This window comes from Roseateles sp. GW821-FHT09G03 (assembly GCF_059416045.1).
The window spans coordinates 692,734-749,598 of record NZ_JBWKOK010000001.1 but is presented as its reverse complement, the minus strand read 5'-3'; the positions used below and the strand labels follow the sequence as shown (position 1 = coordinate 749,598).

At 69.0% G+C, this 56,865-nt stretch carries 47 protein-coding genes and 1 pseudogene (2 of these 48 cut by a window edge); 24 read left to right on the top strand and 24 right to left on the bottom strand.

Annotated features, from left to right (window positions below; all coding sequences use genetic code 11):
• Positions 1-259, top strand: the 3' portion of a protein-coding gene (gene coxB / locus AC07OZ_RS03345) for a cytochrome c oxidase subunit II (RefSeq protein ID WP_495465733.1). It extends 737 nt beyond the left edge of the window; only the last 259 of its 996 coding nucleotides appear in the window; its start codon lies beyond the left edge, outside the window; its stop codon occupies positions 257-259.
• The gene (locus AC07OZ_RS03340) at positions 256-2,754 is read left to right on the top strand and encodes a cbb3-type cytochrome c oxidase subunit I (RefSeq protein ID WP_495465732.1); all 2,499 of its coding nucleotides are present in this window, start codon (positions 256-258) and stop codon (positions 2,752-2,754) included. The genes coxB and AC07OZ_RS03340 overlap by 4 nt, the downstream gene beginning before the upstream one ends.
• Before the next feature lie 4 nt (positions 2,755-2,758).
• Here AC07OZ_RS03340 and AC07OZ_RS03335 read toward each other — a convergent pair whose 3' ends face one another.
• The 3 genes from AC07OZ_RS03335 to AC07OZ_RS03325 form a co-directional block, all read right to left on the bottom strand.
• A complete protein-coding gene (locus tag AC07OZ_RS03335; protein WP_495465731.1) occupies positions 2,759-3,907 on the bottom strand; it encodes a hypothetical protein in 1,149 nt (382 codons plus the stop codon).
• Positions 3,904-6,231, bottom strand: a complete 2,328-nt coding sequence (locus AC07OZ_RS03330) for a hypothetical protein (protein ID WP_495465730.1) — start codon at positions 6,229-6,231, stop codon at positions 3,904-3,906. Before AC07OZ_RS03330 ends, AC07OZ_RS03335 begins: the two co-directional genes overlap by 4 nt.
• A 130-nt stretch (positions 6,232-6,361) precedes the next feature.
• Positions 6,362-7,810, bottom strand: coding sequence for an NAD-dependent succinate-semialdehyde dehydrogenase (locus tag AC07OZ_RS03325; RefSeq protein ID WP_495465729.1), 1,449 nt, complete (start codon positions 7,808-7,810; stop codon positions 6,362-6,364).
• Between the two features lie 233 nt (positions 7,811-8,043).
• On the opposite strand from AC07OZ_RS03325, the gene AC07OZ_RS03320 reads away from it, so the two are divergent.
• Both AC07OZ_RS03320 and AC07OZ_RS03315 read left to right on the top strand, forming a co-directional pair.
• Positions 8,044-10,542, top strand: a complete 2,499-nt coding sequence (locus tag AC07OZ_RS03320) for a mechanosensitive ion channel family protein (protein WP_495465728.1) — start codon at positions 8,044-8,046, stop codon at positions 10,540-10,542.
• A 100-nt stretch (positions 10,543-10,642) separates the two neighbouring features.
• The gene (locus AC07OZ_RS03315; RefSeq protein ID WP_495466480.1) at positions 10,643-11,272 is read left to right on the top strand and encodes a flavin reductase family protein; all 630 of its coding nucleotides are present in this window, start codon (positions 10,643-10,645) and stop codon (positions 11,270-11,272) included.
• Positions 11,273-11,311: 39 nt separating this feature from the next.
• Here the strand turns inward: AC07OZ_RS03315 and AC07OZ_RS03310 are convergent, their stop codons facing one another.
• The 8 genes from AC07OZ_RS03310 to AC07OZ_RS03275 form a co-directional block, all read right to left on the bottom strand.
• Positions 11,312-12,415: a porin gene (locus AC07OZ_RS03310; RefSeq protein WP_495465727.1), complete on the bottom strand. Its 1,104-nt coding sequence runs from the start codon at positions 12,413-12,415 to the stop codon at positions 11,312-11,314.
• Between the two features lie 115 nt (positions 12,416-12,530).
• On the bottom strand, positions 12,531-13,457 hold the full coding sequence (locus tag AC07OZ_RS03305) for a tripartite tricarboxylate transporter substrate binding protein (protein WP_495465726.1): 927 nt from the start codon (positions 13,455-13,457) through the stop codon (positions 12,531-12,533).
• Between the two features lie 244 nt (positions 13,458-13,701).
• Positions 13,702-15,243 carry a sensor histidine kinase gene (locus AC07OZ_RS03300; RefSeq protein WP_495465725.1) on the bottom strand — a complete coding sequence of 514 codons (1,542 nt, stop codon included), beginning with the start codon at positions 15,241-15,243 and terminating at the stop codon, positions 13,702-13,704.
• Positions 15,240-15,905 carry a response regulator gene (locus tag AC07OZ_RS03295; protein WP_495465724.1) on the bottom strand — a complete coding sequence of 222 codons (666 nt, stop codon included), beginning with the start codon at positions 15,903-15,905 and terminating at the stop codon, positions 15,240-15,242. The genes AC07OZ_RS03300 and AC07OZ_RS03295 overlap by 4 nt, the downstream gene beginning before the upstream one ends.
• A 69-nt stretch (positions 15,906-15,974) precedes the next feature.
• Positions 15,975-16,145, bottom strand: coding sequence for a hypothetical protein (locus AC07OZ_RS03290; protein ID WP_495465723.1), 171 nt, complete (start codon positions 16,143-16,145; stop codon positions 15,975-15,977).
• Positions 16,135-16,551: a hypothetical protein gene (locus tag AC07OZ_RS03285; protein ID WP_495465722.1), complete on the bottom strand. Its 417-nt coding sequence runs from the start codon at positions 16,549-16,551 to the stop codon at positions 16,135-16,137. Before AC07OZ_RS03285 ends, AC07OZ_RS03290 begins: the two co-directional genes overlap by 11 nt.
• Before the next feature lie 192 nt (positions 16,552-16,743).
• A complete protein-coding gene (locus AC07OZ_RS03280; RefSeq protein ID WP_495465721.1) occupies positions 16,744-18,117 on the bottom strand; it encodes a DUF2325 domain-containing protein in 1,374 nt (457 codons plus the stop codon).
• A gap of 88 nt (positions 18,118-18,205) precedes the next feature.
• Positions 18,206-18,538 (bottom strand): hypothetical protein, encoded by a 333-nt coding sequence (locus AC07OZ_RS03275; protein ID WP_495465720.1) that lies wholly within the window; start codon positions 18,536-18,538, stop codon positions 18,206-18,208.
• A 405-nt stretch (positions 18,539-18,943) separates the two neighbouring features.
• On the opposite strand from AC07OZ_RS03275, the gene AC07OZ_RS03270 reads away from it, so the two are divergent.
• The 3 genes from AC07OZ_RS03270 (at position 18,944) to AC07OZ_RS03260 (ending at position 20,523) form a co-directional block, all read left to right on the top strand.
• Positions 18,944-19,369, top strand: a complete 426-nt coding sequence (locus AC07OZ_RS03270) for an organic hydroperoxide resistance protein (protein WP_495465719.1) — start codon at positions 18,944-18,946, stop codon at positions 19,367-19,369.
• A gap of 28 nt (positions 19,370-19,397) precedes the next feature.
• A complete protein-coding gene (locus AC07OZ_RS03265; protein WP_495465718.1) occupies positions 19,398-19,526 on the top strand; it encodes a hypothetical protein in 129 nt (42 codons plus the stop codon).
• Between the two features lie 64 nt (positions 19,527-19,590).
• Positions 19,591-20,523, top strand: a complete 933-nt coding sequence (locus tag AC07OZ_RS03260; RefSeq protein WP_495465717.1) for an MBL fold metallo-hydrolase — start codon at positions 19,591-19,593, stop codon at positions 20,521-20,523.
• Here the strand turns inward: AC07OZ_RS03260 and AC07OZ_RS03255 are convergent.
• Entirely contained in the window at positions 20,484-21,416 is a 933-nt protein-coding gene (locus AC07OZ_RS03255; protein ID WP_495465716.1) for a hypothetical protein, read from the bottom strand. The genes AC07OZ_RS03260 and AC07OZ_RS03255 overlap by 40 nt on opposite strands.
• A gap of 105 nt (positions 21,417-21,521) precedes the next feature.
• Positions 21,522-22,916: an MFS transporter gene (locus AC07OZ_RS03250; protein WP_495465715.1), complete on the bottom strand. Its 1,395-nt coding sequence runs from the start codon at positions 22,914-22,916 to the stop codon at positions 21,522-21,524.
• Positions 22,917-23,208: 292 nt separating this feature from the next.
• On the opposite strand from AC07OZ_RS03250, the gene AC07OZ_RS03245 reads away from it, so the two are divergent.
• From AC07OZ_RS03245 to tagF, 6 genes are all read left to right on the top strand, one after another.
• Positions 23,209-24,771, top strand: a complete 1,563-nt coding sequence (locus AC07OZ_RS03245) for a methyl-accepting chemotaxis protein (protein WP_495465714.1) — start codon at positions 23,209-23,211, stop codon at positions 24,769-24,771.
• Positions 24,772-25,096: 325 nt separating this feature from the next.
• Complete coding sequence (gene tssJ, locus AC07OZ_RS03240; RefSeq protein WP_495465713.1) at positions 25,097-25,573, top strand: type VI secretion system lipoprotein TssJ; 477 nt, start codon at positions 25,097-25,099, stop codon at positions 25,571-25,573.
• Positions 25,570-26,904: a type VI secretion system baseplate subunit TssK gene (gene tssK, locus AC07OZ_RS03235; protein WP_495465712.1), complete on the top strand. Its 1,335-nt coding sequence runs from the start codon at positions 25,570-25,572 to the stop codon at positions 26,902-26,904. The genes tssJ and tssK overlap by 4 nt, the downstream gene beginning before the upstream one ends.
• Positions 26,905-26,978: 74 nt before the next feature.
• The gene (locus AC07OZ_RS03230) at positions 26,979-28,301 is read left to right on the top strand and encodes a DotU family type VI secretion system protein (RefSeq protein ID WP_495465711.1); all 1,323 of its coding nucleotides are present in this window, start codon (positions 26,979-26,981) and stop codon (positions 28,299-28,301) included.
• Positions 28,298-31,873 (top strand): type VI secretion system membrane subunit TssM, encoded by a 3,576-nt coding sequence (tssM, locus tag AC07OZ_RS03225; RefSeq protein ID WP_495465710.1) that lies wholly within the window; start codon positions 28,298-28,300, stop codon positions 31,871-31,873. Before AC07OZ_RS03230 ends, tssM begins: the two co-directional genes overlap by 4 nt.
• 22 nt (positions 31,874-31,895) lie before the next feature.
• On the top strand, positions 31,896-32,603 hold the full coding sequence (gene tagF / locus AC07OZ_RS03220; protein WP_495465709.1) for a type VI secretion system-associated protein TagF: 708 nt from the start codon (positions 31,896-31,898) through the stop codon (positions 32,601-32,603).
• Here the strand turns inward: tagF and AC07OZ_RS03215 are convergent.
• Complete coding sequence (locus tag AC07OZ_RS03215) at positions 32,600-33,022, bottom strand: hypothetical protein (protein ID WP_495465708.1); 423 nt, start codon at positions 33,020-33,022, stop codon at positions 32,600-32,602. The two genes, tagF and AC07OZ_RS03215, sit on opposite strands and share 4 nt — an antisense overlap.
• A 218-nt stretch (positions 33,023-33,240) precedes the next feature.
• On the opposite strand from AC07OZ_RS03215, the gene AC07OZ_RS03210 reads away from it, so the two are divergent.
• From AC07OZ_RS03210 to AC07OZ_RS03195, 4 genes are all read left to right on the top strand, one after another.
• On the top strand, positions 33,241-34,764 hold the full coding sequence (locus AC07OZ_RS03210) for a HAMP domain-containing methyl-accepting chemotaxis protein (protein ID WP_495465707.1): 1,524 nt from the start codon (positions 33,241-33,243) through the stop codon (positions 34,762-34,764).
• Between the two features lie 241 nt (positions 34,765-35,005).
• A complete protein-coding gene (locus AC07OZ_RS03205) occupies positions 35,006-35,368 on the top strand; it encodes a hypothetical protein (RefSeq protein WP_495465706.1) in 363 nt (120 codons plus the stop codon).
• 31 nt (positions 35,369-35,399) lie between these two features.
• Complete coding sequence (locus tag AC07OZ_RS03200; protein WP_495465705.1) at positions 35,400-35,780, top strand: hypothetical protein; 381 nt, start codon at positions 35,400-35,402, stop codon at positions 35,778-35,780.
• A gap of 7 nt (positions 35,781-35,787) precedes the next feature.
• Positions 35,788-36,138 carry a hypothetical protein gene (locus AC07OZ_RS03195; protein WP_495465704.1) on the top strand — a complete coding sequence of 117 codons (351 nt, stop codon included), beginning with the start codon at positions 35,788-35,790 and terminating at the stop codon, positions 36,136-36,138.
• A gap of 28 nt (positions 36,139-36,166) precedes the next feature.
• On the opposite strand, the gene AC07OZ_RS03190 is transcribed toward AC07OZ_RS03195, so the two are convergent.
• Positions 36,167-37,036, bottom strand: coding sequence for a PP2C family protein-serine/threonine phosphatase (locus tag AC07OZ_RS03190; protein WP_495465703.1), 870 nt, complete (start codon positions 37,034-37,036; stop codon positions 36,167-36,169).
• 33 nt (positions 37,037-37,069) lie between these two features.
• On the bottom strand, positions 37,070-39,007 hold the full coding sequence (gene tagH, locus AC07OZ_RS03185; RefSeq protein WP_495465702.1) for a type VI secretion system-associated FHA domain protein TagH: 1,938 nt from the start codon (positions 39,005-39,007) through the stop codon (positions 37,070-37,072).
• A gap of 138 nt (positions 39,008-39,145) precedes the next feature.
• On the opposite strand from tagH, the gene AC07OZ_RS03180 reads away from it, so the two are divergent.
• Positions 39,146-40,189, top strand: a complete 1,044-nt coding sequence (locus AC07OZ_RS03180; protein ID WP_495465701.1) for a LysM peptidoglycan-binding domain-containing protein — start codon at positions 39,146-39,148, stop codon at positions 40,187-40,189.
• A 165-nt stretch (positions 40,190-40,354) separates the two neighbouring features.
• The gene (locus AC07OZ_RS03175) at positions 40,355-41,491 is read left to right on the top strand and encodes an acyltransferase family protein (protein WP_495465700.1); all 1,137 of its coding nucleotides are present in this window, start codon (positions 40,355-40,357) and stop codon (positions 41,489-41,491) included.
• On the opposite strand, the gene AC07OZ_RS03170 is transcribed toward AC07OZ_RS03175, so the two are convergent.
• The gene (locus tag AC07OZ_RS03170) at positions 41,415-42,359 is read right to left on the bottom strand and encodes an AraC family transcriptional regulator (protein ID WP_495465699.1); all 945 of its coding nucleotides are present in this window, start codon (positions 42,357-42,359) and stop codon (positions 41,415-41,417) included. The genes AC07OZ_RS03175 and AC07OZ_RS03170 overlap by 77 nt on opposite strands.
• Before the next feature lie 151 nt (positions 42,360-42,510).
• Here AC07OZ_RS03170 and AC07OZ_RS03165 point away from each other — a divergent pair, with 151 nt between their 5' ends.
• The 3 genes from AC07OZ_RS03165 (at position 42,511) to AC07OZ_RS03155 (ending at position 45,982) form a co-directional block, all read left to right on the top strand.
• Complete coding sequence (locus AC07OZ_RS03165) at positions 42,511-43,569, top strand: NAD(P)-dependent alcohol dehydrogenase (RefSeq protein WP_495465698.1); 1,059 nt, start codon at positions 42,511-42,513, stop codon at positions 43,567-43,569.
• 101 nt (positions 43,570-43,670) lie between these two features.
• The gene (locus AC07OZ_RS03160; RefSeq protein WP_495465697.1) at positions 43,671-45,038 is read left to right on the top strand and encodes a putative DNA modification/repair radical SAM protein; all 1,368 of its coding nucleotides are present in this window, start codon (positions 43,671-43,673) and stop codon (positions 45,036-45,038) included.
• Positions 45,038-45,982, top strand: a complete 945-nt coding sequence (locus AC07OZ_RS03155; protein ID WP_495465696.1) for a TIGR03915 family putative DNA repair protein — start codon at positions 45,038-45,040, stop codon at positions 45,980-45,982. Before AC07OZ_RS03160 ends, AC07OZ_RS03155 begins: the two co-directional genes overlap by 1 nt.
• On the opposite strand, the pseudogene AC07OZ_RS03150 reads toward AC07OZ_RS03155, so the two are convergent.
• Positions 45,919-46,131: pseudogene (locus tag AC07OZ_RS03150) on the bottom strand (hypothetical protein); the annotation flags it as partial. The gene AC07OZ_RS03155 and the pseudogene AC07OZ_RS03150 sit on opposite strands and share 64 nt — an antisense overlap.
• Positions 46,132-46,988: 857 nt before the next feature.
• Between AC07OZ_RS03150 and AC07OZ_RS03145 the strand changes: the two are divergent.
• Together AC07OZ_RS03145 and AC07OZ_RS03140 are read left to right on the top strand one after the other, a co-directional pair.
• On the top strand, positions 46,989-47,417 hold the full coding sequence (locus tag AC07OZ_RS03145) for a VOC family protein (RefSeq protein WP_483106303.1): 429 nt from the start codon (positions 46,989-46,991) through the stop codon (positions 47,415-47,417).
• An 81-nt stretch (positions 47,418-47,498) separates the two neighbouring features.
• Entirely contained in the window at positions 47,499-48,845 is a 1,347-nt protein-coding gene (locus AC07OZ_RS03140; protein WP_495465695.1) for an F-box protein, read from the top strand.
• A gap of 26 nt (positions 48,846-48,871) precedes the next feature.
• Here the strand turns inward: AC07OZ_RS03140 and AC07OZ_RS03135 are convergent, their stop codons facing one another.
• From AC07OZ_RS03135 to AC07OZ_RS03110, 6 genes are all read right to left on the bottom strand, one after another.
• Positions 48,872-49,792, bottom strand: a complete 921-nt coding sequence (locus AC07OZ_RS03135; protein WP_495465694.1) for a hypothetical protein — start codon at positions 49,790-49,792, stop codon at positions 48,872-48,874.
• On the bottom strand, positions 49,789-50,841 hold the full coding sequence (locus AC07OZ_RS03130) for a polysaccharide deacetylase family protein (protein ID WP_495465693.1): 1,053 nt from the start codon (positions 50,839-50,841) through the stop codon (positions 49,789-49,791). The genes AC07OZ_RS03135 and AC07OZ_RS03130 overlap by 4 nt, the downstream gene beginning before the upstream one ends.
• A 104-nt stretch (positions 50,842-50,945) precedes the next feature.
• Positions 50,946-53,741, bottom strand: a complete 2,796-nt coding sequence (locus AC07OZ_RS03125; RefSeq protein WP_495465692.1) for a protein kinase domain-containing protein — start codon at positions 53,739-53,741, stop codon at positions 50,946-50,948.
• 99 nt (positions 53,742-53,840) lie between these two features.
• Positions 53,841-54,722, bottom strand: a complete 882-nt coding sequence (locus tag AC07OZ_RS03120; protein WP_495465691.1) for a type VI immunity family protein — start codon at positions 54,720-54,722, stop codon at positions 53,841-53,843.
• Between the two features lie 64 nt (positions 54,723-54,786).
• Positions 54,787-55,797 carry a DUF4150 domain-containing protein gene (locus AC07OZ_RS03115; RefSeq protein WP_495465690.1) on the bottom strand — a complete coding sequence of 337 codons (1,011 nt, stop codon included), beginning with the start codon at positions 55,795-55,797 and terminating at the stop codon, positions 54,787-54,789.
• Positions 55,798-55,800: 3 nt separating this feature from the next.
• Positions 55,801-56,865, bottom strand: the 3' portion of a protein-coding gene (locus AC07OZ_RS03110; protein ID WP_495465689.1) for a TIGR02270 family protein. It continues 237 nt past the right edge of the window; only the last 1,065 of its 1,302 coding nucleotides appear in the window; its start codon lies off the right edge, out of view; the stop codon is at positions 55,801-55,803.

The following is a 56,865-nucleotide window of genomic DNA, read 5'->3' as shown; positions in this document are numbered from 1 at the left end:
ACTGGGTCCGGATCTGACCCATGTCGCGAGCCGCCTGTGGCTGGGCGCCGGCGCACTGCGCAACCGGGATCCGCTCGGCGATCCGCGAACGGCGCTGCGGCAATGGATCACCGATGTCCAGCAGATCAAACCGGGCGCGCGCATGCCGTCCTACCGGCATCTGCGCGCCGATGAGATCGACGCGATGGTGGAGTTCCTCGCGGGTCCGCCGGTGACGGGCGGCGGGTCGGAGCGGCCGCTGGTCGCGTCCACGCCATGAAGCGGCCCGACAACCGCCTGCCACGGCCGGACGGCGAGCTCGAGCGCCTGCGCGCCGCGTGGGAGCCGCCCAAGGGCTGGCGCGTGATCAGCAGCGTCAACAACGTCTTCATCGGCAAGCTCTACATCGCGACGGCCTTCGTGTTCCTGCTGCTGGGCGGCGTGCTGGCGTTGCTGATGCGGGCGCAGTTGGCGGCGCCGGAGCAGACGCTGTTCAGCGCGCCGGTCTTCCAGCAGCTGTTCACCATGCACGGCACGGTGATGATGTTCCTCTTCGCCGTGCCGATGGTGGAGGCGATCGCCGTCTTCCTGCTGCCCAACATGCTGGGCGCGCGCGACCTGCCCTTCCCGCGGCTGTCGGCCTACTCGTATTGGATGTATGCCATCGGCGGGCTGGCCTTCTACGCCACCTTGTTCTGGCAGCTCGCGCCCGATTCGGGCTGGTTCATGTATCCGCCGCTGAGCGGCGCGAAGTACTCGCCGGGTCTGAATGCGGACTTCTGGCTGCTGGGCATCGGCTTCATCGAGATCTCCGCGATCGCGGGCGCGATCGAGCTGATCACCGGCATCCTGATGACGCGCGCGCCGGGCATGACGCTGGGCCGGATGCCGGTCTACGCGTGGTCCATGCTGGTGGTCGGGCTGATGATCGTGCTGGCCTTCCCGGCGGTGATCGCGGGCACGGCCTTGCTGGAGATCGAGCGCGCCTTCGACTGGCCGATCTTCGACGCCACGCGCGGCGGCGATCCGCTGCTGTGGCAACACCTGTTCTGGTTCTTCGGTCATCCGGAGGTCTACATCATCTTCCTGCCGGCGGCGGGGCTGGTCTCGACGATGGTGCCGGCGCTGGCGCGGACCACGCTGATCGGCCGCCACGCGGTCAGCGCGGCGCTGGTCGCGATCGGCGCGGCGAGCTTCCTGCTGTGGCTGCATCACATGTTCACCGCGGGCCTCGGCGGACTGGGACTGAGCCTGGTCTCGATCTTCAGCGTCGCGATCGCCATCCCCGGCGCGCTGCAGATCTTCGCGTGGATCGGCACCTTGTGGCGCGGCCGTCTGCAATGGACGACGGCGACCTGGTTCCTCATCGGCTTCCTCGTCACCTTCGTCGTGGGCGGACTGACGGGCGTGATGCTGGCGCTGCTGCCGATCGACTGGCAGGTGCACGACACCTACTTCGTCGTCGCGCATTTCCACTACGTGCTGATCGGCGGCATGGTGCTGCCGATGTTCGCGGCGCTCTACCACTGGCTGCCGCTGTGGAAGGGCCGCGCGATGTCCGAGCGTGCGGGTCGCTGGGTCTTCGGTCTGATCTTCGGCGGCTTCCACCTGACCTTCTTCCCCATGCACATCGCCGGCATGCTGGGCATGCCGCGCCGCGTGCACACCTATCCGGCGGGGCTGGGACTGGAGCTCCCCAACCTGCTCTCTTCCGTCGGCGCCTTCGTCATCGCCGCGGGCGTGCTGCTCTTTGTCGTCGACCTCGTACGCAGCCAGCGCGGTCCTGCGCAGGACCACAACGATCCGTGGCGCTCGTCGACCTTGGAATGGCTCCCGAGCGAGCCCTACGGCACGCGCAGCATCCCGCACGTCGAGCACCACGAGCCGTTGTGGCATCGCCCCGCGTTGCACGAGGAGGTCGAGGCTGGCGCGCACTGGCTCCCCGGCACGATCACCGGCGATCGCGAGACCTTGTTGACCAGCCCGGTGCAGGCGCATCCGCTGCGTGTCGTGACGCTGGCGAAGGACAGCTTGTGGCCGCTCCTCGCGTCGATCGGGACGGCGGCCTTCTTCCTGTTGATGACGGTGAAGCACGTGAGCGGCACGGTGGCTGGCGGCGTGCTGGCGATCGTCGCGATCTGGGCATGGCTGTGGGACACGGACCGCGCGCCGCCGTTCGAAGAAGCCGAGGCCGCGGACGGCGTGATCCTGCCGATGGGTGTGACGGGCCGGCAGGCGCCGTCGTTCTGGGGCGTGGTGATCCTGATCGTGGTGGAGGCGACGATCTTCGCGTCAATGGCGTTCGCGCACCTGCACGCAGCGATGAAGCTGGACGTGTGCCCGCCGCCGGGCGTGGGACTCGCGAGCAATGCAACGTTGCTGACGCAGACGCTGGGTTACGCGCTGAGTCTGGTCTTCGTCGTGTGGGCGGGACTTGGCGCGTGGCGGGCGCCCGTGGCGAGATGGCGTGCCGTGCTGCTCGCCCCGGCCTTCGGCCTGGCGGTGCTGGCGTTCTACAGCGGGCTGCAGACGGCATGGCCGGCGGAGCGGCCGCCGACGCTGGATGCCTGGACGGGCACGCTCGCCGCGCTGCACAGCCTGCAAGGACTGCAGATCGCAGTTGCGCTGATGCTGGCGTTGTACTACGGCGCGCGGCTCGCGAGCGGCCTGATCCGTCCTCGACAGCACGCCACGCGCGAGGCGGTGGTGTTGCTGTGGGGATGGATCTGCATGCAGGGTGTGATCACGGTGTGGTGGCCACGTCTGGTGGCGTGATCGATCAAGGCCTGACATGCACCAGCAATTCTGAGGCGAGCATGGTGCGGTAGGCCTGCAAAGGGTCAGGCTCGTCAAGACGCAATCGACTGGCAAACAGTTGGACGCTGATCGCATCGCGCGTCATGGCGCTCAACTGATTCACATGAGCCAACAGCGCCAGCGTGGCTTGGTAGGCGATGAAGGGCTCGTCCGCCGCCAGCCGTTCCACCAGCCAATGCCAGTCTACGGGAGCTGTCCCCGCTTGCATCTGAACGACAGCGACGAGGCGATCGCCGGCGCGCCCGGACTGCCGGAATTCGGGGAGCCACGCCTGGCCCTGCAGTGCGGGTGCCCACATGCGCTCGACCAGCTGGCGCATGTCGGAACGCCAGACATGCGCCAACTCATTGCGTCCCTCGAGCTTGTCATACCGCGCGCCAAGTTCCCTCAACTCGTCGCGCGCCGCGTCCGATGAGCGCGCCGCCGTATCGACATCGATGGACGAGGCTTGGGCGAGTGCGTGTCCGAACCAGAATCGGCGTTGCCAACCTATGAATGCAAAGACAAGATTCCCCGCTGCATAGAGCACGAAGGTCCACTTGAGCCATGCTGACAGCGTGACGCCAGCCGCCAGCAGACCGATACGGTTTTGACCGATGGGATCGACGATCAGCAGGATGCCGATGTTTTCCATGACATCGAAACTCCCGGCCAGCAACGGCGTGATGGTCGCGAATCGTTGGAGCAGGTTGTGCTCTTCCCCTGGTCCCGTCCACCGCCGGTTCAATGCGGCCATGATCTCTCGCAGAAGCCACACGTAAGCCGCGATGAACACGAAGTCGACCTGCGTGGCGAAGACGATCTGATCCTTGGCGGCCATGCCCAGCATCGCAACGACGGCAAAGGCGTTGCTGCGGGTGCCGATGAATTGCAGGGTGAGTTGGCCGTGCGGCAGGACTGACGACGGCTCGACCTGCGTCAAAGGGAAAATGACGGCTGCCGTGGTCAGTACCAGCAACAGCGCCAGCGCCGGCAGTCCGGCGTCGACGATCCAGGCTCCTACCGCGCGCCAGTCCAACTGCCGGACCACACTGAGAACCCTCTGCATCGACGTCCGCGCAAAGTCGTCGGACTTGTCGGGATCGGGCGGCAGGGCGGTCCCCCCATTCATCGCGCCGCTCCCTGACGTGCGACACCAAATCGCGACAGGCGCCACACGGCGGTCGCTTCGTCAGCCTTGGCCTCCGTCGCCCACTGTCGCAGCAACCGCTGGATCTCTCGCGAAGCCGGATCGGTCGCCACGGCCCGCCACATCGTGTCGCGCGCCTCGGACCGCATGAACCAGCTCATCGCCGGCCGGAACTCCTTCACCATCGGACTGCCCATCGAGATGAAATAGGCGTTGGCCACGTCTTTCGTCCCCGTTGTCCCCGTTGTCGTTCGCGTCGTCTCTTTCGGGCACAGACCGAGCTCTCGCATCAAGGCCCGGCGCTCCACGCCGGCCCGACCGCTGCGGGTCTGATAGAGCCCCAGCGGCGGCGTTCCCAGTTCGCCCCAGGGCGCGCGAGGCGCGAGGTTCAAGGCAGACGCATCCTTGGTGCACAGGGCCGTGCTGTCGAAGACGGGCTCGTCGGGATCGTTGGCAATGAAGATCACAACCACGCGCTGCAGGAATTCGTCCCAGTCATCGGCCTTCTTATGCTTCTCCGCCTGGGCCCTCAGCACTCGCATCAACGTGGCCAAGCCCAACGCACCGGAGTTCTCGACGTAACCGCCGTCTACCAACGAGTCATAGAACTGGCCGTCCGCCGTCAGGACGTCGCCGCCCGGGCTGACGTACGGAAAACGGGCGCTGTTGTGGACCGCTCCAGCCAAGGTAAGCCCTGAGGTGCGCAGCGCCGGGTCCAGCAGATCGTCCACCTCCGGGCTTGGAATCCGAACCAGGGCCTGCACCATGGGTCGTCCCTGCACTGCGCTGGTGGTGTTCAGGAGCAGCAGTGGCAGGTCGGTGCGTGGAAACGACGCGCCGACCCGGTGGGCATACAGGTCGACAAGGGGGCGGGCGAAGTGGTCCGAGCCGAAGCTCAGTCGCCAATCGCGAGACCAGGTCGTCTCCAGACCGATCGAGCGGTCCCATGCCGCGATAGGCGCTGGCGTGATCCGCTGCAACAGGTCCGCGCCAAGCAGGTAGGCCAGCACGGTGGAGACAAAATCGCCGCCCAGAAAACAGGCTGAGCGGACGGACGCCAGCGTCGGCTGATGCGTCGCGACTTCACAGGCCCGCACGTCAGGCGCGCGGCCCCAATCCCGGGCTTCGGACGGCAGATCGCCTCCGCGCTGAACGTCATCGGGCACCGGCGCATCCGGGACATGGAATCGTTCTTCCGCAAGGTCCTTGCGCAGGGCAACCCAGGTGGCAAGCCCCAGGCTGCCGCCGGAGACACCACTGACCGCGAACGTCCTGCGCCCGAAGTCGCCCTGCGTCACGTCGTCCAGCACGCTGAGCACGTGACCGGTCCACCACGCGCTGCGGGACGCGCCGCCCTCCGCGGCCACGAGGTAGATCGGACCCGAGGTCGGCGTCAGCGGCGATACACGCCACTGCTCCCAGTAGGCGAAAGCCTCGGGCCGCGGTACGCGCGTCTGTTCGTCGGCATCCACCCGGCGAGAGGCGATGCCGTGGTTGGCCGTCCATCCGAGGTTGGCGAAGAGCAGCGCGGCCAAGACGGCAACGCCGGTCAGCGCCGGCCAGCCGGATGCCTTGGGCAGGTAGACCAGCAGCACGGTCAGCGCCAGCGTCCACATGGCCAGTGCGAGCAGCAGCAGCGCGGCAGCTCCCAGCATCCTTGCCACGCCCAGGTCGGCCATGGACAGCGTGACGAGTCCGATGACGGCTCCGATTCCGGTCGTCACCAACGTCAAGAGTTCGCCTTCGGGAATCTGTGCCCGCTGCGCGCCGGCTGCCGTATTCCCTACGGCGCCGGGACCGGCCAGCGACGGCCAGATCCGTGGCAGCAAAGAACTCAACCACCGCAGCAGGGCGCGGCGGTACGTCGCGAATGTCAATGCGGCACCACAGCAGAGGGTCGACGCGGCGGCGACCTTCAACTCGCCGATTCGAGCCAGCGTGAGCGCGATGGGAAACCAGCCGAGCACGATCAGCGCGCGCGGCAAGCCAGTCCGCCAACGCCTCGCGAATGGGCTGGCCTGGGCTGGAACGGGATAGCCGAACTGGCGCTGCACCAACATGCGAGCGCCATACCAGTTCGCCAGGGACCAGACGACCAGCGACACGAGGAAGAAGCACACTCGACCAAACTCGTCGGGCTGGCCGGACGAGTCTGCCAAGGCGGTGTCGCTCATCGTGCGGAGCACCTCGATGCCTTGCGGCAGCATGGCCAGCATCACCGGCCCCAGCACAGCCGACGCGATCGGGAAGGCGCACAACCGCAGCGTCTGGATGCAGTACGACACGAGCGCACCGTTCATCGCCATGTTCCCCGGATCCGATTGAACATCCGATCAAGGTACAGGGCGCGCGGCGCGTTGTCGTCCTCAATCCAGCGGAGGCGAAAGGCCGCACTCGCTGGGAAAGCGCGGTATCTCTTGCAGCCTCAGCGGCAGATCAAACCCCGAGTAGCGAGACTGCCTTCGTATTGAGGTAGGCCTCCAGCGCTTCCGGCCCGCCTTCGGAGCCATAGCCCGAATCCTTCACGCCCCCGAACGGCATTTCCGCGGACGGCGTGGCGGGCTGGTTGACCCACAGCATGCCGACCTCCATGCGTTGCGCCAGCAGATGGGCGTTCTTGATGGACTTGGTGAACGCATAACCAGCAAGGCCGAACGGCAACCGGTTGGCTTCCGCGATCGCTTCCTCGAGCGCGTCGAATCCTCGGATGGCCGCGATGGGCCCGAACGGTTCATCATTGAAGACGGACGCGTCGAGCGGCACATCGGCCAGCACGGTGGGCGCGAAGAAGTTGCCGGCGCTGCCGACGCGTTCGCCGCCGGTGGCGATCTTGGCGCCGCGCTCGCGGGCCTCGGCGACGATCTTGGACATGGCGACGACGCGTCGCTCGTTGGCGAGCGGGCCGAGGGTGGTGCCTTCGGCGAGGCCGTCGCCGAGCTTGAGTCCCTGCGCGTGCTTGACCAGCGCCGCGGTGAACTCGTCCTTCAGGCTGTTGTGGACCAGGAAGCGCGTGGGCGAGATGCAGACCTGCCCTGCGTTGCGGAACTTCGCTGCACCGGCCGCCTTGACGGCGAGCGCGACGTCCGCGTCCTCCGCGACGATCACGGGCGCGTGACCGCCGAGCTCCATGGTGACGCGCTTCATGTGCGCGCCGGCCAGCGCGGCGAGCTGCTTGCCGACGGGCGTGGAGCCGGTGAAGGTGACCTTGCGGATGATCGGATGGGGGATCAGGTAGCTGGAGATCTCGCCGGGGTCGCCGAAGACGAGGCCGACGGTGCCGGGCGGAACGCCGGCATCGACGAAGGTCTGCAGCAGCGCCGCGGGCGACGCCGGGGTTTCCTCCGGTGCCTTCACGAGGAACGAGCAACCGGTGGCCAGTGCGGCACCCAGCTTGCGCACGATCTGGTTGACGGGGAAGTTCCAGGGCGTGAACGCGGCGACGGGGCCGACGGGTTCCTTCAGCACCAGCTGCTGCGCGGCCAGGTTGCGCGACGGCACGATGCGGCCGTAGACGCGCCGGCCTTCGTCGGCGAACCATTCGATGATGTCGGCCCCGGCGAGCACTTCGACCTTCGCCTCGCCGACGGGCTTGCCCTGCTCATGGGTCAGCAGCTTCGCGATCTCCGGCGCGCGTTCGCGCAGCAGCGCGGCGGCGCGGCGCATCGTCGCGGCGCGTTCATGCGCGGACACGTTGCGCCAGGCTTCGAAGCCCTTCTGCGCCGCCTCCAGCGCGCGGTCCAGGTCCGCCTTGCTCGCATGGGCGACCTTGCCGATCACGGCGCCGGTCGCGGGATTGCGCACATCGATGGTCTTGCCGCCGGTGGCGTCGACCCATTCGTTGGCGATCAGCAGGCGGGTATCGGGATAGGAAGCGGAGGTGGTCATCGTGGGGTCCTCGAAGCCGGAGGGCAATGTGATCGGTCGACTCTACCCGCTCGACAGCGGCGGCCGCAGCACACGGCGTCATATCCGACATCCCCCTGCGCCATCCCTGGCGCTGGGCGTCCAGTTGGGTCGCAGAGCGCCCTCACGGTGTCATCAGGCCTCTTGAGGCCCTCGGGCCGGACCCGGGACCGCCGCTTGCCGCCCAGGCGGCACCCTGATTCCGCGGTGCATGGATGACTGTTTTCCCGACTTCCCTGAGCTCCCTGCCCTCCCGTCGCTCGCCCCGGGCCGCCTGGCCCCTGCGGACGTGGCTGCTGTGCGCGCTGCTGCTCTGCGCCGCGACGCTGGCGCTGCCCGCCTTCGCGCAAGACCCGGCGCCGGAGCCGACCGATCCGGCGAAGCTGCTCGACCTGGCCAAGACGGAACTGAAGTCGGCCCAGCCCAAGCCGGGCAAGGAACTGACGGCCGAGGACCTGAACGACATCAAGGACAAGGTCGAGCGGGTGAAGTCGCGCATCGACCAGGCGCGCTCCGCGCTTCAGCCGAAGTTGGACGATGCCAAGAACCGGCTCGCACAACTCGGCACGGCCCAGGCGGACGTCAAGGAAACGCCCGAGGTGGCGCAATTGCGCGCGCAACTGGGACGGGAAGTCGCCATGATCGACGGCCAGGTGAAGGTCGCCAACGACCTCGGCGGACAAGCCGACAGCACCCTGCGCAACGCCAGCGCGGCCCAGCGGCTGCAGCTGAGCGCCCGGCTCGGCGAGCGCGTGCCGTCCCTGCTCCAATCGGGGTTCTGGCGCGCCCTGGGAACCGATCGCGCGGCCGATCTGGAACGTGCCCGCGTGTTCGGGATCGAGTTCGGGGCGTTGTGGTCCTCGGTGCCGGCCACGGCCTGGGCGATCTTCGTCGCCGCGGTGGCGGCGTGGCTTGTGTTCTGCCTCGGTGCCCGGCGATTGACCGCTCGCCTGTGCGCGACGCGCATCCCGCCCGGACGCCTGCGCCGGTCGCTGTTCGCGATCAGCGAGGTGGCCCTGCGCACACTGCGGCCGGGGCTGATCGCGCACGGTCTGGTGCTGACCCTGACCGCCAGCCTCGTCGACGGAGCGCCGGAGGGGCCCGACTCGCTCGCCCAGTGGCTGGACACGGCCGAGACGATCGTCTGGTTCGGCGGCTTCATCGCCGGTCTCGGGGCCGCGCTGCTGATGGCGCGCAAGCCCTCGTGGCGTCTGCTGCCGGTCCCCGACATCGCCGCGTCGCGCCTGGCCTGGCTGCCGCGCACGCTCGCGGCGGCTGTCGTTCTGGGCTGGCTGTCGTCCCGCACCGCGGCGACGCTGGACCTGAGCGTCTCTGGCAACGGCGCCGTGCAGACGCTCGCGTCGCTGACCTTCATCGCGGTGCTCGCGGTCGCCATCGCGCAACTGCGGCGGCACGCCGGCGGCGCGACGGAGAACGACGCCGCCGTCGTCGACGCCGGGACCGGCAATCACCCTGAACTCACGATCCGCCCGTTGTGGCTGTCGGTGCTGCGCGCCGCTGCGTGGCTGACGCTGGTCGGCGCGGCGCTCGCGCTGCTCACCGGCTTCGTGTCGCTGGCGATGTTCGTGCTCAACCAGGTCGTCTGGGCGTTGATCGTGCTCGGCGGCGCCTACCTGCTGACGGTGCTGGTCGACGACCTCTTCATGACGCTGCTGGCGCCCTCGCCCGCGGCGTCATCGGGCGAGGGCAAGGGCGATGGCAGGGGCGGCTCCAACGCAAGACCTGGCACTTCCGCCGCGGCCGACGACGGTCCCGCGCCGCCGCGCACCCGCGAACAGACCGCCCTGCTGCTGTCGGCCGTGTGCCGCGTGACGATCGGCTTCTTCGCGCTCCTGCTGCTGCTCGCGCCCTACGGCGAAGGCCCGATGGACCTGGTGCGCCGTTCCGGCAGCCTGCAGGACGGCCTCACCATCGGCACGCTGCAGCTCAATCCGGTCAAGCTGCTGCAGGCGCTGGCCGTGCTCTTCGTCGGGCTGGCCGCCGTGCGGCTGCTCAAGGGCTGGTTGTCCGAGCGCTACATGCCGACGACCCGCATGGATGTCGGCATGCGTTCGTCGACGACGACGCTGTTCGGCTACGTCGGCACCGTCGCCGCGATCGCCGCGGCGCTCACCGCCGTCGGCTTCAGCCTGCAGAGCGTGGCCTGGGTCGCCAGCGCGTTGTCGGTGGGCATCGGCTTCGGGCTGCAGTCGATCGTGCAGAACTTCGTCTCCGGCCTGATCCTGCTGGCGGAGCGGCCGGTGAAGGTGGGCGACTGGGTCTCGCTGTCCGGCGTCGAGGGCGACATCCGCCGCATCAGCGTGCGCGCGACCGAGATTCAGATGGGCGACCGCTCGACGGTGATCGTGCCGAACTCCGAGTTCATCACCAAGATCGTGCGCAACGTGACCTACGGCGAGTCGCTCGGCATGGTGCAGTTCAAGCTGCCGATGCCGCTGGCCACCGACACCGACCGCGTGAAGGCGCTGGTGCTGGAAGCCTTCCAGGCACACGGCGGCGTGCTGTCGACGCCCGCGCCGAACGTGCAGCTCGACGGCGTGGACGGGACGAATCTGGTGCTCAACGCGTCGTGCTTCGTGAACTCGCCGCGCGCGGCCTACGGCATCAAGAGCGAGCTGCTCTTCGATGTGCTGTCGCGGCTGCGTGCAGAGGGCCTGCTGCCCGGTCAGACGTCACCGCCGGCGCCGGTCTGAAGCCGGAGGGCCGAATCACGCGCTGGCGCACGGTGCGACGACCGCCGTCACAATGGTCGCCGCCATGAACACGCCTCTGAACACGCCCCTGAGCGAACTCCTGAACGAGCACGTCGCGCCCGTTCCCCTGAACAAGGCCTACCGCCTGCTCAACCACGGACCCACCGTGCTCGTGTCCGCCGCGCACGGCGGCGTGCGCAACGCGATGGCCGCGGCCTGGTCCTGCGCGCTGGATTTCCAGCCGCCGAAGGTGACGGTGGTGCTCGACAAGGCGACGCGCACCCGAGAGCTGGTCGAGGCCAGCGGCTTCTTCGTGCTGCAGGTGCCGACGGCCGCGCAGGCCGGACTGACGCACCGGCTCGGCAATCGCAGCCTGCATCAGGATGCGGAGAAGCTCGCCCACGCGGGGGCGACGCTGGTCGACATCGAGCTGCCCGCCGATGCGGGCGACGGCCCGGATGGCGCCGCCACGGGCCCCGTCCCACTCGTGGACGGCTGCGCCGCGTGGCTGGTGTGCCGGGTCTTGCCCGAGCCCCGCAACCAGTGGATCTACGACCTGTTCATCGGCGAGGTCGTCGCGGCCTGGGCCGATGCCCGCGTGTTCAGCGAGGGGCATTGGCACTTCGAGTCCGCGCCGCCGGAACTGCGCACGCTGCACTACATCGCGGGCGGCCAGTTCTACGCGATCGGGGACTCGATCGTCGTGCCGGACACGCCCGCGGCGGGTTGAATGGGCCCCGCCCGCCTGGACGGGCCCAATGCGCCGGGATCAGAACCGGTGCTGGATCCCCACGCCGACGCTGGACTGCGAATCGGCGAAGCCGTTGTCGTCGCGCGAGACACTGACCACGCCGCCGTCGCCCGACTTCGCCGTCGACGCGACCGCGTACAGGCTGGTGCGCTTGGACAGCTCGTACTTGGCGCGCAGCGCGTAGAGCTTGGGATCGTCGGTGCCGCTGGCGCCGCTGGAGATGTTCTGGAAGTAGACGGCCGGCGTGATGCTCAGCGCGGGCGTCGCCTGCCAGGTCGCGCCCAGCCAGGTCATCGTGCTCTTCGCGTCGGCGCCGCCGACGGCGAACTCCTTCTTGTAGACACGCTGCGCCAGGAACAGCTTGACCGGTTTCCAGTCGTAGGACGCGGCCCAGTGCAGCGCCTTCTCCTTGTCGTAGCGGCCGTTGGCGGCGATCGTCGTGCCGTTGCGCTGGTCGACGACCAGCGTCGCCGAGAACGGTCCCGCCGTGTAGGCGCCGGCCAGCGCGAAGAAGCGGCCCGCCGAGTCGGAACCGGTGACCTCGCCCAGCGCGTAGGTCGCGCCGACCTTCACCGGACCGAAGGTCCCCTGGTACTTGATCAGGTTGGACATGCCCGTGATCATCCCGTCCTTGCGCGGCAACGTCGCGATCTGGCCGCCGGACGTGGCCCACGAATAGAACGGCGCGTAGCCCATCGGGTCGAACGGCAGCAGGAAGTCGTAGGTGGTCGTGTACGAACGGCCCGCGACGACGCGGCCGAACTCGCCCTCCAGGCCGACGTTGGCCTGACGGCCCCAGTACGACGAGCCGGCCATGCCGGTGTCGAAGGCGACCTCGGCCTCGAGCTGGAACACGGCCTTCAGACCGCCGCCGAGGTCCTCGGCGCCGCGCAGGCCCCAGCGGGACGTGTTCATGCCGCCCGACGTCACGCCGAAGCGGTGGTCGCCCGCGGCGTTCATGTGATCGCGGTACTCCATCAGGACATCGGCGATGCCGTAGACGGTGACGCTGCTCTGCGCGAACGCGGACGGTGCCGCGCACAGAGCCAGCAGGCCGGCGGCACACAGGGTGTTCAGTCGGACCGTGGTCCGTCGGATCAAGGTGTTGCGGGAGGGTGTCAAGGGAGTCTCCTTGTTGTCGTTGAAAAATCCGGGCGCAGGGGCACCCGCAGTCCTCACGTGATGAGGACCGGGGCTGGGGAAATCGGAGGAAGGCGGGACCGGTGCGTCGACGCGCTCAGCGTCTGAGTCCGAAACGGGTGGCGAGCCCGGCGTACTCGCGGTTCTGGCGGTCGATGACGGCGCGCAGCGCCGGGCCGGTGAGTGCGAGCGGGAACAGCCCGTGTCGCGCGCGGACCTCGTCGAAGGCCGGCGACGCCATCAACTGGTCGAAGACGGCGGTCCACGCAGCCACGTCGCCGTCGGACACCTTCGGCCCGACGTAGAAACCTCGGATCGCGGGCCAGACGATGTCGACGCCCTGCTCGCGCGCCGTCGGCACGCCGGACAACGGTCCGGGCAGACGCTGGTCAGCGAGCACCGCCAATGCCCGGAACGGACTGTTGGGACCGAGCTTGTCGAAGACCTCCGAGGCGTCGCCCATGTAGACCTGGACATGGCCGCCCTTGAGCGCGGCGATGGCCTCGCCGCCGCCTTCGAAGGCGACGAAACGCATCGCCTTGTGGTCCACGCCGCCGGCCCCGGCGACCAGCGCCGACTTGACCCAGTCCTGGCTGCCGATGGTGCCACCGGCGGCGAAGCTGATCCGGTTCGGATCGGCCTTCAGCGCGGCGAGCAGGTCGGGCAGCGTCTTCCATGGCGATTGCCGGCCGACCAGGACCACGCCGTAGTCGACACCGACGGCGGCGACCCAGCGCACGTCGTCGACGCTGCGCTTGCCGAAGCGGCCGTGCGAGAGGTTCAGCAGCGAGCCGCTGGAGAAGGCCACCAGCGTGCGCGGCTCGGCGGGACGGCGCGTGACGATCTGGTCGAAGGCGATCGCGCCGACGCCGCCCGGCATGTAGCTGATGCGCATCGGCGTCGTCGTGAGGCCGGCCTGCTGGAACGCGGCCTGCGCGAGCTTGCAACTCTGGTCGAAGCCGCCGCCGGGTTTGGCCGGGGCGATGCATTCGGGCGCGGCGTCGCCGCCCGGCAGGGGCGCCATGGCAGGCATCCTCGCGGGGGCCGGGGCGCCTCGGCCCGGTGGTGCCGCGACAGCGCCGGACGCGGTCAGCCAGACGGCCGCCATGAGCGCCGCCGCCCAGGTCGGAATCGATCGCATGTCTTGTCTCCTCGCGGTGGTCTGTATCGCCGCCGACCGTCGTCGATCGCGAACACTCGCGCATCGTCGACAGGATCGCGCGGTCGCCCGCCACCTGCTTGTGACGGACTCTAGGAAAGCGGCGCTTTCAGCCGGCTTTCAGCGTGAACGGAATTTCCGTCGACGCGTGCAGCGGAAGCCGCAGCGTGACGGTGGTGCCACGCTCCAGGCCGTCGGCGTCCAGGCGCGCGGCGGCGACCTCCATGTCGCCGGAGTGGCGGCGGGCGATCGCCCGCACGATCGCCAGGCCCAACCCCGAACCCGGCAGGTCGACATTGCTGCCGCGGAAGAAGCGCTCGCCCGCGCGTGGCCGCTCATCGGCGGGAATGCCGGGGCCGTCGTCGACGACGCGGATCACGGCGTTGCCCCCGTCCTTCGTGTTCGTCCCGTTCTTCCCACCGTCGCCGCCCTCGCCGCTCTCGCCGCCTTCCTCGTGCGCAGCCTGGCGCTCCACGCCGACCTGCAGCGTCACGGCGCCGCCGCGCGGCGTGTAGCGCAGCGCGTTGTGCAGCAGGTTCAGCAGCGCCTCGCGCAACTGGCCTTCATGACCCAGCACAACGATGTCCCCACCCGCGTGGTCGAAGCCGAGATCGATGCCCTGCTCCCGCGCGAACGGCCAGGATTCGCGCGCGCAGCGATCGGCCAGCCGGTCCAGCGCGAGCGGTGTCATCGCCACGGCCGCGGTATCCGCGCGGGCCAGCGCCAGCATCTGGTTGGTGCGCCGCACGGTGTCGTCGATCTGGCCCTTGAGCGCGGTCAGCGCCTCGGCGAGCAGTGCCGGATCGCGCTCCCGGCGCGCGTAACCCACCATCGTCGCCAGGGTAGCCAGCGGCGTGCGCAGCTGGTGCGAGGCGTCGTCGACGAAGCGCCGGCGGCCGTCGATCAGTTCGCGCTGCCGGGCGAGGTGATGGTTGATCGCGCGCACCAGCGGCGCGGCGTCGGCGGGCACTTCCGTCTCGTCGACCGGCGAGAGATCGTCGTCGGCGCGCGCCTCGACCTCGCGCCGCAGCCGGTCCAGCGGACGCAGCGCCCAGCCGATCACCAGCGCCAGCGTGCCGGCGACGATGGACACGGTCAGCAGGTCGCGCCACACCGCCTGCATCAGCAGCGCGCGCGAGAACGCGTTGCGTGAGTTCGTGCTCTCGGCCACCTGGATGACCAGGCGCCGCCCGGGGCGTTCGGCATCGAGTTCGCGCGCCCAGGCGCCGACCCGGACCGGCGCGCCGAAGTACTCGGCATCGATGAAGCGCGGCACGCCGGTCTTCAGCGGCTGGCCCGGCAGCGGCAGACCGGCGTTGCCGATCTCGACGAGGCCGTCCTCGGTGCTGACGCGGAAATAGACCTGGCCGCTGGCGGTGAGCTCGAAGAACTCCAGCAGCCGGTACGGCATCTCGACGGACAGGCCGCCGGTCTCGGTCGACACGTTGCTGTCGATGGCCTTGATGGCACCGAGCAGCGAACGGTCATAGGCGGAGTTGGCCGCCTGCAGCGCGGTGCCCCAGGTCAGCGCCAGCTCGATGCCGACGGCGGCCAGCATCACCGGCAGCACCAGCGCGAGCAGCGTGCGGCGGACGCTGAAGCGATGCCATCGGGTCGGCAGCGAGGGCCATCGGAGGCCGGGGCGTTTCACATCGCTTCCAGCACGTAACCCAGGCCGCGCAGCGTGGTGATGCGCACCTTGCCGGACTCGATGCGGCGGCGCAGCCGGTGGACGAGGACCTCGACCGCTTCGGGCCGGACGTCCTGTTCGTCGGAGAACAGCCGCTCCAGGATTTCCTGCTTGGACATGGGCTCGCCGCTGTGCTGGATCAAGGTGCGCAACACCGCGTGCTCACGCGGCGACAGCGCCAGCGGCTCGCGGTCCAGCGTGAACAGCTTGGAGGCCGCGTCGTAGACCAACGGGCCGCAGGCGAAGCGCGGCTGATCGCGGCCGCGGGAGCGGCGGATCAGCGCGATCAGCCGGGCTTCGAGTTCCTGCAGCTCGAAGGGCTTGGCGAGGAAGTCATCGGCGCCCTCGTGCAGCGTGCTGACACGTTCCATCAGCGAGTCGCGCGCGGTCAGCACCAGCACGGGCACGCGCGAATCGGCGTCGCGCAGCCGGGCCAGCACCTCGTGACCGCCCAGGCCGGGCAGCCCGAGGTCCAGGATCATCGCGTCATAACGCGTGGCGGCCAGCTGGTTCAGCACCAGCCGGCCGTCGTCGACCCAGTCGACGACGAAATCGTTCTGGCCAAGGGCCTTCACCAGCCAGTCGGCCAGGGGCTTTTCGTCTTCGACGAGGAGGATCCGCATGGCGCGCGATGCTAGCGCGGCGGTTTGCGGGGTCGGCTAGTGTCTTTCCACATGGATCCCCTGGCCCGATCAAGCTTCAGTTGCCGCCGAGGACTCCCTTGCCTTATTGCGACGTCGAATCGCCTTTTCCTCGTCGGTATCCAGATACCCCATTCGACCGGCGACATAGAAAATCGTGCCAAAGAAGATCATGTAAAAGACAAAGGCTGCGAAGCCGCCGATCAATAGTTCAGACAACATTGAACCCCCTTCCGAGAAGGTAGTAGTGAAAATAAAGATTGGAACCAACAAATGCCCACATCGTCATGCATGTGACCACGCGGGCGACAAATGAGGCGCGCTGATCCGAGGGCGTCATGAATGTCGGCTCAATCCAGCGGACAATGACCAGCCAAATCAGGAATGACAAGAAGATCAGCGCCGGCGTGATCGCCGGAAGAAGCTGCCTGACGGCCGCATTCGGCACATAGCAAGCCAGATCCTGTATGCCAATGGCAATCGCGCCGTCGAATGCAAGAAGCATCAGCGCCCAGTCTGCGGCCGAGCTTTTCAAGGCCTGCTCTCCTCGCAGAATCAGATTCAACGCCCAGGTCGCCGCGGCGGGTATGGTGCCCGCCAGCCAATAAGTCAAAGCCTCCGCGGTCATCGCGTCTCCAAGTACTGCAGATGACGACGATCCTAGAACTGCCCGGAGGGCTCAAAAACGAGCCGACCCCGCGTTTTGCGAGGTTCTTGCCATCAAAATGATGCAAACAGGTAGTCCGGCGTGATCGCGGGACAAAGTGGGGCCAGCGAACCGCGCCTGAAGCGTCGCGGATCGATGGAGAAATACCCCTGATCAGCCGTGTCGCAGGCAGAACCGCCGGCCGCCTTGCGTGGTGCCCGTGCCGTCTCCCGACGGCACGAGTTCCCGCCGCACCGCGGCCGCGAAACTCGCCAGGCTGGCGCTGCGCAGCGCCAGGAACGGCACCTGGTGCCGCTCGCTGAGGCGCTTGAGGTTCAGCGCCGAATCGTGATCGATGCAGTCGACCGGGAACACCACCAGGTCCGCGCGCGGCAGCAGCGACGCCAGCAGGCCCTTGCGGGTCTCGAGGCCGCCGTCGTGATGCAGGAACTCGCCGTCGCGGCCTTCGACGAAATCGCGGATCGCGGGCGTGGAACTCGGTCGTCCGCCGACATAGAGGATGCGACGCCCCGCCAGCAGCGCGGAGCCGTCGCTGCCCGCGTCGGGGGTTCCCGCGCTCAGCCGCTGAAGCTCGGCCTCGGCGGCGGCCAGTTCCTCGGCTTGCGCGCGAGCATGTGCCTGCGTGCGCTCCAACTGGGCTCTCAAGCTGTCCATCTGCCGGACGGCGTCTTCGGCCAGCCGCTCCGCGCGCTCGCGGCGCTCGGTCTGCAACGCGACCTGCGCGAGAAGATCACCCGCCGATGCAGGCACGTCCGGGATCGCGGCCCGGACCTCGGCCAGTTGCCGTTCGAAGTCGACCGCCTGCTGGCGCAGTTGCTCCGCCATCCGGTCGCGCTCCTGCAGCGCGTCGTTCCGGCGCGCCTGCTCGCGCGCCAGCCTGTCTTCCAGATCGGCATGTCCCGTCTCCAGCGCGACGAAGCGCTGCAGGTCATGCCGGTTCGCCGACGCCATCAGGTGCGAGAGCATGTGCACCTCGCCGAACACCGCCTGTCGCAGCGCGACGGTCACCGCCTTGTGGGTCAGCACGGCCCAGTACGCGCCCTGGACCTCGCCGCGCCGCCAGGCCTCGCGCCAGGCGGCGTCCAGCGCGGCCTCATCCGCAGCGGCGGACATCGTCCGGACCGCACCGGCATGTCGCTGGTCGAGCGCCTTGTGCAAAGCCTTCGACACGTCGCCGCCCTGCGGTGCCAGGGACACCGCGGTGTGGTGGACGTCCAGGTCGCTCATCCCCGTCACGTCGACGTGTCGGCTCATCAAACGGCGCAATTCCACCGTCCCCAGACAATTCCCGATCACCGAGCAATGCAGGTGGGGATCGAGCTGATGGAGCCGTGCGCGGCTCGCCGTCGACGTCCCGCTCAGCCCGTCCTGTTCCGCCGGCCCGTGCGGATCGGTGACCCGACTCGCCTCCAGCGCGGACGGCGCTTCCTCGTCGCAGCAGGCGATGGGGGTCAGTCGTCCCGGGCGGTCCGCGCCGGCGAGCGCGGCCCGTCCACCGGGACTGAGCTTGAAGGGAGGTTTGTGCATGGCGGGCAACGGCTGACGACGCTTCGCAATATACCGGTGAATATTACGAAACGCGTGTCGCCGCCTGCCAGCGGCGGGTCGACCCCGCTCAGGCGGACAGGCCGCGCGTCGCGTCGATTGTCGCGATCGCCTCGACGGTGTCGCCGTGGCGGACCAGCCAGCTGACCTTCTCCAGCTGGCGCAGGTCGCGCGAGTTGTCAGGATCGCGCTGCGCCATCAACTGACGGCGCACGTCGCGCAACAGGTGCATCGCGTTGTCCTGGTGATCGCAGTAGAGCTCGACCTGCACCGCGCGCAGCTGCTGCTGCACCATCGCGCGGCGCTCCGATCGGCGCGCCATGTCATCGGGATTCGTCGAGGCCTGGGCCGACGCCGCGGCAAACGCGGCAACCATGGCGAGGATCGGGGTGGACTTGCTCATGTGCATCTCCTGCGGCTCGGCGGGCTCCGCGCCGGTGGCGTCTTGTGAAGGCGTCGCCGTGGGCCGCGGGGCCCGTCGGGCCGATTGCGTCAAACATCGTGTTGCCCTGGGCGTAAGGTGCGCCCACCGAATTAGGGTGTGCTTAAGAAATCGCTCGAACGGGCGTTGGAAAGCCCGTCGCGGCGCAGGACGCCCCGGGTTTTACGCGGCGGCAACGTCGTCGTCACGGACCGTCACAGGCGTCGCCAGGATCGTCACGGTTGCGCCGCTTTGTATGCCAGTGTGTCCGCCACCCGCCTTGACATGTGCCGCACCAATTCACCGGGACCGTCACACATCGTCGATACATCGGACCGGTGCAATGCGGGTCATGCAGCAAGTGACGCTGCGCCACTGGAGTCCGACATGCCCCCGACCACCGATCACGTCCAAGTCCTCTACACCGCCCACACGCACACCACGGGCGGCCGCGACGGCCGCGGCCAGTCCGACGACGGCCGCCTCGACGTCCAGCTGGGGTCGCCAGGCACATCGCGTCCCGGCACGAATCCGGAACAGCTCTTCGCGGTCGGCTGGTCGGCCTGCTTCATCGGCGCGATGGGTCTGGCCGCCCATGCGATCGGCGTCCGCCTGCCGGCCGAGGCGGCCGTCGACGCGTCGGTCGATCTCAACAAGGGCGCCGACGGCTATTTCCTGAGCGCCAAGCTGCGGGTCAGCCTGCCCGGCCTGCCGCGCGACACCGCCTACGAGCTGGTCAAGCGCGCCCATGAGACCTGCCCCTACTCGAAGATGACGCGCGGCAACATCAACGTCGGGCTGGAACTGGTCTGACGCGGCCCCGCTCCGGAGGATGCGCTTCATGAAGCGATGGCTGTTCGCCCTGCTCTTCCTGTTCGGCGGCGCGGCGCATGAAGTGCGTCATCCCCTGCAATGCACCGCCATCACGAGCGCGGCGGGATCGTCAGGAAAACGCAGGTCTGCCCGCTGAGGGGCGCGCGTCGTCGGTGGGTATAGTGACTTTCACCGTCACCCTGCCACGCGCGCCCTCGGCCATGAGCCCCGAATCCTCCGCCGTTCCTCCGGCCGCCCCCGCCGCCTTCACGATCCAGGCCTTCTACGACGAACGGACGGGCACCGTCAGCTACGTGCTGGCCGACCCGGCGACCCGCGAAGCCGCGATCGTCGACCCGGTGCTGGACTTCGATCTGAAGTCCGGTCGCACGTCCACGGTACACGCCGACCGCGTGTTGGCGCACATCGCGCAGGCCGGACTCACGGTGCAGTGGATCCTCGAGACCCACGCCCATGCGGATCACCTGTCGGCGGCGCGGTATCTGCAGGCGCACGTCGGGGGACGCATCGCCATCGGCGAGCACATCCGCGAGGTGCAGGCGGTGTTCCGTAAGCTCTACAACCTGGAGCGCGATTTCCTGCCCGACGGCCGCCAGTTCGACCACCTGTTCCGCGACGGCGAGACCTTCATGGTCGGCGGCATCGAGGCGCGGGCGATGCTCGTGCCGGGACACACGCCGGCCTGCATGGCCTACGCGATTGAAGGCGGTGGCGAAGGCGGCGGCGGGGACGCCGTTTTCGTCGGCGACACCATGTTCATGCCCGACGTCGGCACCGCGCGCGCCGACTTCCCCGGCGGCGACTCGGCGACGCTGTACCGCTCGATCCGCCGCCTGCTGGCCTTGCCGGCCGCCACGCGGCTCTTCGTCTGCCACGACTATCCGCCCGCAGGCCGCGCGCCGGCCTGGGAAACGACGGTCGCCGACCAGCGCGCCCGCAACATCCACGTCCACGACGGCGTGAGCGAAGCCGAGTTCGTTGCGCTGCGCAACGGCCGCGACGCCCAGCTCGAGGTGCCGGCGCTGATCCTGCCGTCGATCCAGATCAACATCCGCGCCGGCCAGCTGCCGCCTGCCGAGGACAACGGCATCAGCTACCTGAAGATTCCGCTGAACACCTTGAGCCGGCAGTGATCAGCGCTTCGGCCCGCCCTCGGTCCCGGCCGGAGCCGAAGACCTTCATCCTCAGTCAGCGCCTCATAGTGCCTGAGCACCTGCTCCGCGCGCAGGGCCACGCCGTGGGTATCGATCCCGGCGTAGTGGCACAACCGCTCCAGCGCGCCACGATCTCCTCCCACCAGTTCCAGGAATGCGCCGTCGATCAGACGCCCGAGGTGGGCGCGCCTGAAGTCCCGGTAGGCGTGCTTCTCCTTGAAGAAGTCGAGCACGGCCGCGTCGGAGACCTCGGGGAATGGCGGACTGGTGAAGGCCGACTCGTGGTCGATGGAATGCAGGCCGCCGTGCCGGTCGATCAGGACATTCTTCATCCGGCTCGGGGAGCGCGGCCCCCGCGCGCCCCATTCGTCGAAGCGATCCCCGTGGCCGACGATGAAGTCGAAGACGCTGAGTCCGTCGCGGCGGTACTTGCCGAGCAGGGTTCGCGCATCGTCGGAATCGCCCAGGGGATGGAACGCATCCTGGCAGGCGAGCCTGGCCCTGCCCGTGTCGATCTCGGGCGTGACGATCGTGCTGCGCGTGCCCGCCGCCGACGTCAGGATGGTGGGCCGGGGCGCAAAGGCCCGCCCCACCAGCAGGCCGATGCGATGGACCATCTCCTCCTTGCGGGCCTCGGCCTCCTGGGTCAGGGCGCTCTCGGCATCCGGCACCGAATCCCCCGTCTTCACGATCATGCGCCGTCCGTCCTCCAGCTGGACGAGCTTCACGTCGTTCGTGCTGGAGAGATCCTGCAGCGTCCGCGCCCGCCGCAGCTGTCCGGGACTGACCGCATCGGGCGTCGAAGCCCTGCCGCCCGCGTCTGCCGGATCAACGCGGCGGTGGTGGGAAAAGAAGTGGGCGCCGATCTTCATGCGGCCATCCGCGGTGGTTGGGATGGCGAGTCAGTCCCGCACGAACGGCTTCGCGTCGGGAGACACCGCGCCCCGGCGTGAACCCGTTCACGCCAGGGCCGGGCATCAATGCCCGGCGGCGCGGGTCAGGTCTTGATCCCGATCGGCGTCGACGGGAAACGGTGCCAGCCACGCCAGCAGGATCGGCGGGATCGAGAACACCAGCACCCAGCCGAAGAAGCTCGCGTAGTGCTGCCCCACGCCCGCGTACAGCCAGCCGCTGACGCTGCCCGTGGCCCATTTGGTCAGCGCCATCACGCCGGTGGCCATCGCGTAGTGCGTCATCTTGAAAGGCCCCGGCGCGATCTGCTGCATCATGTAGAGCATGTGCCCGACGGAGCCCATGCCGAAGCCGAACTTCTCGATCGCGACCACGGCGCCTATCCACCACAGGTCCGTCGGCAGCGCGTGGCTGAGGTAGTAGTAGGTCAGGTGCGGCAGGTTGAGGGCGATCGCCAGCAGCAGGAACGAGCGCCGCAGCGTCATCTTCGCGGCGATGAAGCCGCCGAGGAACGCGCCCGCGATGAACGCGATCGTGCCGGCGCTGCCGTAGATGTGGCCCAGTGCCGCGTTATCCAGGCCGAGCCCGCCCGCCGTGCGCGGATCCAGCAGGAACAGCGGCCCGAACTTCTCGATGAAGCCCTCGCCGAAGCGGTAGAAGAAGACCACCGCCAGCATCATCCAGATCGACGGCTTCTGGAACAGCGTGATCCACGACTGCCGCAGCGACACCATCGCGCTGGCCAGGTCCTGCCCCTGCACCGCCGAGGGCGCGCCCGGCGGCAGGACGCGCAGGTGCCACAGGCCGAAGCCGCCCATCATCGCGGCCGCGCCCAGCATCACCGCCATCCAGCACTGCACCCAGCTCCAGCCCAGCGAGCCGTGCAGCCAGCCGGTCAGCGACACCAGCAGCCCCGAGGCCACCACCGCGCCGAGGTTCCAGCACATGCCCTGCACGCCGGCGTAACGCGCCTGCTCGGGCGGGCTCATCGTCGTCATGAAGACGCCGTCGGCCACGATGTCCTGCGTCGCCGAGGCGAAGCCCGTGATCCAGAAGAAGGCCAGCGACGCGCGGAAGAAGCCGTCCAGCGGCAGGCAGAACGCGACGGCGCCGATGGACGCCATCATCAGGAACTGCATCGCGATCACCCACCAGCGCTTGGTCCGGTAGGGTTCCAGCAGCGGCGACCACAGCGGCTTGAGCACCCACGGCAGGTACATCTGCGAGGTGTAGAGCGCGATGTCCTCGTTGGACACGCCCAGGTTCTTGTACAGGATGGCCGCGACCAGACCGACCAGCACGTTCGGCAGGCCCATCGCCAGGTACACGGACGGCACCCAGGTCAGCGGATGACGGACGTGCGCCACCACCGCCTCGCCGCCCGATGCCTCTCCCGGCGACGCATCTCCAGGACGCGGATGGGCACCGCCACCGGCGACCTGGGAAAGATCTGCACTCATCAACTTGTCTCCTCTTGTGGGACGAAGCATAGAGCACGCTGACAACGTTGTCATACCCGGGCAATTGCGGAGAGGGCTGCCAGGGTCGTCGCCGGGCTGCTGCGGAACCGGGTCAGGTCGTGCGCCGTACGGTTTTCTCCTCTGGTGTGAACGACTGCGCGGCTGGTCGCCGGACGTGGGGACGAGGCGCTCACGCCGTCTTCATCACCCCGTGATGGAAAGGTTTCTGAAGGCTCGCGGGCGCAACCTGCATTCACCTCTCGTAACACCCGGCCTCCCCCCGGTCAAGACCATGTCCTTCATCCGCAACTTCCGCATCGGCAAGCGCCTGGCGCTGGCCTTCGCCACCGTGCTGGTGCTGCTGTGTTTCATCGCGGCGTTCGGCATCCAGCAGATGGCGCGCATCAACGACAACGTGCAGGACCTCAACACCAACTGGCTGCCCAGCGTCGCCAAGCTGGCCGACATGCAGGACGCCGCCAACGAAACGCGCCGCCTGTCGCTGCGCGGCGCGCTCGAGATCGAAGACGGCGCCCGCGCCAAGCTCATTCAGCAGCATGACGCCTCGGTCCAGGCCTTCGACAAGGCGGCGCGCGAGTACGAGCCGTCCATCACCGGCGACAAGGAACGTCAGCTCTACGGCCAGATCCGCGACGCCTGGAAGGCCTTCCTCGAGTCCGACGCCGAACTGCAACGCGCCGTCGCCGGCGGTGACGCGCAGCACGAGACCGCCCGCAAGCTGGCCGGCGGCAACTCCTCCGCCCTGTTCAGCGCGCTGGCCAAGGCGGTCGACGTCGATGTCGCCTTCAACCGCGATGGCGGCGACCAGGCCGCCAAGGACGCCGCCGCCTCGTACGCCAGCGGCCTGCGCGTGACGCTGGTCGCGGTCGCCGTGGCGCTGGCCATCGGCATCGCGCTGGCGTTGCAGGTGACCCGCTCCATCACCACGCCGATCGCCGAGGCGGTTCGCGCGACCGAGGACGTCGCCGCCGGCGACCTCACCGTCCGGATCCACGCGGAGGGCCGTGACGAACCCGCCGACCTGCTGCGCGCGATGGCCCGCATGGTGGAGCAGCTCGGCCGCCTGGTCGGCCAGGTGCGCGACAGCAGCGAGAGCATCGCCAACGGCTCCAAGGAGATCGCTCAAGGCAACGCGGACCTGAGCTCGCGCACCGAGACCCAGGCCAGCAGCCTGCAGCAGACCGCCGCGTCGATGGAGGAGCTGACCAGCTCGGTCGCGCAGAACGCCCAGTCCGCCGGGCAGGCCAGCCGCATGGCGGCCGACGCCTCCGGCGCCGCTGGCGAAGGCGGTCACGCCGTGAGTGCCCTGGTCGAGACCATGCAGGGCATCAGCGACGCGTCGCGCCGCATCGGCGACATCATCGGCACGATCGACGGCATCGCCTTCCAGACCAACATCCTCGCCCTGAATGCCGCCGTCGAGGCGGCCCGGGCCGGCGAGCAGGGCCGCGGCTTCGCCGTCGTCGCTTCCGAGGTGCGCGCGCTGGCGCAGCGCTCTGCCGCCGCCGCCAAGGAGATCAAGGACCTGATCCAGGCCAGCACCCAGCGCGTGGACACCGGCGCCCGCCAGGCGCAGAGCGCCGGCGAGGTCATGCAGCGCGTGGTCGCGCAGGTGGGTCAGGTCGACACCCTGATCCGCGAGATCTCCGCCGCCACGCAGGAGCAGAACGGCGGCATCCAGCAGGTCGGCGACGCCGTCACCCACCTGGACCAGGTCACGCAGCAGAACGCGGCCCTGGTCGAGGAAAGCGCCGCCGCCGCCGAGAGCCTCAACAGCCAGGCCCAGCAACTGGCGAAGCTGGTGAGCCAGTTCCGCGTCAGCGCCACCGCCTGAGCCCACCCCGCCACCGTCCTCGGTCGCAGCCCTCCCCAAGGTCCTCGGTCGCAAAACCGTCGCAGTACGACGCTGATTAGGGACGGCAGGTCGCGGGGTCCTGGTGCTTGACGCCAGGGCCCTGCGACCTGGCGGCCAACGCCCGGGCCTTCAAAGAGGCGTTCTCGCCCGGGGTCCCCCGATTACCTAAGTCACCACCCCGAAGCCCCCCCGCTGGCTATCCTTTCTTCCGGTCAAGAAGGACAACCAGATGCTCACGCCGCGTTCGGGACACCAAACCACCCAATCCCTCACTCGCAGGGCTGCTGTTGCGGCCCCGCTGGCCATGGGGGCGTTGCTCGCCCTGGGTGCCCTGGGGGGATGTTCCTCCCTCGACAAGATCAACCCCTTCTCCAGTTCGGAGAAGCCGACCGAGGTGACCAAGGGCAGCATCCAGGCTTCGGCCCAGGTGAACCCGAGCGTCACCAAGCGTCCCTCCCCGCTGCTGGTGCGGGTGTATGAACTGAAGTCGGACGTCGGTTTCAATGCGGCCGACTTCGTCAGCCTGTACCAGAAGGACCAGACCGAGTTGGGCACCGAGCTCGTTTCCCGCGAGGAGATGACGCTGCAGCCCGGTGAGGCGCGTCCGTGGACGAAGAAGACGCTGTCGCCCGAGACCCGCTTCATCGCGGTCTTCGCCGCCTACCGCGACCTGGAGCGTGCGCGCTGGCGCGCCGTGGTGCCGGTGGTCGTCGGCCGGAAGCAGGAGATCCTGATCCAGGCCGATGAGTTGTCGGTCAGCGCCACGGTCAGGCTGCCGTGAGCTGGCACAGCAAGGTCATCTGGTCGCAGGGCATGTTCCTGCTGCCGCACCATTTCCAGCAGGAGACCCGTTACCTCGAGCACCTGGTGGACAGCCGCGCCCGCGCGCTGGCGCCTCACGGCTGGGGCTTCACCGAACTCGTGCTCGACGAGGCGCTGCTGAGCGTCGGCCGGCTGGGCATCGTGCGCGCCAGCGGCATCCTGCCCGACGGCACCCCGTTCCAGATTCCCCAGGCCGACGCCGCGATGGCGCCCCTGGAAGTGCCGGCGGACCTGAAGGGCGACATGGTCGTCCTCGCCGCGCCGATCGCGCGCCCCGGTACCGACCAGGTCGCGTTCAACGGCCATGATGCCGGTGAACTGCACCGCTATCACGTCGTCGACCAGGACCTGCGCGACCAGACCAGCGCCGGCGACGAACCCGAACCCGTCCAGACCGGCGCGTTGACGCTGCGCCTGCTGCCCGCGCGCGAGTTGAACGACGCCTACGCCGCGCTGGGCGTGGCCCGCATCGCCGAACGCCGTGCCGACCAGCAACTGGTGCTGGACCGCAGCTACATCCCGCCCCAGACCCGCATCGACGCCAGCGGCCACCTGTCCGCGATGGCCTCGCTGCTGCACGGGCTGGTGCGCCAGCGCGCGCAGCTGCTGTCGTCGCGCATGGGGCAGCTCGGCAACGGCGTGTCCGAACTGGCCGACTTCCTGATGCTGCAGGCGTTGAACCGCGCCGACCCGCTGTTCCGCCAGCATGCGGCCTCCCCGCACGTGCATCCGGAAACGCTGCACCGCGACTGCCTGCAACTGGCCGGCGACATGGCCACTTTCGTCAGCGACACGCGCCTGGCGTCCGAATACCCGCTGTACCGCCACGACGACCTGCGCGGCAGCTTCGCCCCGCTGCTCGAGGACCTGCGCCGCATGCTCAGCGTCGTGCTGGAACGCAACGCGCTGCAGATCGACCTGACCGAACGCACCCATGGCGTGCGCACCGCCGTCGTCCCCGACGCCGACCTGCTGCGCAGCGCCAGCTTCGTCATCGCGGTCAACGCGCAGGTGGCCGCCGAACAGCTGCGCCAGCGCTTCCCCGCGCAATCCAAGCTGGGCCCGGTGGACCGCATCCGCGACCTCGTCAACCTGCAGCTGCCGGGCATCAGCATGCGCGCGCTGCCGGTGGCGCCGCGCCAGTTGCCGTTCCACGCGGGCTTCCACTATTTCGAGCTGGACCGCGGCGGCGAACTCTGGAAGCAGCTCGAGCGCAGCGGCAGTCTGGCGCTGCACGTCGCCGGCGATTTCCCCGGACTGGAACTGGAGCTCTGGGCCATCCGTCAGTGATCGCCGCACGCGGCGACGCCGGGCCCCGCCCCACTCCTCCACCGATTCAAGACCAGTAACCTCCGGGAGCCGGCATGGACCCCTCCGCGCTCAACGATCCGTTCGCAGGCTTCGACGATCAGCGCACCTTCATCAAGCCCCGTCCGGGCGGCGCGCAGGCGCCGCGCGGCGCCACGCCGTCGCCCGACTCCGTGCAGCCCGACGCCGCTCCGCCGGCCGCCGGGCTGAACCCGTTGCTGACGCTGGCCAATCCGCTGCTGCTGCTGGTGCCGCAACTGCGCGGGACGCGCCGCGTCGACGACGTGGCGACGCTGCGCAACAACCTCGCGCAGGGCATCCGCGACTTCGCGGCCCGCGCCGCTGCCGCCGGCATCCCGCCGGAGCGCGTCATGGCCACGCGCTACGTGCTCTGCACGATGATCGACGAGGCCTGCGCCGACACGCCCTGGGGCGGCTCCGGCGTGTGGGCGCGGCACAGCCTGCTGTCCATGTTCCACAACGAGACCTGGGGCGGCGAGAAAGTCTTCCAGCTGATGGCCCGCCTGGCCGAGAAGCCCGAGGCCAACCGCGACCTGCTCGAACTGATCTACGCCGCGCTGACGCTGGGCTTCGCGGGTCGCTATCGCGTCATCGACAACGGACCGGCGCAACTGGAGGCGGTGCGTGATCGCCTCGCCCAGATCCTGAAGCAGCAGCGCGGCGACTACCCCGCCGCGCTGGCGCAGCACTGGCAGGTCGAGGCCATCACCCAGCGCCGCCACATCGGCTGGCTGCCGCTGGCGGCGACCGCCGCGTTGACGGCGCTGCTGCTGGTCGGCGTGTACCTGTCGCTGACGCTGTCGCTGGCGGAGCGTTCCGATCCCGTCTTCGGCCAGATCCAGGGCCTGCGCCTGTCGCCGCCCGTGGTCGCGCCCCCGCCACCGCCGGCCAAGCCGCGCCTGGCGCAGTTCCTCCAGTCCGACATCAAGGCCGGCCTGGTCACCGTGCGCGACGAGGTCGATCGCAGCGTTGTGACGATCCGGGGCGACGGCCTGTTCGCGCTGGGCAGCGCCACGATCGTGCCGGAGCGCGAAGCGCTCATGACGCGCATCGCCGATGCGCTCACGCAGGTGCAGGGCACGGTGCTGGTGACCGGCCACAGCGACAACACGCCGATCCGCACAGCGCGCTTCCCGTCCAACTGGCATCTGTCGGAGGAACGCGCCAACACCGTGCGCGAGCTGCTGGTGGCGCGCCGCGTCGCGCCCGAGCGCATCCGCGCCGAGGGCCGCGCCGAGGCCGAACCGGTCGCCCCCAACGACACCCCGACCAACCGCGCGCTGAACCGGCGCGTCGAAGTCAGCCTGATGGTCAATGGCCGCGCGCCCGAGGCGCCGGCGCGCGGAGCTTCCCGATGAAACGCGTCCTGGGATGGATCTTCAACCGCTGGGTGCTCCTCGCGGTGCTCGTGCTGGCGGTCGCGCTGCTGATCTGGATCGTCGGTCCGCTGGTGGCCGTCGGCGAGGCCCGCCCGCTCGACACCGAGCGTTCGCGCTGGATCACGATCGGCGTGCTCGTCCTGATCGTGGCCTTGTGCATCGCGTGGAGCCGCTGGCGCGCCAAGCGCGGCAACAGCGCCGTCGTCAATCAGCTGCTGCAACAGCCCGCCGCGGATGCGACCGAGCGCGAGAGCGCCGACATGCTGGCCGTGCGCGAACGCTTCCGTCAGGCGCTGCAGATGCTGCAGCGCTCGCGCTTCGGCGCGGAGGGTTCGGCCGGTTTCGGCGCGAAGCTGCGCTCGCGCTTCGGCGGCCGGTATCTCTACGAGCTGCCCTGGTACCTGATCATCGGCGCGCCCGGTTCGGGCAAGACCACGGCGCTGCGCCACAGCGGATTGAACTTCCCGCTGGCCGACCAGATGGGCGATCACGCCATCCGCGGCGTCGGCGGCACGCGCCATTGCGACTGGTGGTTCACCGACCGCGCCGTGCTGATCGACACCGCCGGCCGCTTCACCACGCAGGACAGCGATCCGACCAACGACAAGGCGACCTGGAGCGGCTTCCTGCAGATGCTGCGGCGCTCGCGCCCGCGTCAGCCGATCAACGGCGCCCTGGTCACGGTCTCGGTGACCGACCTGCTGGCGCGCAGCCCGTCGGAGCGCGCCCAGCATGCCGCCACCGTGCGCGCCCGCGTGCAGGAGCTGCAGAAGGACCTGGACATCCGCTTCCCGGTCTACCTGCTGGTCACCAAGGCCGACCTGCTGTCGGGCTTCATGGACTACTTCGCCACGGTCGACAAGGACCAGCGCGCGGCGCCCTGGGGCTTCACCTTCCCGCGCAACAGCACCGCGCCGCTGGCCGGCTACGGCGCAGAGTTCGATGCCCTCGAGCAGCGCCTGCAGAACGGCCTGATCGACCGGCTCCAGGCCGAGCGCGACCCGCAGCGCCGCGCCCGCATCTACGGTTTCCCGGCGCAGTTCGCGAGCCTGCGCGCCCTGCTGGCCGAGTTCGCCGAGGGCGTCTTCGCGCCCTCCCCTTACGAGGCGCAACCACTGCTGCGCGGCGTCTACTTCGTCAGCGGCACGCAGGAAGGCACGCCGATCGACCGCGTGCTCGGCTCCGTGGCACGCAGCTACCAGATCGAGAACGCGGTGCTGGCGCCCAACCAGGCCAGCGGCCGCAGCTACTTCCTGAACCGGCTGCTCAACGAGGTCGTCTTCGCCGAAGCGGGCCTGGGCGGCACGCACCGCGGCTGGGAGCGCCGCCGCAACGCGCTGGCGTTGGGCGGCTACGCGCTGGTCGCGATCGCCGGCATCGGCCTGCTCACGGCCTGGACCGTCAGCTACTTCAACAACAAGAAGTACCTGGAAGAGACGTCGGCGCGCGCGGACCAGGTCCGCGAACTGCTGCAGGCCACACCCAACCGCGCGACCGCCGATCTGCTGCCGATCCTGCCCGCGCTGCAGGCCACGCGCGCGCTGGCGGCCGTCGACGAGAACGTCCCCTGGTCGATGCGGCTGGGCCTGTTCCAGGGCAAGAAGCTCGACAGCGCGGCACGCGCGGCCTACCAGCGCATGCTGGGTGACGCGGTGCTGCCTCGGCTGGTGCTGCGCATCGAGGAACAGCTGCGCCAGGGCGCGGCCACGCCGGTCACGCTCTACGAAGCGCTCAAGGCCTACGTGATGCTGCACGACCCGCAGCACTTCGACGCGCCGGCGTTGAAGCAGCACATCGAAGGCGACTGGGAGACCACGCGCCGCGAGCTCACGCCGGACCAGCGCGAGGCGCTCGGCGCCCATCTGGACGCGCTGCTGTCGCAGGGCGGCATCGCGTCGCCGCTGCCGGAGGACGCCTCGCTGCTGACGGCGGTGCGCACGCAGCTCGCAACGCAGCCGTTGCCGCAGCGGATCTACAACCGGCTGCGGGCGCAAGGCCTGGGGACCGAATACCCTGACTTCACCGTCGCGCGCGCCGGCGGCCACAACGCGCCGCTGCTGTTCACGCGCACCAACGGCGCGCCGCTGACGCAGGGCGTGCCGGGCTTCTTCACCCGCGACGCCTACCTGCGCGGCTTCCAGCCGCGGGTCGGCCAGGTCGCGGACGAGCTGGCGGCGGAAGAGCCCTGGGTGCTCGGCGTCGCCGCGGCGCCGAAGGATCCGTCGGCGATCGTGCGCGCCAACGCGCCGCTGGTCGACGACGTGCGCCGGCTCTACCTGAACGACTACGCCGCGTCCTGGGAGTCCTTCCTCAACAGCGTCAAGCTGCTGCCGATGGCCACGGTGCCGCAGTCGGTGGAGCGTTCGCGGATGCTGTCCGCGCCGGACAGCCCGCTGGGACCGTTCCTGCGTGCGGCCTCGCGCGAGACCACGCTCGCGCAGCCCGGCAACGCGATCGAGAACGCCGAGCGGCGTGCGGCGGACCTGGTCCAGCAGACGCGCGAGCGCGTGGCCGGCATCTTCTCCGCCAAGCCGGGTCAGCCGAACGCCGCCGATCCGAATGCGCCGCGCATCGAGAACATCGTCGACGAGCGATTCGTCGGCCTGCGCAGCATGGTCACGGCCCCGCCCGGTGGTGGCAAGGCGCCGCTGGACGAGACCGTCGGCCTGATCGCTGAAGCCAACATCATGCTGACGGCGGCCGACTCCGCGCTCAAGGGCGGCAGCGCTCCGCCGCCGTCGCCGGTGCCGACGCGGCTGAAGGCCGCCGCGGCGATGAGCCCCGAGCCGCTGCGCACGATGCTCGACGACCTGGGCAGCAGCAGCGCGCGCGTGTCGCAGGGCGCGATGCGCCAGAACCTCGGCATGGAGGTGCGCTCGCAGGTCGGCGAGTTCTGCAACCAGGCCGTGGCCGGGCGGTATCCGCTGGACCGCAACTCCTCGCGTGACGCGACGCAGGCGGACTTCGCGATGCTCTTCGGTCCGGGCGGCAAGATCGACCAGCTCTTCCAGCAGAAGCTGGCGCCCTACGTGGACACGACGACGCGGCCGTGGAAGTTCCGCGCGGTGGAAGGCACGCCGCTGGGCGGCGACAGCGGCACGCTGCCGCAGTTCCAGCGCGCGCAGGCGATCAAGGAGACCTTCTTCCCCGGCAGCAGCACACCGTCGCTGCGGCTGGACTTCAAGCCGATCGAGATGGACACCACGATCCAGCAGTTCATCCTGGACGTGGACGGCCAGATCGTGCGCTACAGCCACGGGCCGCAGATCCCGACCTCGGTGCAATGGCCGGGGCCGCGCGGCAGCCAGCAGGTGCGGGTGCAGCTGAGCCCGGCGACCAGCGGTTCGTCGGGCCTGGTCAACGACGGGCCGTGGGCGCTGTTCCGGCTCTTCGACCGCGTCAAGATCGAGAAGACCGCCGCACCCGAGCGCTTCAAGGCCACCTTCGAGATCGAGGGCCGCAAGGCGGTCTTCGAGGTCACCGCCAGCAGCGTCCGCAATCCGTTCCGCCTGCCGGAGCTCAACGAGTTCCGCTGCCCGGGCGGGCTGTGAGCCGCATCAGGAGAGCCCCACCATGAGCGCCCTGCCCGAAGCCCTGAACACCGCCGGCGATGCCGTGCCCGGCTGGTACGGCAAGGTCGCCGCGCTGGGCGACTTCGCCCAGCGGCGGCTGCCGCAGCACTGCGTGCAGCATTGCGACGCGTGGCTGTCCGGGATGATGCAGGACCTGCCCAAGGTGCTCGGCCCGCGCTGGCTCGACACCTACCTGACCGCACCGGTGCTGCGCTTCGCGTGGGCGCCGGGCGTCGTCGACATGAAGTGGTGGTTCGGCGTGCTGATGGCCAGCTGCGACAACGTCGGGCGCTACTTCCCGCTGGTGATCGCGCAACCGCGCGCGCAGCCGCCGGTGGACCGCGCCGGGCTGGATCACCTCGACCGCTGGTACACGGTGCTGGCCAACGCGGCGATGCGCACGCTGGACGACACGGCGACGGTGAACTCTCTGGAGGCGGCGCTGGCCGCGGCACCGCCCTGGCCGCAGAGCCACGCGGCGACCCTGCCCGCGCCGGAGAACGCGGTGCAATGGGTCACCTACACCGCGCCGGCGAGCCTGCTCACCGCGGCGGTGCCGATGCTGGCGGCAGGTGAACTGCTGGAGCGCCTGGCCGGCTGCACGGTGTGGTCGCCCAACCCCGAGCCCGGGGAGCAGGTCCACATGCGCTGGGGGCCGGGGCTGCCGTACGTGGAGGCGTTCGCGGCGATGCTGGAGCGCAAGACCTAAGGCGTCGGCAACGCAAAGAAGATGGCGCGATGAAGTTGGCTCGCGCGATCCAGCAGGCGCTCGGACGGTGCCTCGCCCATGATCCGCTGGAGCCTTCCGTCGAGCGCAATGGAGACATGTCGTGCGAACGCGCCGACAAGGATCTCCCCTCTCATCGAATGAACGCCACGCTCCGGATCGGACACCACGTGGGCAAACAATTCCTCGGGCGCGTACTGATCATGCAGAAGCCAGTCCACGTCGCTCCCGATGACCGTCCACTCGCCCTCCTGGAAGGCGACGCAAGTTCCTCCTCCCAGTTCAATGACGTCACCCAACAAGTACGCGAGCAGGTGAACGGGTTCGACTGCGCCTGTTGCGAAGAACATCTCGGGGTGCCTGCGCGCCCATTCGATCGGATCGACAAGGGAAATCTCCATCGCACCTCCTTGAATCGGTCTATCGAAGCACTGAACCAGCCATCGGTTCTGCGATATCCGCATGGATTGGCGACGAGCACCGGTAGCGCGTCAATCTGGATTTGCCCGCAGATGGGTTTGCCAACGCCCTGAAGACCGCGCCTCGTGCGCCCCTACATGGAAGGCACGAGACCTGCGGCGCCACCTGTGCGACATTGCGCCCCAGGGAGAACACGCACATGAAGACCTTCGGACACAGCCTCGCGCTGGGATTCCTGCTGGCCGCGGCGGTGCTGTGCGGCGTCGGCGCCGTCGCCATGAGGAGCGCCTACCTGATGGCGTCCGCCGCCGACGGCGTGACGCAGAGCCATCAGGGCCTGCGCATCCTGGCTGAACTGCTGAACGACGTGGCCGAGGCCGAGGCGGCGCAGCGGGGCTTCATGCTGACCAAGGACACGGCCTACCTGACCGCGCTCGACAAGTCGACGGCAGAGGTCAAGGCCGATCTGTCGGAGATCCGCGAGACGCCCGCGTGGCGCTCCCGCACCGGCGACCTCAACGACACGGAGCAGGACATCGCGGCGCTCCTCTCGCTGTTCAAGGAACGCGTCGCCGACCGCCAGACGATGACGCTGGAAGAGGTCACCCGCTCGCCCAAGGTCAACCAGGTCCGCGTCCGCATGGAACGCCTGCGTGCGCGCTTCGCCGGCATGGAGCGCGACGAGGTCGCGCATCTGGAGACGCGCTCGGCCGAGATGGGCGAGACCACGCGGCTGGTCAAGAGCGTCGGCCTCGGAGGCACCGCGCTGGGGCTGTTGATCGTCGCCATCACCGGCCTGGTCCTGCAGCGGCTGCTGATGCGGATGGTGGGCGCGTCCGCCGTGGAGGTGGCCGAGCGCGCCCGCGCGCTCGAAGCTTCTTCACTGCGGCAGGCTGGATCGACGAAGCAGACCTCCTCCGCCGCCATCGAACTCACGGCCACGATGCACGAGGTGCAGGCCGCCGCCAACCAGATCGCGCAGCGTTCGACGGAGGTCGAAGAGATGGCCTCGGCCAGCACACGCGCCGCGCACTCCGGCAGCCAGGCGATGGCCCGCGCACGCGAGGCGACCGTCGGACTGAGCCAGCAGATCGACATGGTCGTCACGCAGATGACGACGCTGGGCAAGGAAGTCCAGGGCGCGTCCACCGTGCTCGGCGCCATCGAGGAACTGGCGGAGCGCACCAACATTCTCGCGATCAACGCGACGATCGAGGCCTACGGCGCCGGCGACGCCGGCGAGCGCTTCCGCGTCGTCGCCGACGAGATCCGCCGTCTGGCCGAGAAGGTGCGCGCCGATGCGGTGGACATCCGTCGCCAGCTCGACTCCATCCGCAACGTCTCCAACGCCACCATCATGTCGACCGAAGCGGGCGTCAAGGCGGTGGCGGCCAACTCGTCGCTGTTCTCGGAGGCGGAGGCGATGTTCGCGCTGATCTCGGAACGCGTGGCCGCGTCCGACATCGCGAGCAAGGAGATCAAGATGGCCACGCACCAGCAATCGAGCGCGGGCCGGCAACTGGAGGTCGCGTTGACCGATGTCGGCCGCGCGACCGCCGACGCGGAGCAGGTCGCGCAGAGCAATCTGGAGACGGCCGCGGCGCTGTCGAAGACCGCACAGCAGTTGAGCGCGTTCGTGGCGTCGCCGACGCGGTGGCCGAGCGCAAGACCTGCCCCCGGCTCCCCGTCACTCCACACACCACGGGGGGCGCGCGGCACCTGAGTGGACCGCGCTGGCTACGACGGTGATGTCCCGAATGTCGCTTTGACGCGCTGACTGAGCACTTCGACGCATCCCATCATGGATGAGCCCGTTGTGCCGCCGGAGGACGGAACGCCGCTTGCCGCAAAGCGGCGTCTCCTCCAGATTGATTACGGGTACGCCCACCTTGAATCCCACCTGACCCGCGCGTAAAAGCGCGACTTGTGAAGTCAGGAATCAATTAATTCTGAAAGGAGTCATCGTGGACGTTGTGCTCTATGGAGAGAGGCCGCAAGGGGTGAATCCGACGATCGAGGACGAGATCACCAACCTATATGGATCCTCTAACCAAGCAGATATTCAGGCGGCGCTAGAGTTCACTGCCCGCATCGAGGTAATGCACCAGACTCGCCAATTGATCATGGACAAAGTCGTTCACCCGGCAGCCAGCGGATTCTCCCTGATGACGCCGGCAGTACTATATTGTCAGCAAGTAAATGGGCATTTCATGCAGTACTCTTATGTCAATTCAAGCAGGCCTGCCGAGGTGAGAATGCTGCACGTTGCGCAAGGCCCTTATGGAAATGTTTTGAGCCAAGCCATCCATCGTCATAACATCATGTGATTCAAGATCTGCAGACAAAACGGAGTACCCAATGAGCCAAAGTGCTATCGAGCGACTATCGCGACAAGCCGCAAAGGCGCTCCAGGAAAATCCTCAGCATTTGCGCGCATATATTGACGAGAAATCGGCGGCCGCCGTTTTTTCGGCGGTCGCTGCCTTGCTGAACGCCTCCAAGGAGAATCATCAACGGATAGAACGAGGGGTTGAACGTGGCGCTGTGGATGAAGATTTCGTCAATCGCCTGATAGATGGCCCGTCACAGGCAGGAGATCTGAAAAGTCTGCGTGACGTTCGGATCTCCGAACTGGCTGTGTTGGGATCTTTGCTCGGATTCTCGATGCAGTTTTCTTTTAATCGGCAATCCCAGTCGAGGGAAGTTGATCAAGAGATTGGGCCGTTCGTCGCTTCGTGAGACTACCATGGGTAGATTTCTACGCGACAGTTTTCCAGCCATCCTCTTGATAGTCGCCATCTGCGCTCTGGCCTGTTTGCTCTATCTTTATGCAAAGACAAATAACCAAAGGGGGGCCTTCGTCGCGGCGATCGGTGGACTGCTGTCACTCTATCCGTACGCAAGGGCCGAACTCATAAAATCGAAATTCGCTTGGCTGAATTTCAGAGGGAAACCAAAAAGCCAGAAGTTGATAGATCAAGCCAAAAAAGAGGCGGACCTAATGCGGAATGCGATTTCCGCTTTTGAACGCTTTTCACAAGTATTTGGATTGGTTTGCATCCTAGTCGGCCTCTGGATGGCCGTCGCGCAAGATTGACGGTGGATATCCCGGCCCTCGGGAAACTTCAAAGCGGCATGCGCCGCGTCGACTCGTCCTCTTCTTCCTCTTCCAGCGGGATCGGACCGGAGTCGACCGTCGACTCCTGTACCGCGGTGCCGGCTTCGTCCGCCGGCGTCTGCGCCGCCGCCGCCAGCACCGGCTCGCCTACCCACAGCGCGATCGCGCTGAAGTTGTCCTGGTCAGGCAGCCGCCGTTCCTCGATCACCGCGCGCATCGCCGCCAGCCAGTCGTCCGGCGACGCCGCGGCGCCCAGCGTGTCGTGGATCAGCGTGTCGCCCGCGCTGCCCCACCAGCCGTCGCTGCACAGCAGGAAGACGTCCCCGTCCTGGAGCGGCTGCGGCGAGGTGGTGTGCGGATTCAGGTCGTCCTCGATGCCGAGCGCGGCCACGAGGTGGTTCTTGTGCGGATGGTCCTCCGCCTGCTCGGGCGTCAGCAGGCCGGCCTCGATCAGCATCTGCACGACGCTGTCGTCCTGCGTGATCGTGTCGATCTGGCCGCCGCGGATGCGGTACAGGCGCGAGTCGCCCACATGCGTCCACAGCGCGAAGTTGCGTTGCGCGTCGACGCACAGCGCCACCAGCGTCGTGTGCATGCGGTCGCGGCCGGTGCCCTCGACGCCGCGACGCACGTCGTCGTGCGCGGCCAGCACCGCGCCGGTCAGCAGCTCGGGGCGCCACGGCAGCGTCGCGTCGCCCAGGCTGGTCTGCATGCGATGCACGGCCCGGCGCGCGGCCTCGGCCCCGTTGCGGTGGCCGCCGGCACCGTCGGCCAGCACGGCGTACCAGCCGGGGCCGTTCTCGTGCGCCACGATGGCATCTTCGTTGTTGTTGCGCGCGCCTTGTTCGCTGCAGGCGGCAACCCTGATCTTGAGCATGGTGTGAACGACGTGTAGGACAAACGGCGGGGCTCAGGCCCCGCTCTGCTGTGCTTGTTGTTGTGGCGACGGCGAGGTCGACGAGGCGCCCTGCCCATGCTGGCTCAGGCGCTCGAGTTGATCTTCGTAGGCTTCCAGGAAGGCCTTGCCGAACAGCGTGTGGAAGTCCTCCTGCGCCTCGTCCCGGATGGCCTCGAAATGCTGCAGGTAGAGCTCCCAGAGCTTGGCCTTGCGGTTCATCGCCAGGACGCTGTCCAGCACCGAGCGGCTCGTGAGCTTGGCCTCCAGCGCCTTGGGCTGGAAGCGCGTCAGCACGCCCTCCAGCGCGGCGCGTGTGCCGGCCATGGTGCCGATCGTGTGGCCGACCAGGTCGCGCATCGCGTCCTGCATCGCCGCGGGACCGGGCAGGAAACCGCGCACCGGGGGCTGCAGCAGCTGCTCGAGCGCCGATTGCGCGTCGGGCGAGAACTTCAGCGGATTGTTTTCGCGCGAGCGGATGACGGTCACCTGCGCGCGCAGTTCATGTTTCGTCGCGGCGCGCACTGCCATCATGCGCAGCGCGCCGTCCACCGAGGCGTTCAGCAAGGAGCCGATGACGCGCATCAGGTCCGGGTTCAAGCCCTGCGGCGGTGCGGCCATCCGGATGCCGGCGCCTTCGCAGAAGGCCTGCCAGAGCGCGGCGGTGTCGGCGCCCTGCCCTGGCGCCGCGGACGCCGTCGGCGCGGCGGCCGGGGTCGGCGCGGGCGGCGGCACGTAAGCCGGAGGCACGTAGGGCGGCGGGACGACCGCCAGCGGCGGAGGCGCCACCGGCGGCATCACGGGCGCCGCAACGGGAGCCGTCACGGGCGGCAGGACCGGCGCGACGACGGCGGACGCCACAGGCTGCGCAACAGGCGACGGGATGGCGGCCACGGGCGGTGGAGCCGGCGGCAGGGGCGGTGTCCGGACCTCCGGCGGCCGGAAGGCCGAATTCAGCGCCGACGTGTGGTCCGGCAGCGCGGGCGTCTGCGGCTCGGTGTTCGTCACGGATGCCGCGGCGCCGAACAGCGCCAGCGGATCCGACGCCACCGTGTCGCGCAGCGCATCGCCGGGCTTGGAGGCGCCGGCCATGAAGCCGGCCAGCGGATCGCTGCCGCCAGGCTGCAGGCCGAAGAGGTCGTCCAGCGAGCGGTTGTTGTCGCCCGGCACGAGGTCGGCGAAGGCACCGCCGAAGCCGAGGTCGTCGTTGCGCGCCGGCGGCAGGGTCGGCGCGGGCGGCGGCGCCAGATCGAGCCCGCCGAACGGGTCGAAGGGCGAGGCACCGCCGCCGGACATGGACGACGGCGACGAGGGCGATGACTGGGCCGGCGACGACACCGGTGCGACCCGCGACGGCGGCGGCGCGAACGGGTCGAAGTCATCCGGCAGCATCATCGGACCGGCCGGCGCCGGCGGCGGCGCCTGGACCGGCGGGGCCGCGAAGGCCGAGACATGCGGCGCCGGGGCAGGCGAGGTGCTGAAGACGTCGGCCGGCGGCGGCGTGCCGCCGAACAGGTCGGCGAACGGGTTGGAGCTGGACAGGGCGGCAGGCGCCGGTGCCGGCGAAGGTCCCAGCGTCGCCGGACGGTTCAGGTCGGGCGCGCGGCGGATGACCGTGGCGCCGTTGTCCGCGCTGGCCTCGTTCTGGACTTCCAGCAGATAGCCGCCGATTCGGACCTGGTCCAGATGGCGCAGCGGCACGGCCTGGCCCTGGCCGACCGGCTGGCCGGCGACGGTGATCGGGTTGGCGCTGCCGACGTTGCGGATGACGAAACCGCCTGCCTCGATGCTGATCTCGGCCTGCTGGCGGGAGATATGGCGCTCCGGGTCCGGCAGCGCCATGGTGTTGTTGTCGGCGCGACCGATGGTCCCCCCGGTGGCGTCGAATCGCGCGGTGATGGGCTGCGTCAGGGGCAGGTCGTTGAGCGACACCGCGCGCAGGGTGAGGGTCATGTGGCTGCCTTTGGGACCTCGGGAGACTGGCATGGGATGTTTGCGTGACAATGGCCTCGCTTCAATGAACGAAAGTCACCTGAGAGGGGCTTGTCGCTGTTTCATACTCCACCCCGCTCGAATCCCGACGTGATGCCGATGTCGACCACCTTCCGTTCCGATGCCCCGATTTCCCTGACCCCGACCGCGCAAGCGGCGCGGGGTCGTGGTCATTCCCCCCTTGCCGCCGGTACGGCCCTGCTGCTGAGCCTGGCGCTCGCGGCCTGCGTCACGCCCGCGCCACCGCCGCCTCCACCGGTCGAACCGGTGGTGACGGCACCGCCGCCGCCCCCGCCTCCGCCTGAACCCGTGCCGCCGACCGCGGCCGAGCAGGCGCTGTCGCAGAAGACCGCCATGCAGGCGATCGAACTGCTGGAGGCCGGCCAGGAAGACCAGGCCCGCAACGAACTGCAGCGCGCGCTGCAGCTGGATCCGGCCAACAAGCTGGCCAACAACCTGATGCGGCAGATCACGGCCGATCCGGTGGCGCAGCTGGGTCGCGAATCCTTCGCCTACACGGTGCAGTCCAGCGACACGCTGTCGCGGATCGCGGGCCGCTTCATGGGCGACATCTACTCGTTCTACATCCTGGCCCGCTACAACGACATCCGCGTGCCGCGCCAGGTGTCGGGCGGCCAGGTGCTGCGCATCCCCGGCAAGCCGCCGGCGGGTCCGCTGTACCCGCGTCCGTCGGCCAAGCCGGATCCGAAGGCGACCGCTGCAGCGGCCGCCGCTGCCGCCGCGCAGGCCCCGACGCCGCCGGCCACGACGACCGTGGCGGCTGCCCCGGCGCCGGCCGCTCCGCCCGCGCCGCCGCCCCCGCCGGAACTCACGCCCGGCGAGAAGGCGATGCGCGCCGGTGATGCGCACGAACGCGCGGGCCGCTTCGACAAGGCACTGGAGGAATACCGCCGCGCCGAGGCCGCCGACCAGCCGGGCGCCGGCGCCAAGATCGAGGCCGTGCGCAAGAAGCAGATCGCCAAGGCCACGCTGGCTGCGCGCACCGCGTTCGCGAAGCAGGACCTGGCCGGCGCCATCAAGGGCTGGGACAACGTCCTGCAACTCGATCCGGACAACGAGCTGGCCAAGCTGGAACGCCAGAAGGCCGCCACGCTGAAGGCCAAGGCAGATCAGCTGAAGTGACCGGTCCGACCGGTCCCTCGTGACCGCATGCGAAAGAGGCGCTCCGGCGCCTCTTCGCTTTTGTGGCCTGACATCCCGGCGTGGTAACGCGCGTAACCGCCTGCCAGCAACACCGGCTCCTCCCGGCCCGGCTACGATCGCCGCCCCGCCACACCGCATGCCTTCATGGACGCCCGCACCCCGCGCAACTTCGCCATCGACTGCCTGCGCGGCGTGGCCATCCTGCTGGTGGTCGTGCATCACCTGGCGCTGCCGTTCCGGCTGCCGCTGGCGCCCAGCCTGCTCGGTCCCTGGGTGCCCAAGCGCCTGATCGATGCCGTCAGCTTCAACGGCTACGAAGCCGTCTTCATGTTCTTCGTGATCTCGGGCTTCCTGATCACGACGCGACTCCTCGAACGCCATGGCGATCTCCGGCGCGTCGATCTTCGCGCCTTCTACCTGGCGCGCGCGCGTCGCATCGTGCCGCTGCTGCTGGTCGTGCTGACCGTGCTGACGCTGCTCGCCGCGCTCGGCGTCCCGGATTTCGCGCCGTCGGCCAAGCAGTCGCTGATCGGCCTGCTGGGCTCCGCGCTCAGCTTCACCTTCAACTGGTATGAGGGCCGGACCGGCTGGGCCCCGGCCGCGTGGGACGTGTTGTGGTCGCTCTCGATCGAGGAGGTCTTCTACGTCGGCTTCCCGCTGCTGTGCCTGGCGCTGCCGCGCCGGCTGCTCGTCGTCGCGCTCGCCGTGCTGGCGCTGAGCCTGCTGCCGTTGCGGTCGCTGGTGCCCGTCAGCAACGAGGTCTGGTGGGAGAAGGCCTACCTGCCCGGCATGTCCGCCATCGCCTGGGGCGTGCTGGCCGCCCTCGTTGCCCAGCGTTGGCGGCCGGGCCCGCGTGATGCGCGTGCGCTCGCGCTCTTCGGCGGCTTCTGCGTGCTGCTGGTGGTCGGCTGGGGCGACCTCGTCCACCGCCACCTGTTCAAGAGCGGGATGTACGGCCTGTGCCTGGGCACCGCCGCGATGCTGATCGCCTTCCGGGCCCAGGCGCCCTCCCCGCGCAACGGCCTGCGCTGGCTCGCGCGCATGGGCCGCCTCAGCTACGAGCTCTACCTGACCCACATGTTCGTGGTGCTGGCGACGGTGACGCTGTACCGGACGACCTGGGGAGAGGCACAGACCTGGACCTTCATCGTCTACCTGCCCGCCGTCGCGATCTGCGTGGTCCTGGCGACGATGGTGGAACGCGTCATGACCCGCGCCCTTTCAATCGTGAAACGTCCCGCATCGGCGGCTCGCCGAACAGGCGCCGGTACTCCCGGTTGAACTGGGTCGCGCTTTCATAACCCACCCGATACGCCGCGGTGCTGGCGTCGATGGATTCGGTCAACAGCAGGCGGCGGGCTTCGTGCAGCCGGATCTGCTTCTGATACTGCAGCGGGCTCAGGCGGGTCATCGCCTGGAAATGGCGATGCAGCGTCGAGACGCCCATCGCCGCGCGCTCGGCCAGATCCTCGACGCGAACGGATTGCGCGTGGTGCTCGCGCAGCCAGGCGATGACGTCCGCGATGCGGCTGGACTGCGAGTCCCGCACCGCGATCTGCCGGAGATGGACACCCGACGGACCCAGCAGCAGGTGATAGAGGATCTCCTTGAGCACCAGGCCGCCGAGGACGGGGATGTCTCTCGGCCGATCCGCGAGTTCGCTCAGACGGGCGATCGCGTCGAGCAGCGGCGCCGTCACGGTCCCGATCGTCATGCCAGGGCCGGCGGGCTCGACGGGAATCCCATGGAGGTCGATCTCCGCCGCGACGTCCCGCACGACCGCCAGGTCCAGCCGCAGCATGATCGACAGGAAGGGCTGGAGCTCGCTGCCGTCCAGCACCTGCGCGATGGTCGGCAGGTCGACCGAGGTCAGCATGAAGCGGCCCGCGCCGTACTCGAAGGTCTGCGCGCCCAGCACGACCTGCTTGCGCCCCTGGACCACCAGCGACAGGCTGGGTTCATAAAGCACCGACACCGGCGGACAGAAGGCATCGCGGCGGTGGAAGGACAAGCCGGGAACACCATCGTCGACATCGCCCGCATGGGGCAGGCTGCGCAGGATGCGCTGCGCCAGACGCGAACGCGCGTCCGCCTGCGCGTCGTCAGGGAGTGGCCGCTGCGCAAGCGGGGAAAGATTCGGGAGCGACATGGCCGGCATCGTGCCGCCCGGTCCGTCGCGGGGCAAGCGCTCGCCGGCCGAGCGAGAGAAACGGGCAAGAGCGAGGAAGGATCGAGCTAACGGCATCGGGGCGCGCGACCGGACGATGCGGGCATTCCATTGCTCCATGAACGGACCACCCATGCACACGATCGGATACGCCGCGCAGAACGCGCACAGCCCGCTGGCGCCCTTCCCTTTCGAACGCCGCGCGCTTCGCGCCAACGACGTCGCCCTCGAGGTCCTCTACTGCGGGGTCTGCCACTCCGACCTGCACCAGACCCGCGACGACTGGAAGGAATGGGGGCCGACGCGCTACCCCTGCGTCCCTGGCCATGAGGTCATCGGGCGCGTCGTCGCCGTGGGCCCCGGCGTGACGCGTCACGCGGTCGGCGACAGGGTGGCCGTCGGCACCATCGTCGACAGCTGCCAGCACTGCGACCAGTGCCATCGCGGCGAGGAGCAGCTCTGCCGCGAGTTCCCCACGGTCACCTACAACGGACAGGACCGGGTGGACGGCACGACGACCTTCGGCGGCTATTCGAAGCACCTGGTCGTGCGCGAGGAGTTCGTGCTCAGGCTGCCTGCCGGACTGGATGCCTCGCGCGCCGGTCCGCTGCTCTGCGCGGGCATCACGGTCTATTCGCCGCTGCGCCAGTGGAATGTCGGACCTGGAAGCCGTGTCGGCGTGATCGGCGTTGGCGGCCTCGGCCATCTGGCCGTCAGGCTGGCGGTGGGACTCGGCGCGACGGTGACCGTGCTCACCCGCTCCGAAGCCAAGGCTGCCGAGGCGCACGCGCTGGGCGCGGATCGCGTCCTCGTGTCCACCTCCGCCGAGGCCATGGCCACGGCGGCGTCCAGCTTCGACCTGCTCATCGACACGATTCCCGTGCGGCATGACCTGTCCCCGTACCTGGGTCTGCTCGACGTCGAGGGCGTGCTGGTGATCGTCGGCAATCTCGGCGCCATGGAGGGCTTCAGTTCGCTGCCCCTGATCATCGGCCGCCGCCGCATCACCGGCTCGCCGGCCGGCGGCATCGCGCAGACGCAGGAGATGCTCGACTTCTGCGCCCGGAAGAACATCCTTCCCGACTGCGAGCTGATCGCCATCGACGCCATCAACGAGGCCTTCCATCGCATGGAACGGGGCGACGTCCGCTACCGGTTCGTGATCGACATGGCGTCGCTGGCGCGCGCTTGAGCCGGGTCCCCGCCGGCGGAGGAATGCCAGGACCACAGAAGGGCGGAGAGGTGGCGCCAATGGCTGTATATTCATACAGTATTAGCCGTATCCCCCATGCCATGGACCTCTCCCGCAAGCTCGCCATCCTGGCGGACGCCGCCAAGTACGACGCGTCCTGCGCCTCCAGCGGCACGGACCAGCGCGACTCCCGCGGCGGGACCGGCATCGGCTCGACCGAGGGCATGGGCATCTGCCACAGCTATGCGCCCGACGGGCGCTGCATCTCGCTGCTGAAGATCCTGCTGACCAACCATTGCCAGTACGACTGCCTGTACTGCGTGAACCGGTCGTCGAGCAACGTGGCCCGCGCGAAGTTCAGCGTCGAGGAGGTCGTGGCCCTGACGCTGGACTTCTACCGGCGCAACACCATCGAGGGCCTCTTCCTCAGCAGCGGCATCATCAAGAGCCCGGACTTCACGATGGAGCAGGTCGTGCGCGTCGCCCAGGTGCTGCGCGAGGAGCACGACTTTCGCGGCTACATCCATCTGAAGACGATCCCCGATGCCAGCGAGGAACTGCTGCGTCGCGCGGGCCGGTATGCCGACCGGCTCAGCATCAATGTCGAGCTGCCGACCGACGACAGCCTGAAGGACCTGGCCCCTGAGAAGGACACCGCCGCCATCCATCGGTCGATGGGCCGGCTGCGGCTGCACATCGACGAGGCGAAGGCGGCGCACCAGGCCGTGGCCGAGGCACCGATCCGCGTGCTGCCGGGTGCCGCCGCGCGTCCTGCCCGTCCGCCGCGCTTCGCGCCCGCAGGCCAGAGCACGCAGATGATCGTCGGCGCCGATGCCAGCGACGATCGCAGCATCCTGCGCAGCAGCGCCGCGTTGTATGGGCGCTTCCGGATGCGGCGCGTCTACTACTCGGCCTTCAGCCCCATCCCCGATGCGGCGCGGGCGCTGCCGTTGAAGGCGCCGCCGCTGGTGCGCGAGCATCGGCTCTACCAGGCCGACTGGCTGATGCGCTTCTACGGCTTTGATCACGAGGAGATCGTCGACGACGGCACCGGCCTGCTGCGGCTCGACGTCGATCCCAAGCACGCCTGGGCGCTCGCGCATCCGGAGCGCTTCCCGGTCGACCTCAACCTGGCGCCGCGCGAGATGCTGCTGCGCGTGCCGGGACTCGGCGTCGGCTCGGTCGACAAGCTGCTCGTGGCGCGCCGCGTCCGCCGTCTGCGCGCTGAAGACTTGAAGCAGATGAAGGTGCCCGCGCGCAAGGTGCTGCCGTTCGTCATCGTCGATGGCCACAGACCCGGTGCCATGCTGTCGGCCCCGACGTTCCTGGCCGCGCGTTCTGTAGCGCCAACAGGTGCTGCAGCGACGTCGAGTGCCACAGGCCCGACAAGCCCGACAAGCCCGACGAGCCCGACGAGCCCGACAACTGCGCTCGCGATGGCCATGCCGACGCAGATGGGTCTGTTCTGATGGTCCGCGTTCAGCTCGACGGTCCCATCGATCTCGATGGTTTCCGCCAGGCGGCGAAGCGGCTGATGGCGCTCGGCATCGCGCCCGACGATGTCGTCTGGAACACGGGCCACGAGGCGGGCGGCCTATGGGGCGAGGACGCTCACGAGAACGGACCCGCCCTCGCGGAGCGACCGTTTGAGCAGGACGCGCCAGCCGCAGGGACCTCGCCGGCCGCGTTCACCGTTCCCGCGACCTTCCTGTCGCTGTGTCGCACCGCCCTCCTCCACGCCGAGCCTCAGCGGTTCACGCTGCTCTACCGGATGTTCTTCCGCCTGAAGACCGAGCCCGGCTACTGGCGCGACACGCTGGACGCGGACCGCCGTCGCGCGGAGCGCCTCGAACGCGAGGTCCGGCACGAGATTCACAAGACGCATGCGTTCGTCCGCTTCGTGCCCGTCGAGGATGCCGATGGCGAGCGCCTCGTCGCCTGGTTCGAGCCGACGCACCACACACTCGAGGCCGCCGCGCCGTTCTTCGCCCGGCGCTTCGCCAACCTGCGATGGGCGATCCTGTCGCCACGGTGCTCGGTGTCCTGGGACGACGCGTCGCTGCAGGTCGGCCCCGGCGGGCGGCGCGAGGACGCGCCGCCGCAGGACGCAGGCGCCGAGCTCTGGCTGACCTACTACCGCAGCATCTTCAATCCCGCGCGGCTGAAGGTCGCGATGATGGAACGCGAGATGCCGCGCCGCTACTGGGCGAACCTGCCGGAGGCGGCCTTGATCGAGCCGCTGGTCGCGCAGGCCGAAGGCCGCGTTCAGACGATGCTGGAAGCCGGACCGACCCCGCCGCGCCGCATCCGCGAGATCGAACGCCCGCGCAACGCCAGCGCTGCGACCCCGGCGATCAGCATCGCCCAGGTCGACGGCTCCGGCACGGGCGACGGCACCGCCGACAGCGCGTAGTTGAAGCCCGACGCCGAGGACACCGCGTAGTCGACGAGGTTGCCCCTCCAGTCGCTGACCTGCGAGATGCCGCCCCAGTAGATCGTCGGCGCATTCGCGGCCAGGGCGGCCGTCGCCGACGGCCCCGCGGCGTTCAGGAGGCTGTTCATCTCCAGGTAGAAGTCCATGGCTGTCGCGTGCCCCGCGGAGATCGCCGCGGAGAAGCTGTAGACCGCGTACACGTTGCCGATGTCGCCGACGTTCCAGTGACTGGCCGTGCTGACGCTGCCGTCATGCGCCAGCGTCGTCGTGCTGTCCCAACTGGTCGTGTAGAAGCCGTCGAGCTGGTGGACGAAGGTCCAGTCCAGCGATCCCGCCGGCGTCCCGCCGCCCGTGCCCGGCGTCATCGAAGCCGACGTGCCGCCCGCGATCACGATGTTGTAGTGGACGATCAGTTCCGGGTCGAAGCTGCCGTCCTTGCGGGTGAAGGTGAGCGCGTCGGTCTGGTACGCGCTCATCGAGGTCGACGAGGTGCCGCTGCCCGCGACGCTCGTGGCGAGGCTGCCCGACAGATAGCCCGGGCCCAGCCGGGTCGAGGCCGACGCGGCCGAGCGGAAGGCATTGCCGGACGCATCGATGCCGTTCTCGGTCGCCGAGGCGTTCAGCCATCCCGGGGTGCCATGGTTGGACCGGCTGTCGGTCGCCTGGCCGGCGTGCACGTCGATGGTCTGTTCCGGCCCGGCGGGCGGATTGAATTGCGCCTGCGCCTGGGGCGCGACGGCCCACAAGAGTGCGGCAAGGAAAAGCGGTTTCATGAGGGAACTGCCTGCGAAAGACGTGCGAAGCACGAGAGAACCGACGCGAGCAATCGAGGCGCCCATGGCGGCGCTGTGCTGTCCCGGACTCCGGGGGCGCCGAACGGCGCCGCAGGAAAAACGAACGGCACGGCCGCCGCGTCCGGATAAGAACGCCGCTTGCCCCGTCCCTTTCGGGATGACACCCCTTCCATGATTTCAAGGAGATCCCCATGGAAACGCAGGAACTGCATCGCGGACGCCTCATCGACCACCTTCAGCTCGTCGTGCGGGATCTGCCCGCCAGCCGGAAGTTCTACGAGGCGATCCTGCCCCCGCTGGGCGTGCCGATCGGCGGCTCCGGCGACGACTACTTCTGGGCCGACGAGCTGTTCGTGTCGACCGCGGACAGCCAGGCCGCGCAAGGGCACCTGACCGGTCGTCATCACCTGGCCTTCCAGGCCAAGGACCGCGCGGCCGTCGACGCCTTCCACAAGACCGCGCTGGCCAACGGCGGCACCGACAACGGCGCGCCCGGCGAGCGTCCCTACCACCCGGGCTACTACGCGGCGTTCGTGCTCGACCCGGACGGCAACAACATCGAAGCCGTCTTCCACGGCGAGGCCACGCGCAGCGCGGCGTCGGTGAAGGTGACGTTCTGAGCGCTCGAACTTCTGGTCATCCAGGAGCACAAAGCATCGCCTGCGTCTGGATGGCTGTCGCTCGACCTACCGCTAAAGCGCATGGCTTCAACGAACGTCACCATGCTGCCGCCATCGGACTTAAAACGATTTGAGCTCGGTTCCTCAGAGCCCATCGAGGACGAACCGCCTTCCGACGAGATGGAGGCCCAGCAGGATCGCGGACTGGACGACCTGCCGCCCGAACTGCTGGAGCAGATTGCCGAGCACGTGCCGACGCGATCGTTGCAGGCCCTGGCGTGCATGAACACGCGCATGGGAAACATCGTCGACCGGCAGTATTTGAAGAGGCAGCAGACGCTCCGACAAGACATCGAGCGCTTCTCATGGACGTCCGGGCTGGACGACTTCCGGTCGCTGCTGTTTCTCATCCGACGTCTTCCGCGCGAGGATCAGGCCGCGCCGCTCCAGGCGCTATGTGCCCGCCTTGATCGATTGACCGAGGCTGAACGCAAGCTGGCCGCGGCAGCAGTTCTGAGGGACACGGCCGGGTTGCCTGAACGCCTGGTCAGTCAGTTGAGTGTCCTGGCGATCCACGGTTCGGCCGCCAGTGCCGTCATTGCTGGTGAGCCGATCCTTGACATCGCGATCTGCTTTGGAATTCGCAACACCGATGACTTGGTCCGGCTGGCCGTCAGCCACGGTCCCATCCAGGCAGCACTCGATGCAGGCGAAGACAGTGCGGCGCTCCTGAAGCGCTATCAAATTCCTGGCCACCAGCAACCGCTGAAATCCTCATCGCCGCACCTGAATCGTTTTCGAGGGGTGCAGGATCCCGCGCTCTACATGGCCCGTTTGCAGCAAACCCGTCGCGCTGTCCGCCAGGGCGAACCTGTGGACGCGGCTGTGAATCGATGCTTCGAAGGGGTCAACTTCCGCGCCGCCGATCGAGGTGGCCTTGTGCTGTGCGCGGTCGACGGTGTCGCCGGGGAAGCCGTCGTCCGTGGGCAGAACATCGATGCCATCGCCCAGAAGCATGGCATTGACACCGAGAGCGGACGCATGGAGCTGGAACGCCTCGCCTGCACCGGCGCTGCCGGTGAAAAAGCCTTGGCAGGAGAAAACGTGGCAGCCCTGGCGCGACACCATGGCATTCGATCCGTGCCCTACCAGTTGGCGCTGATGGGCGTGGCGATGAGAGGCGCACCAGGCGACGAGGTCAGAACGGGCAAGAAGACCGTGGAACAGATGACCCGCGAACATGGCCTCGAGCTCTCACAGATCGCGGACGCCATGGAGGAAGGAAAGACATCTCCCGGATGGCTCGACGGATTTCCAGGGACCTACTTCGTAGCGATGAGTGATTTGTCCTACCGCGCACCAGGCCCAGCCGAGTTTCTGGAGCACGAGGTCAAGTTAGGCAGAACGTCCTCCGTACCAAGGATCTGAGCCATCCGCCGGGCACTTTCACGTGCTCACTTCTTGTCCACCTTGTTCTTCGCCGTCGCCGCCGCGGCGGGTGTCTGCGCGGGCGCAGGCGACGCCGTCTTTGCGGCTGATTCGTCGATCAGCTGCCGCATCATCGCCGTCGCGCGCGCGTTCTTCGGGTCCACGCGCAGGCACTTCTGCAGCACCATGATCGCGCCGGACTTGTCGATCGCCGCGAGCTTCTCGGCCTTGCGCACGTAGAGGTCGGCCAGCAGGCGCTTCGCCGACGGATCGTTGCGGTCCAGCGGCGCGCGTTTCTCCAGCAGACGGATCGGCTCGTCGACCTCGCCCTGCGCGGCCAGCATCGCGATGTGCTCCAGCTCGTTGCGGTCCGGACCGGCGGCCGCGGCCTGGGACTGGGCTGACTCCTTCGCCGGCGCGCCCGAGGTCGCCGCCTGCGCCTTCGCGGGCGGCGCCGGTTTCGCCGCGACCGGCGGCGGCGCGGCCTTGCGCAGCGTCACGCGCGCCGGCTTGCCGAGGTAGCTCTTCTGGTTGCGTTCCTTCTCGAGCGCGCGCAGCGCGTCGGCCGCCGCCTCGTTGTCCGGCTGCAGCGACAACGCCGCGAGGTACTGCGTGGTCGCGCCGTCGAGGTCGCCCCGCTTGTGCGCGGCCTTGGCCTTGTCCAGGCGCTCGCTCACGCCGCTGTCGATCTGCTGCCGCGTCGCGGCCAGGCTGTCGCGGTAGCCGGCGTTGTCCGGGCGCAGGACGGTCAGCGCCTCCCAGGTCCACGCGGCGTCGGCCAGCTGGCCGTCCTTCGTCAGCTCCTGCGCGCGCTGGACCTGCGCCTGCTCGAACGCCGACGGCGGCGCGCCCGCGGTCCCTTCCGGGTTGCGCAAGGCGCCGGGACCGCCGGTACAGGCCGCCAGCGCGGCGGCCATCACCAGGGCCAGTGCAACGGCCGCCCTCATGGGGTCTGCCCGATGCGTCGGCTGGTCTGCAGCCGGGCCTTGAAGGCCTCGAGGTCGTGGTCGCCGAAGATCATCGTGCGGCGCAGCATCAGCGGCTGCGCATAGAAGGCGTTGCCGCCGGGGTTGACGGTCACCGCCAGCGTGTACTTCTGGCGCGTCAACGCGTCCAGCACCAGCTCGTTGGCGTCGCCGTAGGGATAGGCGTAATGGCGGACCTGGCCGGCCGTGCCGAGCTTCTGCTCGATCAGGTCGCGCGGGCCGGCGGTCTCGGTGTCGAGGTTGCGCTTGTAGCGCTCCTCGTTCTCGCCGGTGGTGCGTTCGATCAGGTTGCGGTGCGACTTCGAATGCGACTGGATGTCCATCAGCCCCGAGGCCTGCATCTCCGCCAACTGCGGCCAGCTCACCGCGTCGCCGCCCGCGCCGACGAAGTCGGTGTAGACGAACATCGTCGCCGGCAGGCCGAGCTTGCGCAGCACCGGGAAGGCGAGCTTGTAGACCGACTCGTAGCCGTCGTCGAAGGTGATCACCACGGCCTTGGGCGGCAGCGGCTCCTTGCCGTCGAGGTAGCCCGCGAGCTGCGACAGCTTGACGACGCGGTAGTCGTTCTTCGCGAGCCATTCCATCTGCGCCGCGAAGTTGCCCTGCGACACGGCCATCTTGCCGCCCACCGTGCCGAGCCGGTGGTAGCAGAGGATGGGCACGGTCTGGAAGGCGCCGGCGTGCACACCGACGGGGTTCATCGGCTTGAGCGGCACGATCAGCGGCTGGCCCGGCTCGGCCTTGGTGGCGCCGGCGTTGGCCTCGCTGATCTGCCAGTCGCGGTCCTCGCTGCCGAGCAGCCGGCCGGCGATGCCGCGCAGCGATTCACCGGCCACCGGCACGTAGATCAGCAGGCGGTCGCTGCGCGCGACGATCTCGCCGTTGGTCGCGGTCGTCGGCGCCTTCACGGGCGCAGGCTCGTTGAGCGGCGGCATCGCGGTCGGTGTCGTGACGCAACCGGTCAGCGCGAGCATCGCAGCCACCGCAACGATGACAGCGCCGCCAAGCATCGGACGACGCGGTGGGACTCCCTCTCCCGCTTGCGGGAGAGGGCGGGGGTGAGGGCCAGCGGCCGGCGAAGTACCGCTGGCCATGAATCCTTGCAACACGGACATCAGGCGGCTCCCGGCGTCGACGGTGGCACCGGCGGCGCGGGCTGCGTCTGCTCGTCCGCAGGCGCGGCGGAAACCGGCGCCTTGGGATCGGGCTGAGCGGACTGAGCGGACTCAGCGGCCTGCTGTCTCGCTGCGGCCAGCGCGCCGGACTTGCGCCCGATCGTCGTCGGCGCCTCGGCCTTGGCGGCGGAGGCCGCCAGCGCCTGCTTGTCCTGCAGCGCCTGCGCCATGCGGTCGAAGGCGGCATAGAGCAGGCCGAATTCATCCTTGCGCTGTTCACGGATGCGGAAGTCGACGCGGCCGCGGCCGATCTCGTCCAGCGCTTCCACGACCAGCTTGATGGGCCGCGAGAACCAGTTGGCGACGAAGAACATCGCGATCGCGACCGCCAGCACCGTCGTCACCGCGAGCACCGCCATCAGCGTGCGCGACAGCCGCGCGACGCTTTCCAGCGGGCGTTCCGGCAGGCCCAGCGCGACGCGCCCCACGGTCTTGTCCTGGAAGGTGATCGGCGAATCGAAGCCCAGGATCGCCGCGCCGCCCGCCGCGTGATACCGCGTGCGCTTGACGGCGCCCTGCTCGCCCAGCGTCTCGCCCGGCGGCGCCTGATACGGCTTGCCGACGGTGTCGGGCAGGCTGGACGCCGCGACCACACCGGCGCGGTCGATGACGGTGACGCTCTCGAAGTCGCCCGTCTTCATGATCTCCTGCAGCGAGACATCGACGGAGACCCAGTCCTCGCCGAGCGCCGCGGTGGCGTTCTGCGCGGCGATGAAGCGCGACAGCGCGGTGCCGTAGTCGGCCACCTGCTGCATCAGCGCCGCGTTCTGGCGCTGGCTGATGATGGAGCCGCTCACGGCCATCACGATGGCGACGATGCCGGCCATCATCGCGGCCCACTTCACGCGCAGCGGGATCAGCTTGGAGCGGCCCTTGTTGCGCGCCTCCTCGTCGATCTCGCCCAGCACCTTGACCAGCGCATCGGCCAGCTCCGCGCCGGTCTGGAAGCGGTTGTCCGGCGCCTTGGCCATGCAGCGGTCGACGACGCGCCGCAGCGACGCGGGGATCTCCGGTCGCAGCTTGTTCAGCGGCGTCGGGTCGTCCTTGGCGATCTTGAGCGCCAGGCTCACCACGCTGTCGCCGGTGAACGGGCGCACGCCGGTGAGCATCTGGTACAGCACGATGCCGACCGAGAACAGGTCCGAGCGCCCGTCGATCTTCTCGCCGTTCATCTGTTCGGGGGCCATATATTGCGGCGTGCCGAGCACGTCGCCGACGCGGGTGCGCTGCTCCCCCTTGGTCGACTCCATGTGGGCGATGCCGAAGTCCATCACCTTGATGTCGAGCGTGCCGCGCACGCGGGCGATGTTGCCGGGCTTGATGTCGCGGTGGACGATGCCGCGCTTGTGCGCGTAGTCGAGCGCGCGCGCCAGCTGGATGGCCATCACGACGGTGTCGCGGATGGGCAGCGGCGTGCCGGGTTCGAGCAGGTCGGCCAGCGGCTCGCCGTCGAGCAGCTCCATGGCCATGTAGGGCCGGCCGTCGACCTCGCCCACGTCGTGCACGGTGACGATGTTGGGGTGCGAGAGGCTGCCGGAGGCGCGCGCCTCGCGCAGGAAGCGGGCGTGGTATTCCTCGTCCTCGCACAGCGAGGCGTGCAGGAACTTGATCGCCACGTCGCGGCCGATGCTCGGATCGTGGGCCTTGAACACGCTGGCCATGCCGCCGCGGCCGATGCGGTCCAGCACCTGGAAGCGGCCGACCTGGCGCACGGGGGCCTCGTTGCTCGCGACCTTCGCGGCGAGCGTGCCGCCCGGCAGCGTGCCGGTGGAGGGGCGACGGTCGGGCTCCGGCGGCATCGCGCGCAGCGCCGCCACCGCGGCCGCCGCATCGGGATCGAGCACGGTCTCGGCGAATTCGGAGGCGCCGAATTCGGATTCCTCGGCATCGGCCACGGGCGCGATGAACGCGGGAGGCACCGATGCCACGGGCGGCGCCACTGGCGGTGCGACCGGCGCGGCAGGCGGCGTCACCTCGGGAACCGGAGGCGCAACGGGAGGCTTGGCGGCAGACTCGACAGCGGGTGGCTTCGAAACGACCGGCTTCGCGGCCGGAGCAATCACGGTCTCGTTGCCAGTCGCCGCGGTCGGCGGGAGGGAGGCGGCCGGCGTCGTAGGCGTCGAGGACGCCGAGGGCGTAGCCGGCGGCGTGGCCTTGGCGGTGGGTGGCAGTGCCGCCGCGGAAACGATCACCGTTTCATTGCCCGTGGGCTCGATGTCCGCGAACGTCTTGGCGGCTGCGGCGGGCGGCTCGACCGGCGCGGGAGGGGTCACGGGCTGGGCGGGCGCCGGAGGCGTGGGAGCAGATGTCACGGAAGCGGTTTCGGCGGGAACGATGGATTCAGCGGCAGGCGTCGGCGGAACGGGTTTCTCGGCGGGTGCGCGCGGGGTCAGCAGCGGGGCGGGCGCGATGACGGTGTGGTCGGTATCGACGGGGATGTCGGCCGGTTTGCGGCCGGCGCGCATCGAGAAGGTGTCGGGGAACGTCGGATCGATGAAGCTGATCTCGCGCTCGTGCTGGACGGTCTCGGGGCCGTCGTCGTGGGGCGGCTCGGGGGCGGGTTCCGGGGCCCGGGCGGGCACGGCGCGATTGGCGGCGGTGTCCGGGGGCATGCGGTCGAGCGGCGCGCCGGCCGGCACGATGCGTGTCGCGTCCGGATCGAACGTGGAATCGTCGGCCGCCGCCGGCGCGTTGCCCGGCTTGGCCGAGCGGGGATTGCCTTCTTTTCGTGACATCGAACGCCTCGCCGCGGCGAGGATCGCCGCCCAATGCGCATCGTCCCTGTCACGGGGATCGGGGGCAATGAACGAAAGTCACGACGCGCCTGTGGCAGATCAGGGCCGCAGGCGGTGCAGCCATTCGCGTGTCGCCTCTTCGTCCGGGAAACCCGGCAACGGAAAGAGGTTGTCCACCAGCCACGGCGTGAGCAGCCCGTTCACGCGTCGATAGGGGCTCAGGTCCGCCTCGCGGTTCATGTCTCCCTCCAGGGGCTCGGCAGCGGCCTGGACCAGCAGCCCGGCACCGATGCGCGCGGCGCCCGGGTGGCCCGAAAGCGTCCGGGCCGCGTCCGGGTCCCGTGCCAGCAGCGCGTCGCCGACGTAGGTCAGCCATTGCGCGCCCTTGAGCTCGGTCTGCAGGTTCTCCTTCTCGGCGATCAGGTCGCTCAGCGACACGCCGGCGTGCCGCATCACATGGGCGTGGAGCGCCTTGCCGCGCGCGCGGTTGATGTCGTTGTGGTCGAAGTTGAGCGCCAGCCCCCCATAGCCGTGCAGGAAACCCGATCGACCGACGGCATCCGCGACCCAGTCCCGAAGGCGCTGGGCCGGTTCGGTGACCGGCATATGGAACTGCAGGTAGCCGACGATCTGGCCGTCGTAGCTCGGGGAACACGAGTACTTGAGCGCCCACGGGCCGACGCCGTCCCCGACTTCCCCTGAGTCGATCACGATGGACAGGTCCGCGCGCTGTCGCGCGGCATCCTCCGCCAGCGTCCGCAGCTTCTGCGCCGTCGTCGCCGACACGGCCTGATTGCGGCGCGCGCTGCCTGCACGCACCCAGCGTGCCTGCGGCAGCACCCGCTCCAGGCTAGCGAGCAAGGCCGGCAGCACGCCCTCCGCCGCGGGACCGGTGTCGAAGAACAAGGTGGCGCCCAGCGTGCGCAACGCCAGCACTTCATCGCCATCTTTGAAAACGATCGTCTCTTCCTGTGGGTTCATCGGGTCGATTGTCCTGTCGCCGGCGCCGCTCGCGGCGTCGCCGTTTCTATGGTCTCTCTGTCGTCTACTTGGTATAGCCCTGGCATCCGCAGTCCTCGGGCGTCATGGGCGTGGGATCCTGGCCGGGCGGCTTCGAGATCCGACGATACGCGGAGATCTGGTCGTCGGTGAACTTGTCGCGCTTGCCGGGACCGAGGATCTTCTCGTAACTGAACTTGGCGTCGAAGATCTGCCGCTTGCCGGCGCGGTCGATGACCAGGTCTGGAAAACGCACTGTCTTCTGCCAGGGGTGCTCCTTGAACAGCGAGCACACCTGACGGATGAACTTGCGGGAAGGCTCACCGGCGGCATTCAGCTCGATCGGCGGGTGCGAGCCGTTGAGTGAGAGCAGCGAGTTGACCAGCTTGTCCAGCACGTTGCCTTCCATCATCGGCTCGATGGGCACGGGCGGTTTCTTCAGATCGGTGGGCATGAAGTAGGGCTGTTCCGGCGAGACTCCGTCCCCGAGCTTGCCCTCCTGCTTCAGCTTGTTCAGGCGGTCCTCGAAGTCCTTGGACGCACGGCCGGATCCGCGCAGCTTGCCCTTGTCGTACTCGGCCTGCGTCTCGCACAGCGCCTGGCAGATCGCGTTGGCTTCGGCCTCCGTCAGACCCGCGTCCATCAACGCCTGCTGCACGACGCCGGCCAGATTGGCCGCGTTCTCGTGGTTGTGGAACATCTTGTCCGTCAACCGCGCGGCGCCCTTCCCATTCAGGTTGACGTCGAACGAATACAGGATCCAGGTCGCCTCCTTCATGAAGGTACTGGATTTGACACCGCCGAGCGTGCCCGCGTTGTCGCCATTGGACATCGCGAACTTCGAGCCCTTGATGGCGGCCATCGTCTTGTCGCCCTTGACGGTGGTCGTCCCGTCGGACAGCGTCACCGACTGGGCGATGTTGGGATAGGGGATCGGCACCGGGCCGCCGGGGCTCGGTGTCTTGCAGACGTCGGGGATGGTGGCGACGCTGATGCCGTTGCTGAACTTGTGCACCAGCGAGTTGACGGTGCCGTTGACCTTGATGGTGACCGGCATGTCTCAGTCCCCCCCGCCCAGCCGTTGCAGCAGCCGCTGCTGCCGCCACGCCGGCGCATCCACCGGGAACAGCGGCGTGCCCGGCCGCAGCAGGCACAGGTGCAGCGCCGCGAGCGCCCTCGCCCGCTGCCGTCCGCCGTGCAGCACGCGCAGGCAGTGCACCTCGCTCAGCGGCTGGCCGAGGAAGAGCCGGCCGTCCGGCGACAAGGCCGGCAGCCGCGACTGGTGCGCCAGCCACCAGGCCCGCACCTGCTCGACGTGCGGCCACGGCAGCGCAACATCCACCGGCACCTCGACGTCGTCGTCCTCCGGATCCTCGTTGGGGCCTTCCTCGAAGTCCTCCGGCGGCGGCGCCTCCAGGCCGTCGGTGTTCACGTCGGCGCCGGCGATCAGGCAGAAGGCCTCCAGCGCGATGCGCGCCGACGCGGGCCGGGTCATCTGGTCGATCAGCCACGGCACGTAACGCAACTGGCCCGAGAGCCCCGCGCCGATGATGCGCAGCCGCGCCGCGCCGGCCATCGTTTCCGCCTCCACCAGCAGACGGTGGCCCTCCTGCACCGGCAGCGACAGCACCGCCAGCCGGAACGCGTCCATCTGACGCGTGCCCGGCCGCAGCGCGGCGCCGGTCAGCGCGGCCAGCGCCTTGCCCCGATCGCCCAGCAGCACGCCGGACCACAAGGCCCAGTAGCGCGGCTCGCTCTTCTCGTCGCCGATCAGCTCGAGCACCGGCTCCAGCCCCTCGACGCGCCCGAGTTCGCCCGCCAGCCGCAGCGCCCGCGCGCGTTCGCCCGCGTTGGTCGAGCGCATCGACACCGACCAGCGCTCGCCCGCGTCCAGCCGGTGCGCGCCATAGGCCTCCAGCGTCAGCCGCCGGCTCAGCGAATCGTCGGCCGGCATCAGCGCCTCGGCCTTCAGCGCCTCGTTGGCGCCGACCCAGCCCAGCGCCGAGGCAAGACCTGGCGCCGCCTCGGGCGCTTCCCGGGCGCGCCGCACCAGCGGCAGCCAATCGTCCGGACGCCCGTTGAGCGCCAGCACCCCGGCGACGAAGAAATCCTCCGCGCAGTCGTT

What these genes read in the sequence shown, in the direction of transcription:
- AC07OZ_RS03340 (WP_495465732.1), top strand. Translation starts at nt 256, where the DNA reads ATGAAGCGGCCCGACAACCGCCTGCCACGGCCGGACGGCGAGCTCGAG.
- AC07OZ_RS03335 (WP_495465731.1), bottom strand. Translation starts at nt 3,907, where the DNA reads ATGAATGGGGGGACCGCCCTGCCGCCCGATCCCGACAAGTCCGACGAC.
- AC07OZ_RS03330 (WP_495465730.1), bottom strand. Translation starts at nt 6,231, where the DNA reads ATGGCGATGAACGGTGCGCTCGTGTCGTACTGCATCCAGACGCTGCGG.
- AC07OZ_RS03325 (WP_495465729.1), bottom strand. Translation starts at nt 7,810, where the DNA reads ATGACCACCTCCGCTTCCTATCCCGATACCCGCCTGCTGATCGCCAAC.
- AC07OZ_RS03320 (WP_495465728.1), top strand. Translation starts at nt 8,044, where the DNA reads ATGACTGTTTTCCCGACTTCCCTGAGCTCCCTGCCCTCCCGTCGCTCG.
- AC07OZ_RS03305 (WP_495465726.1), bottom strand. Translation starts at nt 13,457, where the DNA reads ATGGCGCCCCTGCCGGGCGGCGACGCCGCGCCCGAATGCATCGCCCCG.
- AC07OZ_RS03295 (WP_495465724.1), bottom strand. Translation starts at nt 15,905, where the DNA reads ATGCGGATCCTCCTCGTCGAAGACGAAAAGCCCCTGGCCGACTGGCTG.
- AC07OZ_RS03290 (WP_495465723.1), bottom strand. Translation starts at nt 16,145, where the DNA reads ATGTTGTCTGAACTATTGATCGGCGGCTTCGCAGCCTTTGTCTTTTAC.
- AC07OZ_RS03285 (WP_495465722.1), bottom strand. Translation starts at nt 16,551, where the DNA reads ATGACCGCGGAGGCTTTGACTTATTGGCTGGCGGGCACCATACCCGCC.
- AC07OZ_RS03280 (WP_495465721.1), bottom strand. Translation starts at nt 18,117, where the DNA reads ATGCACAAACCTCCCTTCAAGCTCAGTCCCGGTGGACGGGCCGCGCTC.
- AC07OZ_RS03275 (WP_495465720.1), bottom strand. Translation starts at nt 18,538, where the DNA reads ATGAGCAAGTCCACCCCGATCCTCGCCATGGTTGCCGCGTTTGCCGCG.
- AC07OZ_RS03270 (WP_495465719.1), top strand. Translation starts at nt 18,944, where the DNA reads ATGCCCCCGACCACCGATCACGTCCAAGTCCTCTACACCGCCCACACG.
- AC07OZ_RS03265 (WP_495465718.1), top strand. Translation starts at nt 19,398, where the DNA reads ATGAAGCGATGGCTGTTCGCCCTGCTCTTCCTGTTCGGCGGCGCGGCG.
- AC07OZ_RS03260 (WP_495465717.1), top strand. Translation starts at nt 19,591, where the DNA reads ATGAGCCCCGAATCCTCCGCCGTTCCTCCGGCCGCCCCCGCCGCCTTC.
- AC07OZ_RS03255 (WP_495465716.1), bottom strand. Translation starts at nt 21,416, where the DNA reads ATGAAGATCGGCGCCCACTTCTTTTCCCACCACCGCCGCGTTGATCCG.
- AC07OZ_RS03250 (WP_495465715.1), bottom strand. Translation starts at nt 22,916, where the DNA reads ATGAGTGCAGATCTTTCCCAGGTCGCCGGTGGCGGTGCCCATCCGCGT.
- AC07OZ_RS03245 (WP_495465714.1), top strand. Translation starts at nt 23,209, where the DNA reads ATGTCCTTCATCCGCAACTTCCGCATCGGCAAGCGCCTGGCGCTGGCC.
- tssJ (WP_495465713.1), top strand. Translation starts at nt 25,097, where the DNA reads ATGGGGGCGTTGCTCGCCCTGGGTGCCCTGGGGGGATGTTCCTCCCTC.
- AC07OZ_RS03230 (WP_495465711.1), top strand. Translation starts at nt 26,979, where the DNA reads ATGGACCCCTCCGCGCTCAACGATCCGTTCGCAGGCTTCGACGATCAG.
- tssM (WP_495465710.1), top strand. Translation starts at nt 28,298, where the DNA reads ATGAAACGCGTCCTGGGATGGATCTTCAACCGCTGGGTGCTCCTCGCG.
- tagF (WP_495465709.1), top strand. Translation starts at nt 31,896, where the DNA reads ATGAGCGCCCTGCCCGAAGCCCTGAACACCGCCGGCGATGCCGTGCCC.
- AC07OZ_RS03215 (WP_495465708.1), bottom strand. Translation starts at nt 33,022, where the DNA reads ATGGAGATTTCCCTTGTCGATCCGATCGAATGGGCGCGCAGGCACCCC.
- AC07OZ_RS03210 (WP_495465707.1), top strand. Translation starts at nt 33,241, where the DNA reads ATGAAGACCTTCGGACACAGCCTCGCGCTGGGATTCCTGCTGGCCGCG.
- AC07OZ_RS03200 (WP_495465705.1), top strand. Translation starts at nt 35,400, where the DNA reads ATGAGCCAAAGTGCTATCGAGCGACTATCGCGACAAGCCGCAAAGGCG.
- AC07OZ_RS03195 (WP_495465704.1), top strand. Translation starts at nt 35,788, where the DNA reads ATGGGTAGATTTCTACGCGACAGTTTTCCAGCCATCCTCTTGATAGTC.
- AC07OZ_RS03190 (WP_495465703.1), bottom strand. Translation starts at nt 37,036, where the DNA reads ATGCTCAAGATCAGGGTTGCCGCCTGCAGCGAACAAGGCGCGCGCAAC.
- tagH (WP_495465702.1), bottom strand. Translation starts at nt 39,007, where the DNA reads ATGACCCTCACCCTGCGCGCGGTGTCGCTCAACGACCTGCCCCTGACG.
- AC07OZ_RS03180 (WP_495465701.1), top strand. Translation starts at nt 39,146, where the DNA reads ATGTCGACCACCTTCCGTTCCGATGCCCCGATTTCCCTGACCCCGACC.
- AC07OZ_RS03175 (WP_495465700.1), top strand. Translation starts at nt 40,355, where the DNA reads ATGGACGCCCGCACCCCGCGCAACTTCGCCATCGACTGCCTGCGCGGC.
- AC07OZ_RS03170 (WP_495465699.1), bottom strand. Translation starts at nt 42,359, where the DNA reads ATGTCGCTCCCGAATCTTTCCCCGCTTGCGCAGCGGCCACTCCCTGAC.
- AC07OZ_RS03165 (WP_495465698.1), top strand. Translation starts at nt 42,511, where the DNA reads ATGCACACGATCGGATACGCCGCGCAGAACGCGCACAGCCCGCTGGCG.
- AC07OZ_RS03160 (WP_495465697.1), top strand. Translation starts at nt 43,671, where the DNA reads ATGGACCTCTCCCGCAAGCTCGCCATCCTGGCGGACGCCGCCAAGTAC.
- AC07OZ_RS03155 (WP_495465696.1), top strand. Translation starts at nt 45,038, where the DNA reads ATGGTCCGCGTTCAGCTCGACGGTCCCATCGATCTCGATGGTTTCCGC.
- AC07OZ_RS03145 (WP_483106303.1), top strand. Translation starts at nt 46,989, where the DNA reads ATGGAAACGCAGGAACTGCATCGCGGACGCCTCATCGACCACCTTCAG.
- AC07OZ_RS03140 (WP_495465695.1), top strand. Translation starts at nt 47,499, where the DNA reads ATGGCTTCAACGAACGTCACCATGCTGCCGCCATCGGACTTAAAACGA.
- AC07OZ_RS03135 (WP_495465694.1), bottom strand. Translation starts at nt 49,792, where the DNA reads ATGAGGGCGGCCGTTGCACTGGCCCTGGTGATGGCCGCCGCGCTGGCG.
- AC07OZ_RS03130 (WP_495465693.1), bottom strand. Translation starts at nt 50,841, where the DNA reads ATGCTTGGCGGCGCTGTCATCGTTGCGGTGGCTGCGATGCTCGCGCTG.
- AC07OZ_RS03125 (WP_495465692.1), bottom strand. Translation starts at nt 53,741, where the DNA reads ATGTCACGAAAAGAAGGCAATCCCCGCTCGGCCAAGCCGGGCAACGCG.
- AC07OZ_RS03120 (WP_495465691.1), bottom strand. Translation starts at nt 54,722, where the DNA reads ATGAACCCACAGGAAGAGACGATCGTTTTCAAAGATGGCGATGAAGTG.
- AC07OZ_RS03115 (WP_495465690.1), bottom strand. Translation starts at nt 55,797, where the DNA reads ATGCCGGTCACCATCAAGGTCAACGGCACCGTCAACTCGCTGGTGCAC.